The sequence below is a fragment of the Falsihalocynthiibacter sp. CO-5D18 genome (assembly GCF_041205445.1).
GTDB lineage: Bacteria > Pseudomonadota > Alphaproteobacteria > Rhodobacterales > Rhodobacteraceae > Falsihalocynthiibacter > Falsihalocynthiibacter arcticus.
Genome location: NZ_JBGFCF010000023.1, coordinates 1 through 41,871 on the forward strand (window position 1 = coordinate 1; position 41,871 = coordinate 41,871).

Below are 41,871 nucleotides of genomic sequence, written 5' to 3' on the forward strand. Positions count from 1 at the left end.
CTTCAAGCGCGACCTTGGCTTTGAACTCTGGCGAATGGTTCTTTCGTTTTTTCATTCTGGATCACTTCTCTCATCGTGCGATCCACCTTAACAACTGGTCCGAAATTCCGCGACCACCTCTGAACCGCTGGGTCCGGTTGCGTGTGCCATTCGGCATGATCTTGGCAACCAAACATTTGTCATTATCATAGAGAACTGACTGCGGCACTGCGCCAAAGAACGCGAATGCATGAACGTGACCGTCCAACCAAGCCTCGGTGTTTGCAGCGGGATACGCTCGGACATAATATGCATCGCTATGTGGCAGATCCAAAGCAAAAAATAGGCCTTTTGCTCCACGCCACCAATGACGACGAGAGCTTCACCAAAATCCCCCTGTGCGTGTCCCGGCGGATTGCTCAAAGGCACAAACATCTCACGTGATCCACGCTTCTTGCTGCGCACATAATCTTTGACGATGGTATAGCCACCGTCGAACCCGCATTCATTGCGGAGCCGTTCAAAAATGCGCTTGGCTGTGTGGCGTTGTTTACGGGGCCGCCCTTGGTCGTCGGACAGCCAATGTTCAATCTGATCCGTAAACGCATCCAGCTTTGGGCGCTTGATTGCAGCCGTCCGCCGATATCCAGGCGGCTCAGAATACGTTAGCATCTTCGAAACGCTGTCTCGGCTAATTCCAAAGTCCCGAGCAATTTGCCGTCCGCTCAACCCATCCTGAAAGTGGGCCCGCCGTACCTTCAAATACAATTCCACAGTGAAAATCCCCAAGCCCTCCCATCAAACGAAAGGGCTAAAGTGGACGACTTTTAAGCCGCCCGCGACAACACAATGCCGCCGCTACTGTGGTCGAGTATTGCTCCGCCGATTACACGCCGTGCGCCACAAGCCGCGCCTGCTCAGCCTCTCGCATTGATACTGCGTATCAACTGCCGAGCAATGGATAACGGCTCCTGCTAAATCTCTGGTGACCTGGCCGAATGGCTGGAAGGGCAGAAAATGAAGCATGTCCGTGGGGCGCCATACCACCCACAAACGCAAGGCAAAATCGAACGATGGCACCAGACCGTGAAGAACCGTGTTCTGCTGGAAAACTATTACCTGCCCGGCGATCTCGAACGCAGATCGGAACGTTCGTCGACTATTACAACAACCAGCGCTACCACGAGAGCCTGAACAACGTCACGCCCGCCGACGTCTACTTCGGCCGGGACAAAGCCATTCTCAGAGAACGGGAGAAGATCAAAAAGCAGACTATCCGCCAACGCCGCTTGCAACATCAAAAACAAGCGGCATAATTGATCACACAAACGAACCAGAGCCTCCTGTGCTCAAACCATTCTGACGTCTAACTTTATATGACGACGGACACTAGCAAGGTATCTAGAGATTCAATTTGGGAAGTATCTTTGCAAACGAACGTAATCGTCCATACTTCAAGTCAAATTTATACTCGGGAGCCTAGGGGTGCATATCGTCAGATGTGCCACTTGGAATAGTCTGGCTTCCACATGCAAAATCGCGATCGGTAATACCCTTTTGGAGGTGGCAAAGTTGTCTGCCTTTATTGGCGAGGATAACGGATAACCTAGCCCTATCTGGATCGAAGGTCTGACGAACGCCAGTGTTGTCCATGGGGAACCGATTTTCTGGTCCGCTGTTTCTATTGCTCAAAATATGGCCAATATCCAGAATACGACACCAAAGCTGATTGCTTCGACGCTTTGCCTCAAGATTGCTTGATATCCTTGAGTTGCTCTCATTGTCCAATAGGGAGCTGTGGCTTTCGCAAATAGCAGCTGGTGTCGGTTGCTTAAAAAAGGAAATCTTCCGCATGATGATCGTCCTCGAAGAGCGGCAATTCATCTCCCGCGCCGCAGATGATCGCTATGTCCTCACGGATGACCTTTCCGTTCTTGGTTCCGATCGTTCCATGCACAATCGGATCGCTGAAGTTGCAATGCTGGTGTTGGCGGAAATGTCCGAACAAGTCTGTCTTTCCTGTCATTTGTCCGTATTGGGCGGTGACGCGCTCTTTGTTGTTGCTCAGGCTGATGCGACGAAAGGCTAATCCATTTCCGTACGAGTGGACCACCGAAGCGAAGTGGCCGATAGTTCCGTGCGAGTCTGTACCTTGACAGCATCCCAAAACACGGATGCGGCACGGTCTTCGTCCAAATTGACAGAGGCACCAAACCCAGAATTTCCGGGCATTACGGAGCTATCCGCCCCCGTCACAGGCGGGGAAGGAGCCGATGTAATAGCAGCGATCACGATCCCCTATTTGTCGGCAATGATTTTTGACAGCGACAAAGAAACCAACAAATCTCATCTTCTGGCAGCGGTCGAATTATTGCAGCAACGCGTCACAATCAATTTGCCGTAAATATAGGTTTTTTCAAAATTTTTCTGAAAACATAGCCATCACGTGTCAAATGCTCGCCAATTGTTCAAAGACTGTTTTAAAACTAATTTGAGCTAGTCGTCATTGTGTCTCAGCAAAACCATTGACCGACCTGGTTTGGAGGCCTCGAGGTTTCGCCATCATACCGAATTTTAGGTGTCCGCCCAAAATGTCAACGTCGGCCTTCTATGGGGCAATCGGGTAACGAAAGTCTGCTTTGGCGCTCTGTTGATGAGAATTCTCACTGGTGGAAAAAGTTCGGTTTGGGTCCATTTCACCCGCGATAAGAACGGCGCAAAATGGAGTTTCGTCATCGTAAACCGCGGTGCGGTGCGGCTTGTGCGAAGCGGTCGCTGGCAAGCCACATCTGATTAAGTTAGGCGTCAGAGCAACTGAAGTCCGTCAATACAGCGGACATCGGTCAACTACGCAGCATTCTAGATGCCAAGCTCTTTTACGCATTGTGAGTTGGTCGACGATCAATGATCAGTATTTTTCCATTTGATCGGGGTGAGATAAACGATGCTATCTTCAACACTGACCATCACTTCGCCATCCTGAATATTAACCTGCAGCTTCATTGAGCGGCTTGCCAGTTTCTCCAGATCACTGGTGTCCTTCTCTGAAAAATTGATGACTTGAAGGTTTTCAAACCGCGTGGTGCTGTTTTTGATCTTCTCCCACCACATCTCAGCCGTGCGGCCGCCGTAACAATAGACAATCACCTCGTTGGCTTTGCCACAGGATTGACGCACAACCTTTTCGCTCGGCAGGCCTAAGGCCACCCATAACTCCAATTCGTCACTCAAGCTTTTTTGCCAAATGTCTGGCTCGTCATCCCTTGAAAGGCCTTTAGTCAGTTCCAATTGCTCATGGGCATTCAGCGCAAAAGCGAGAATTCGCACCATTAAACGTTCATCCGTCTCTGAAGGATGTTTGGCAACGGTCAGTTTATGGGTCTCATAATAGTGACGATCCATATCGGAAACGGAAAGTTCAACTTTATAAATGGTGGCTTTTTGCGCCATGATTTTTCCCTGGATAGCGAAGATAGGGATGCCTAATGCGTCTGGTGACTTTGTGAAAGCAGATAAAAAGGCGCGAGAATAAATGGGGGGCGAATAAATACTGCCAAGTTGTTTAACTTATGAGGTAGGATAGTTGGTCCGGATGAGGATACTCCCCTCATTGCCGAGCCTGAAACCGGACCTTCATGGCATTCGCATTGACGAGCAATGGCGAGCAGCAACGAGCCCATGCCGACCAACGGGCAATGTGCTACACTGTTGGAATGAGGACAGCTAGAAAATATAAATTTCGCCAAGTGACGATAGATGATCTCGACCTGCTAAAGGAGTGGCTAGCGCGTCCGCATGTTCGCGAGTGGTGGGACTCGGATGAGCCATACGATCAAGAAGAAATAAGCGATCCTCGTGTATCTCGTTGGATCGTTTCTATGGATGAACGTCCCTTTGCCTTCATGCAGGACTATACGGTGCACGGCTGGGAAGATCATCATTTTGCCAAACTTCCCAAGGGAGCGCGAGGAATTGACCAATACATCGGTGACCCAGAAATGATTGGTGTTGGACATGGATCAGCGTTTATTGGCGCAAGAATGCAGACACTCTTTGATGAGGGTGCACCCGTCATCGCGACCGATCCTCATCCTGACAATAAGAGGGCGATTTCTGCCTATACTAAGCTGGGTTTCAAACCGTCTGGGCCACCAAAGGAAACTCAGTGGGGCTTGATCTTACCAATGCTGGCGAGGCAGTGTTCCGATGCGCCAATGGTTGCGAACACACTCGCAGAATGGAAAGACACTAGATGACCGCCTCGTCTTGTGTGGATATTTATGGACCCCGCCTTTTGGCAACGCCTTAGTTTGCGCTGGACAGGATTCACGGTTGCTGACGTATATCCGCGTACCATTCCGCGTTTCAGTTGCATATGGTTTCTCCATTTTGAGTCACTCAATGACCCCGAAAACGGACTTGTTTCAAATCTTCACCCTATGTTTTATAAGCGCAATTCGCCATTGCCGATTGACGCGCGCGACCTCACCTAGTTGAACAACCATGACCATATACTCGGCGCATGGGCCCGTCCGCGCGACAGGCAATGCCCGCTTTGCAACCGCTCAAGCCTAGCAAAGCCAACGGTCTCGGCGATTGCCCCCATTCGTATCTGTGCCATCAAAGCTAGTTTCCTAATGGCGCGGGCATGTCGGACGACTTTTACACCACTTTTAAACAACCGACGTCCTTCCATAACCGCTATTGCCATTGTACTGGCGCCATCTGCACGGCCATGCTTTATAATACAACCGACACAATAATAAGGTAGACGACACCAATGGCAGAACGTTATGAACGCCACCGCCAAGCTTGGACGCATGAAGAAATTCAAAAACTGCATCTGCTGGCAACAAAAGGGATGAGTTTGAAGGCCATTGCCAAAGCTCTCATGCGCTCTGAGGAATCGACCAAGAATAGAGCAAAGCAAGACAAGCTGAAGATTCAAAAAGTGCGCTGATATCTTGCGCACGGGTCATCATAAGAACTGGACATGATAGCTTCCTTCTGACTGATGTTTTACGCTGACGTCAGAGATTTTAGCGCGAACGTTTCCTTTCAGATCCTAGAAGAGGTACTTGGCGACGAGTGTTTCGTCTGGCCGAGAATGTCCGCTTAGCCAGAATCGAGGCCAAGTTTCTCAATTGCAGCGCAGGCCTAGTTCCTACCCTTTTGCCGACGACACGAACGGCGCTGCGTTGCAGCTTGCGCAGACCTTCGTCGAACGCGCAGCAATACAGTCGGTCGGATGTCTGTTACCGGACATTGATCGCAGTAGCCACTCATTGCGATGCGGTCCGTTGAAGCTGCCATACCCCGGGACGTTCAGCATTCCTGCACCGCGCAAGCCGAGACACAGACGCTATTGCATCGGTTTGTTTTGACTGTTGAGGGCGACGTTCCATTTATGGTGTGACCATGAAGTCAAGCGATCTAATCCAACAGCCTGGGCGCGTTTTATTGAAATAACTAAACGTATCTCCCTGACAAAATATTGTTTTTGGAAGAGGAAACCTTTCTCTTCCCCCCACGATTTATACGAACAAGTTAACTTTTTCGAATTTGGGAACGTCAATAATACCATGGACTGAAATGCGGATTTCCAGAATGACGACAAGTGCCAAAAGCGAATGCTGCATTTAGACGTTGTTGAGTTTGCAGCCACATTCGATCATCGCAGTAATCATTTTGGCGGCCTTTTGCGCAACGACCTCTGAACGTTCATCAGACATCAGACATCAGACATCAGACATCAGCCCAGCAATTGGTAATTCGACAGTTGCAAATTCGCGGCCCTCTGAGAATACGGTTCGGGTAGGTTTTTAGATTATGCCTCCGGGGTCGTGCCAAGCGACGTCATCTATGCAAGCGCAAGTTCTGCTCCGCTATGGTGCCTAGAATGCCCCCTAAAACAAGAGGTGACGACTTAAACTGATTTGCCACTATCCCAGCTTTCTTTCGCGGCAACTTTTGCAGCTAACGGCAGGTTTGAACCCAAACTGACATTGGTGAGGATCGTGCCAACGGCTCTCCGCTGAAACGAGTTTCACCCAGTTAACCGGCTTGCAAGTAGGGTATTGCACCGGCGATATCTGTATCGTCGATTACGTGAAAGTTGCTGACGCTACCTGCTCGGCGGGCCTGACCGTAGGGGGCGTATGCTGGATCTGATGCAAAACCGTCCAAGGCGTCTCGGCTGGGAAATTCAATGATTGCGATCAGTGTGCTATCTTTGTCCACCCCTTCCAACGTCTTGATATTGCCACTGCGGGACAGGTACTTCCCACCGTGCTTTTCGACTAGGTCATGAACATTCGCGGCATATTCTGGCACCCAACTGTCATCGGTAATTTTAATGTCTGCGATTAAATAAACACTCATTATCTCACTCCATTTTGAACTTTGCGCCGCTGGCGATGCACCGGAGGCTTGTTTCCAAACGATAACAAAAGACCTAACGTCTAGACTAGTCACGTGTCTGAACTACGAGATTCAGTTTCTGAACTAGGCGTGACGATCCCGAAGGTGTATTATTGGCCTAACCCGAAAGAGGAGGCTCAAAATGTCACAAGCTGGATACAAGCAATTTTGCCCCGTTGCCATGGCCGCCGAAGTGCTGTGCACGCGCTGGACAATGGTTCTGATGCGGGAACTCGTGGCTGGAACCACCAGATTCAATGACTTGCGCCGCGGCGTACCAAAGATGTCTCCCGCACTTCTATCAACACGCTTGAAAGAACTAGAGGCAGCGGGTGTCGTCGAACGTCGACTGCTAAAGTCCGAGAAAGGGATATTCGAATACCATCTTACAGAAGCTGGAAAGGATCTTCGTCCTGTTGTGGAAGCCATGGGGATATGGGGGCAAAAATGGATAGAATCTTCACTTTCATTGAAGAATCTTGATCCTTCGCTGTTGATGTGGGACATGCGCCGCAATCTCGATTCGTCGCCGCTGCCCGCTGGGCGCACCGTGGTTCAGTTTCTGTATTCAGATTTACCTTCGACAAAGAGTCACTGGTGGCTCGTCATCGAACCCGGTGGCGACGTCGATCTTTGCTGGTCCGATCCGGGGTTTGAGATCAATCTTTTTGTCACGACCGATTTACGAACGATGACAGCCATATGGATGGGTCTGGGCACAGTAGAAAGTGAGCGGGACAAGATAGAGTTTTTGGGCGAGCGCGCGGTCGCAAAGACCATGCAGATCTGGTTGGGATTAAGTCCTTTCGCAAAGCAGAAGAAGCTCGTTGCCTAACCTAAAACATAAAATACTTGCTCCGCCATAATATGATATCGGCTTTGTTCAGCACAGCAGACCTTGCCGCATAGTGTCGCGAACGACTGCTTCCAACCCATTCTGCCACCGACACCAACGGCCCAGACTAGGCCTTGTTACTCAATGTAGCGCACGGCAGGTTTGAGCCCAAAATGAACAATGCTGCGCCTTGCCCGAAAGGAAGCTATCGTCATGCAAGAGCATCGTAAGCGGAACAGGAGCCCTCGATCAATGGCTGCCAACCTGATGTTTCATTATCGGGATGCTAACGTCTCAGTTCCTTTAGCGACCAACAAACTCCAAAGCGCGGACGCCACAGGACCTGGTGCCTGATCTCGGCGTCGCAAAACAAAAATCTCGGAGTGGCGCGGGGGAAAACCTTCGACAACGAGGGGTTCGAGCGTGCCTGCTGCGATTTCATCCTGCATTAGGTGATCAGGCAATCCCCCCCAGCCTTGTCCGGACAAGATGACCTGCTTTTTTGCGGCGAAATCCGAGACCGTCCACTTACGGCCACCTGGCAGCAGGTCACGGCTTTGCTTGTTCTCTGGCCCTCCAGTCCCGGAGACAACGATTTGTGGAAACGTCTGCATGGCCGTCATGGACTTAGCTCCCGGACCAAGCCTTTTGGCAAAACGGCGCGACGCCACGGGCCGAATGGTAACCTCTGCAAAGCGTTGCGTTTCTACTTCGTCCAAGGGAACACTTTCAAGCGTCGCGATTGCAATGTCTGCGCGCTGTTCCATGAGACGTTCGATCGGGCCGCCCATTACTTCGGTCAAGAGACGAATATGGGTTGCCGGGTGGCGACGATCAATTTCCTCCAGAACCGGCAATAGGTGCTGAAGCGAGAGTGTGGCGGTGATAGCGATGCACAGTTCGGGTTCTTCACGTGCGCGCAGTCGCGCAGCCGTTGCGCCCAGTTCTCGCATCTGGGCGAGAACGCGGGACGACTCCCGAAAGAAAATTTCACCCTCTGCGGTGAGCTTGGGGCGATACGCTTCGCGGGATAACAAGGTCAGCTCAAGCTCGTCCTCCAAGAGACGGATCGCGTTACTTATCGCACTTTGAGATTTGTTCAAGCGTTCTGCAGCCTTACGGAACGTTCCGGTCGTCACGATGGCTTCGAAAGTTACAAGTTGTTCAAGCTTCATATCGATCACTAAATTAGATCATGTTGATTTAAACTTAATATTATCAGCAGAACGAGTCCGCTGCTATTGAAAAGCATCATTTCAATAGAGGGTCGAAAAAATGAAACTATATTACAAACTGGGAGCTTGCTCTCTTGCCAGCCACATCGCGCTCTGTGAGACGGGTGCGACATTCGAAATCGAGAAAGTCGACACTGATCTTGGGCGTACCGAGACTGGTAATGACTACGGCGCGATCAACCCCAACGGATATGTGCCAGCCCTTCAATTGGAGGATGGCGAGGTCCTGACTGAAGGCGCGGCGGTGTTGCAGTACATCGCAAGTTGTTTCCCCGAAGCGGGACTGGCGCCACAGACGACCACTCTGGAGCGCGCGCGCCTACAAGAAACACTCAATTGGGTCGCGGCCGAATTGCATAAAGCGTTCAGTCCGCTTTTTAATACTCAATCGTCGGATGCCGCCAAGGAAGCCGCGCGCGTTGCAGTAGCCGCTAAATTTGACCGGCTAGAGACGCAACTTTCCGATGGACGCGAATGGATTGTAGGCAGCCGGTTCTCCGTTGCTGATGCGTATCTTTTTACTGTGGCAAATTGGGCCAATTTTACTGGTATTAACCTTTCTGGCTGGCCATCTCTTGCTGAGTATATCACGCGGGTCGCGGTACGCCCCTCTGTCCTGAAAGCCATGAAATCCGAAGGGTTGGTTCAATGAATTCGGCAGATCACGCACAGGTAGTCGCGCTTATAGAAAGATATTTTGAGGGTCTCTATCACGCGGACAGTTCCGTGCTCCGTCAAGTTTTTCATCCAAACCTCGCCTATGTATGTGCGACAGAGGGAGATAAACTCTATCTTGATCTCGATACTTATATGTCGCGGGTCGACGGTCGTGTGCCGCCTGCCAAACGCGGAGATCCGCGTGATGAGGCCATCCTTGAAATTGCTTTTGGTAGCCAGAGTCTCGCTAAGGTCACGGCTCGGATGAGCATGTTGGGGCGCGATTATCTCGATTACCTGACGTTGGTCCGTCACGGTGGGGAATGGCGGATTGTCACCAAGGCTTTTACCTATATTCCGCGAAGGACGTAATCCATGCCCTATGTAAACATCAAAATTACCAGCGAAGGTGGTCCGGATGGCACCGGTCCGACCAACGAAGAGAAAGCACAGCTGATTGCAGGTGTAAGCAGCTTGCTACAAGACGTGCTGAACAAAGACCCAAAGACGACTTTTGTCGTGATTGACGAGGTTGCGCTTGAAGATTGGGGGATCGGCGGGCTGCCGGTCATGCAATACAGGACAAAGTCATGAAAACTCGGCTAAACGAACCGACATGGGGACAGCGCGTTAAGGATGGCCTATTTCCAAAGCTGCAAACAACCGTAGGGAAAGCCGATGGCGCCCGTGCGGGACTGCTCTATAATTTCAAACGCTTGGGGCGACAGCCCATTGCCATACTGTGCGAACATAACCTTGTTCGCATTTGGTGCTTTTGTCCGAGCACTTATAAAGGCTTCTGTCGGACCCAGTTCACCTATCAAGTTGTGCTTCACGCAAGTCCAAGGAGTGTTATTGTCTTCAGGAGGTCCGGTTTAGTGCGGGTTTTATGAAACAGAGCACCATATCGCTTCGTGATCTGAGAGCGGTTTTCCTGTTTTCGATAGCGCGGGGACAAGTGCTGTCCCGGTGCAAGACAATCCGCGCGTGCAAAACCAATCCAGTTTCATTTTCCGGTTTGGATGTGGTGTGATCAGGCTTGATCTGGTCGTCATTCCTGTTGGCGTTGCGTCCCAAGTATAGTCACGCGCCTTTGCCCTTGCGAATAGGGTTTCGTCTTTCCAGTCAAAATCGGGTGGCTGGTGATTGCCAGTATTGAGGTCCCCGCCGATAAGCACAGGCATATCAGGTGCAAAATCATCAATGGCATCAATCAAGCGCTCAAATTGCACGGTACGATACCTCGCGTCCGCGTTGCTTTCCAAATGTGTCGAGACGACGCAGATCGTTCCGCCATCCCTAGGCAAAATCGCAGCGATTGCCATGCGTCCCCCAACGCGAGACTGTTCTGGATCGGCGTTCAATTCATCGGAGGAAAACCAATGGCCATGATCATCAAGACGGATAAGTTTTACTGCGATGAAGGGCACAGAGCTTAAGATCGCATTGCCGTGCCAGCCGCACGCGTTGAAATTATCGCTGCAATAAGCCCGTTCTGTTGGTCCGCCCAAATCAAGCTCTTGGAATTCAACGCCAAATGCATATTGCATATTCAGCGCGTTCGCCATGACCTCAGTTGTATGTTGTTGCCCAGTCCGCGCCATGCCGTGATCGACCTCAGAAAGCAGCACGATATCGGGTTTTAAATCCGCCAGTAGCTCCGCATTTTCGAGTGGAAACAAACCACGTTCGACGTTCCATGCCACGGCTGAAATCTGCTTTGGCAAGGCCGTTTCGCAGGCGTCGCCCCCCACTTGAACGGCATTCATGCTGGGCAGAGATCGCAATAATGCGCGGTGAGATTCTGCGGTGCGTGGCGCAGTCATGATGCTGGATTTTTGGTCTGCTGTGACAAGGGGAAGCTCTGCGACATAAGTCATGTTAGGCGTCCCCCCGTTATGGCATCAAACAGGGACACGGCGTTTGGTTTTAGGGATACCCGCAGCGAACCTACGTTTATGATGTTATCTTTATCGACGTGAATGCTGATGTCTTGGCCCGCAAGAGTGCCGTGCAAAAGGCGATGCGCACCAAGCTCTTCGACAAGGGTAATGTCGATTGTAATATCTCCATTTACATCGAGAACGATATCTTCTGGACGAATACCAATCGTCACCTCCCCTGAAGTGGAGCGGTCATGCGCTGGGATCGGTTGAACCCCGATACGCAATTGCCCGTCCCTCGCAACGCCTGCCATCAAATTCATCGGTGGAGCGCCCATGAACGACGCCACGAACGTGGTTTCAGGCCTGTTGTAAACCTCGGTTGGCGTGCCGATTTGCTCAATCCGCCCTTCGTTCATCACAATAATGCGGTCCGCCATTGTCATGGCTTCTACCTGATCATGGGTCACATAAACAGCCGTCACACCAAGGCGGCGTTGGAGGGCTTTGATCTCGATCCGCATTTGTGTGCGCAACTTGGCATCGAGATTTGAGAGGGGTTCGTCGAATAAAAACAGGGCGGGATCACGTACAATAGCACGGCCCATGGCAACACGTTGACGTTGACCGCCAGAAAGCTGGCTTGGTTTGCGATCAAGGTAATCATCAAGGTTCAGCATCGCTGAGGCCTCGCGTACTTTGCGGTCAATCTCCGCCTTGGCAATCTTGCGATTTTTCAATCCGTAACCGATGTTATTGCGCACGCTCATATGCGGATACAGCGCGTAGTTTTGGAAAACCATCGCAATATCGCGGTCGGCTGGGTCGAGGTCATTCACCTGCCGTGTGCCGATGTTTAAACCCCCACTCGAGATATCTTCCAGACCCGCAATCATGCGCAGCATTGTTGATTTTCCGCATCCAGACGGGCCAACAAGAACAACAAATTCGCCATCCGGAATATCGAAACTTGCGGGGTGTACGGCGGTAAAGCCGTTGGAGTAGACCTTAGAGATCTGGGACAGAGTGACCTGAGCCATGAGATTTTCCTTATTTATCCGATTCCGTCAAACCTTTGACGAACCAGCTTTGGAAGAAGATGACGATTAAAACGGGGGGCAGAATGGCGACAAGGGCCAGCATATTTGCGCGTCCGTATTCGGGCAGGCTGGTGCCCTCGAGAGATTGCCTGATCTGCTTGATGCCACGCACGAGGGTGAACATATCCTCATCAGTGGTGATCATCGTGGGCCATAAATATTGGTTCCATCCATAGACGAACATGATGATGAACATCGCGGCAATCATCGTTCGGGAAAGCGGCACCAAAATATCGACGAAGAATTTGAACGGTCCGGCGCCATCAATGCGGGCGGCTTCCACCAGTTCTTCGGGGATGGATCGAAAGTACTGGCGGAAAAAGAAGGTCGCCGTGGCGGATGCAATCAGCGGGATGATAAGCCCTTGATACGTATTGACCATGCCAAGCTGTTGCACAATCTCATAGGACGGCAAAATACGCACCTCAAGCGGCAAGAGCAGCGTCGTGAAGATGATCCAGAACGCGAATGTCGCAAACCGCATACGGAAATAGACAATTGCATAGGCGGCCATCATGCCCAGCACAATCTTGCCAACTGCGAAGCCAAGCCCAAGGATCAGCGAGTTCCAAAGCATCCGCACGCCGGTGTTCGCGCCTGAAAACCCGTCGGCCTCAAACATTGCTTTGCGAAAGTTTTCATCAAGTTGATCGCCAATGGCGAAGCTCGGCCCGTTTTTCATGTTGAAGAGGTCCGGCATGGTGCTCATTTGCAAAAGCATCAGGACTGGCAGGATTAAAAAGGCCGCGCCAAGGATGAGGATGCCATGGTCAAAGACCAGCGACAGTTTGATCCGCGCGCGGGGGGCGGATTGGGTCACTATTTCGGTGTTCATATCGGGCCTCATGTATAGTGAATGCGGCGCTCAACGAGCCGGAATTGAAAAACAGTCATCGCCAAAACAAGCACCATCAAGACAACAGATTGCGCCGATGATCCTCCAAGGTCGTTGCCTCGGAACCCATCCACATAAACCTTGTACACAAGGGTCATCGGGTTGTTTCCTGGCTCGCCCTTCACCACCGTGTCGATGATGCCGAACGTGTCAAAAAGCGAATAGGTGATATTGGTGATCAACAGGAAAAACCCTGTTGGGGCCAGCAAGGGAAAGGTCACATCCCAAAAGCGTCCAGCGGCGGATCGATTGTCGATCATCGCGGCCTCGCGCACAGATTTGGGGATGGATTGTAGCCCTGACAGGAAGAAAATAAAGTTGACGGGGATCTGCTTCCAGACGGAAATCAAAACCATCGCGAAGGCCGTGTCGTAATAATTTACGCCAAGGGCAAAATCCCAACCAAGGCTTTTGAAGAGATCGGAGATCGGCCCCCAGCTTTGGTTGAAAAGGATCAGCCCCATCACACCCGCAACAGGAGGCGCAACGGCGTAAACCCACATCAAAAGTGTGCGGTATGTCTTGGCCCCGCGCACAACCTTGTCGGCCTTTACGGCAAGCAACAAAGCAATGCCAAGCGACAGGATGGTGACAAGTAGCGTGAAAGAAACTGTGAATATCGCAGCGCGCCCATAGGACGCGGAATTGAATAGCGATGCGTAGTTGGCAAACCCAACAAATGTTTCGCTAAATCCAAAGGGGTCTTGCAGATAGAATGACGAGCGCAGCGCATGGATGGCAGGCCAGTAGAAGAAAATGCCGATGATTGAGATCTGTGGCACGAGCAACAGGATCGGTAACCAACGGTTGGTGAAAGCAGCGCGTTTCATAGCGGGTCCTTGTGAATACGCTGATGGCCGCAGAGCGGCCATCAGGTCTTGGTATGAAAAGTGATTATTGCGCTTGAGTCTGGGCAAACTTGGCAAGCAACTCATTGCCCTCAAGTTCCATTGTCGCAAAGGCATCATCAACCGATGTCTCGCCACCAAGGATGCGGCCGAATTCACGGTTCATCACGTCACGGATTTGCACATAGAACCCCATGCGATACCCTTTTGTGTTCTCACCAGCAGGCAAAGACAATTGCTTGATGCCGATTTCTGCAGCCGGTGCGCGATCATAATACCCATCCGCTTGTGCCATTTCATAGGCTGCGATTGTGATCGGCACATAACCGGTCTCTTGGTGCCACATGTATTGAACTTCTGGGGATGTCAGGAAGTCAAAGAACGCGGCCGTTGCTTGGTTCTCTTCGTCAGATTTACCAGACATCGCAAACAACGAAGCGCCACCAATGAATGTTTGCGTCGGCTCTGTTGTGACAGATTCCCAATAGGGGAGATATGTTGCTGAGAATTCAAACGGTAGGTCTAATTTGGACAATCCACCAAAGGAGCCTGAAGACCCCAACCAAATCGCAACTTTGCCTTCTTCGAACGGTGTTTGGTTATCACCCCAACCCGCGCCATACCAAGCGTAATAGCCTGAATCCAGCCAATCTTTCACATGTGACCAATGCATTTTGATCTCGGGTGAGTTGATCAAAATTTCTGTGTCTGTACCAGTATAGCCATTGTCATTCGTGGCGAACGGCAGGTCATGGCGGGACATGAAGTTTTCCGCAAAAATCCAAGGCGAATGCGATTGCGCCAGCGGAATATACCCTGCATCAACCAAGGCCGGAGCGGTCACGGTTTCGAATTCTTCCCATGTTTTTGGTGCTTCAACACCAGCGGCTTCCATGGCTTGCAGATTGTAATACATGATCGGGGAGGAAGAGTTGAACGGCATGCCGATCATCTTGCCATCGCTATCCGCATAGAAGTAGCGCACACCGGAAATGTAGTCGTTAATATCGAAATCTACGCCATTCTCCGTCAGCAAATCTTGCACAGGGATCGTGGCACCCTTTGCGCCGATCACCGTTGCCGCGCCCGCATCGAACACTTGCAAAATGTTTGGCTGTTCGCCTGCGCGGAAGGCCGCGATGCCCGCAGTCAGCGCTTCTTCGTAAGTGCCCTTAAAGGCTGGTGTGATCTGATAGTCAGACTGGCTGGCGTTAAAGTCAGTCGCGATTTGGTTCACTGTATCACCAAGGGCGCCGCCCATTGCGTGCCACCAAGTGATTTCAGTTTGAGCAGCGACGCTGCTAGCCATCATGGACAGAGCGGCAGCAGAAAGAATTGAAACGCGGGTCATTAAGTATACTCCAGTCGAGTAAATGCCCAATTGGGCATATGTGTTTTGATGGCGCAGCCGATTAGGACGCACGCCTGCGGTAAGCGGGCCATGGATCGGCCCGACGAATTTAGATTTAGAAAACAGGGTGATCCCTGCGATGCATGCGAAGCGCACTTGCTAGCTGATAGGGTAGTTTTGTAACGGCCATATGTCAGCGGGAAATAAGTCGCAGCTTTCTCGCTAAGATAAAAACCTTTGGAACGCACGGTTTCACATCATTCCAACCTAAGCCTCTTGCTGAGATTTCCGTCGCCTACAAAGACGTCGTTAATCTGCAGGGAGCTACCCTAATCAAGCGGCAATCCACTAGGGACGGAATTCGGTATTCCAAAACGGGGATCGTTCAATGTTGTTCCCGTGAGGGCTTTCAAAAAAGCGACTATTTCGATAATTTCGCTATCGCTGAGGGCAAGGGGCACGGTGTCGCGCACGCGTCGTTGGCGGTCCATTTCGCGTGTGTCGCTTTGAATGGCAAAATCGACCTGTGAAATCCATGCGGCATCAGGCAGGACCAGTAAATCGCGGGCCCAATTAGGCTCGGCTTCAATGTGATGTCGGACAATGCCATCAAGCGTTGGGTATGCGCCATTGTGCCCGTAAGGCGCTGTTTTTTCAACATTTCTAAGCATGGGAGTGCGGAACCTATAGGCATCTTCTTGGCGGTCTGATTTTCCCATACGGCCCACATCGCGTGGCATGGGATCAAAGCGACGTGTGCGCCCAGGTCCGAACGCAGGCAGGGCAAGCGCGTGGAATTTTTGATCCGTGAGGAGGGACCCTGCGTGGCAACTAGAGCACTGCGCTTTGCCAAAGAAGAGGTTCATTCCCGCAAGTTCAAGTGTGTTTAACGCGGTCGTGTCGCCTTGAATGTACTGATCAAACGGGCTGTCGTAACTCTGCCATTCTAGCCCCATAAATGCCGCCAAAGCGTTGGCTATTTCGACGATGGTAACTTGCTCGGGGCGTTCAATGTACTCAAAGGCGTCAACGAATGCGGAACCATAGGCGGGTATGATGCGCACGCGCTTCGCGAGGATCGGCCAACCTGCATCAATGCGGTCATGAACGGCACCTGTGACTTCGTTTTCGCTTGGATTTCCGGCCATTTCAAACTGCGCGGTCAGGGGGAAAACCGCTTGGGCTGCGAGGAGCGTTTCGAGGCCCTGTGGCAGCCATTCTTCGGCGGGGCTGTCAAAGCCGTTTGCGTATTTGTCGTTGATGGAGAGGCGGCCATCGTGAAACATCGTGTGCAGGGATTTTGCGCCGAGGTTCCAGAGGGCAGGGGCGTTGCGTGGAATGCGTTTTTTGATCGCGCTGTCCCCGCTGCCTGCGGTGCGGTCAATGCCAAGCCCAACGCCACCCTCACCAATTCCAAGCGACAGGCCGTCGGACGTGCCAAACTTGGGATGATGACAGGTGGAACAGGCGATATTTCTGTTCCCTGACAGTATTTTATCGTAAAATAAAAGTTGACCAATCGCCGCCTGTTTCGCGTCAAAGACGATAAAGTCGTCTGGCGTAAGGGGCGCAGGAAGTTCGGCCAATACCGGCTGTGAAACGCACAAAAGGAGAGCGACATGCGCCAGTTTGTTTTTGCGAGTTTGATTGCGGCTAGCCCCGCCTTTGGAGGGGTGGAAGAGGGTCGCGACTTTATGGAGGCCGATAACTATTCCGCCGCGATGGAGGAGTTTTTGCCCGCCGCGCGCAGTGGCAATGCCGACGCCGAAGAGTTGATCGGCGTGATGTACGCGCTTGGACTTGGGGTTGAGCAAGACGATGTGCGGGCGTTTGAATGGTATTTGCGCGCGTCCCTCAAGGGGCATCCCGGGGCGCAATCGGGGATCGGTTGGTATTACGAGGTGGGCCGTGGTGTGGCGGCACCTGACTTGGTTCGAGGCTATATGTGGTACACGCTTTCGGCCATCGGGGGAGACCCCGACGCGGCAATTTCTCTGGAAGAGATCGTCAAAAAGATGACGCAGGCGGAAATTGAGAAGGCGCATGTTTTGGTCAATGATTACAAGGGCTGGATGTACCCGTTTCGTTAGGTGGAGGTCTTAAAACGGAAAAAGGGCGCGGCTTGAACCGCGCCCTCTGAGCTTTAGTTTAGGTCGGCCGCGCGTGCGGCATTAACTTCGACTTCTGCTTCGGCAACAGCTGTGGTCAGAGCTTCAAAGATGACGTCGCCGCGTGTGACGTTGGCTTTGAACCAGTCGTAAACAGGAGCTGCAGACACTTTGAAGGCCTCTTTTTGCTCAGGCGTTGGCACATAAAGATCGCCACCACCCGCTACGAAATCCTCATAGGCTTGGATGGATTTACGCTTTGGTGACGCGAAAGTTGCCTGTTGCAAGGCATAGAAACCGTCTACCACAACGCGGCGCATATCTTCGGGCATTTCCATGAAGGTTTCGTTGGACATCCACCAGAGGGCACCCATGTAAGCGTGGCCGTCAAGTGTGAGGTATTGCAGGCCGGCGTCTGGGAATTTCATGCCCATGATGTCTGTGATGCCGTTTTTGGAGCCTTCAACGACGCCAGTTTGGAACGAGGTAAACAGTTCTGGCCATGGGATCGGAGTCGGAGACGCGCCCATTGCTTTCACGAGTTCCTGCGGAAGATCCGCAACAACGGTCCGGATTTTCAAGCCTTCCATATCGGCGGGTTCTGCCACACGGCGTTTCGTGTTGGCAAAGTTGCGCCAGCCGCCGGTGTTGCCGATGGTCATCAAGCGGATTGCATCTCCGGAATCCTCAAGCGCCATGTCGCGCATTGTGCGGGTGAAATCGCCCGACAAAACTTGCTCGGCGATACGGTCGTCCGCCATCAGGTAGGGCAGGTCCAAAACTTGCACATAAGGGAAGATGCCCGATGCGCCGCCCGAAGTGGAAATATAGATGTCGACGGTGCCGTCGGCCACGCCTTGCAAACATTCCGCACCGTTGGAGCAGAGCTGTGTACCAATAAAGAGTTCCACCTCGATCGCGCCATTGGAGGCCGCTTCGACGTAGTTTTTGAAGACAACCAGACCATCATAGTCTTCGTCGTTTTCATTGGAATTCGCTGTTGCACGGAGCTTATAGTCAGCGGCCGTCGCAGTGAGTGCGGTCCCTGCTAGAAGCGCCGAAAGCGCGAGGGTTGTTATGGTCTTAGTGAGCATCGTGTTTCCTCCCTGAATACTCGTGGTTAATTAGCAAATCCGGTTAGTCGTGGAATTGTCATGGAAATGGCGGGGATGTAGGTGATTAGGAAAATCACAACAACTTCGACCGCCAAAAATGGCAGAATGGCGCGGGCAATGGCTTCGACACGCTCGCCAGAAACGGCGGACGCCACGAATAGGACCAAGCCCATCGGCGGGGTCGCAAGGCCAACGGTGAGGTTGACGGACATGATGATTGCAAAGTGAATCGGATCAACGCCTAGACTTATGAAAATCGGCCCCAAAATCGGCCCAAGGATAATGATGGCGGGCCCCGCATCCAAGAACATGCCTACGACAAAAAGCAGAATGTTGATTAAAAACAACAGGATGAGCGGGTTTTCCGAAAGCGAAAGGATGAACTGGGCGAGTTGCTCGGGGGCGTGGCTCAAGCTGACAACGGTTTTAAACGCCATCGCAGCCCCTACCAGCAGCATTACAACCGAAGACGTGAGGCCAGCACGTGTTAGGATGTCGGGAATGTCTTTGAGGGTAAGGGTGCGCAGAACGAAAAAGCCGATGATCAACGCGTAAGCCACGGCGACGGCTGCCGCCTCTGTCGGCGTGAAAACCCCAACCAGAATCCCGCCCAGAATGATGACGGGTGTCATCAACGGAAAGAACGCCTTGATGGAAGCTTGGCCGCGTTCGGGCCATGTGTATTTGCGGCTTGCAACGGGGAAATCGTATTTGTTGGCCATGAACTTGACCATAAGCATCAGGCCAAGTCCCACCATAATACCGGGGACAATCCCTGCAAGGAACAGCGCCGCGACGCTTTCGCCCATCACATAGGCATAGATAATCATGATGCCAGACGGGGGAATAATCGGGCCAATCACCGACGACGCGGCGGTGATGGCGGCGGCGAATTTACGGGAGTAGCCTTGTTTCTCCATCGCAGGAATCAGCATGGACCCAAGGGCCGAGGTGTCCGCAACCGCCGAGCCAGAGAGGCCTGCAAAAAGCATCGACGACAGGACGTTCACATGCGCCAAGCCGCCCCGTAGGTGCCCCATGAGGGCCTGTGCGAATTCCACAAGGCGCATGGTGATGCCACCCTTGTTCATCAATTCGCCCGCCAACATAAAGAAGGGGATCGCCATGAGAGGGAAGCTGTCCATCCCATTGTAAACGTTGCGATAAAGGAGTGTGATGTCTTTTTCTTGACCGTTCAGGAATAGAAGGATTCCGGGGGCTGCCAAAAGGCCGAAAAACACGGGTAAGCCAACCAGAAGGAAAATGAGGAAAAGGGGAAGGAACCATATAAGCATTATTCGGACCCTCCGATGGATGCGGCTTCGATGATGGGAAGGCGATCCTCGCCCCCAAAGAGTTTAACGAGTGTACGCAAAATCAACTCGATATTGACGCTCAGCAGAAGGATCACTCCAACCAAGAGGGAGGCCATCATCCAAGAGCGTGGCACGCGCAGCCATAAGGTGAAATCCAACGACATTGGCACATAAAGCGAGGCCGTTGTGAACCGTCCGCCAAATCCTGTGACTTCGCCCCAGCCGATTTGTACCGCAACCACAAGAACGATAAATGACAGCGAAAGCAGGATAAGATTTATCACGCCCGCGATCGTACGGGGCAAGGAGTACAGCAACATGTCGATGGCCACAAAACCGCCACGGCGAAACGCCGTCGGAGCCATCAGGCCAGTCATCCACATCATGCAAAACCGTGCGGCCTCATCGGGCCACGGCAGGGCGTTGTTCAAAATATACCGGAAAAAAACCTGCACCAGAATGGCGAGGACCATGAGGGCAATCGCGACTGCACCAATGGCGCGCCCGAATCGCAGGAGCGTCTCGTTCACGAGGCTTAATGGTGACACGAGCGTCAGTAATATATTCATCAGGCTCCCCCCTGTCGTTCCCTCGGAATGAGGAAACTTTTCAAACCCTATGCGGCCTGAATCTTCCCATATTTTCCACCATAAAACGTCAACGGATTGCCGTCTCGAAGTTCAACATTTTCAACTTGGCCGACAACGATGACATGATCCCCTCCAGGATGCGTGGCAACATGACGGCATTCAAAGCGCGCGAGGCAATTTTCAATTAACGGCACGCCGTGGCTGTTTGTCCGATGCTCTAGTGCCTCAAATGCGTGACCATTTTTGGCGAACCCTTCGCAAATGTGTTTGTCTTCGTCGCTCAGTATATGAATTGCAAAGTACTCGGCATTTGCGAAGTATTTATAACGACGCGATCCAATAGCAGGGGACCACAGAACCAATGCTGGGTCCAACGACAGCGACGAAAAACTGTTCGCTGTCATCCCGATAGGGCCGTCTTCTGAGGCAACGGTAACAACCGTAACCCCCGTCGAAAAACGTCCAAACGCATCGCGCAATTGACGGGCGTTGTCAGAGTCCGGTGTGAATTGGCGAGACGCAAACGCCATTACGCGACCTCACCGCCGATAGCTGCAGAATACAGACGGAACCACGTTTGCCTATCCATCTTGACTTTGAGGGCATTCGACAACGCTGCGATCCGTTTGAGGTTATTTGTGCCCATGACAGGCAAGATTTTTGCCGGATGCGCCAGAAGCCATGCCACGGCAACCGCGGCGGTGTCGACATTATTTTCTTCTGCGATTTCAACTAGGTGTGCTCCGACTTCCGTTTCGGAAACCATCAAGTCGCCGCCACCTAAGGGCGACCATGCCATGATGCGCTGATTGTTTTTCTGATGAAAGGCCATGTCGCCGTTCGTAAGGGACTCTGTCGCCGCCAAGGAGACTTCAATCTGGTTGGTGACCAGTTTTGTGTCCATACCGGATTGCAATAATTCCCAGTCCCATGGCTTGAAATTTGACACGCCGACGTCGCCAACCTTACCTGAGCGCACCAATGCGTCGAGCGCATTGCCTGTCTCAAAGTGGTCCATGAAAGCGTCGGGGCGGTGGATGAGCAAAAGATCGATGTGATCGGTCGCCATGTCGCGCAATGAATTTTCGACCGAGGCATTAATATGCGCCGCCGAAGTGTCGTAATGTTTGACCGTCGCATCCGCGTATCGGCCCATCGGCGCGACGATATCGCATTTGGTGACGATTTGCATTTGGGACCGGAGAGAGGGCGCTGCACGCAGGGCATTTCCCAGAACCGCTTCCGCTGTATAGCCGCCATAAATATCGGCCTGATCAAAAGTGGTGATGCCCTGTTCAAGGCAAGCGTTGATCTTGGCTTCGACGTGTTTGGCCGAGGTGTCTTTGTCGTCCGCAATCCGCCACATGCCATAGACAATGCGGCTTAAATTTAAGGTATCTGATAAAGCGACGCGTTCCATTAACGGCGAACTCCTGCTGCGAGAGGGGTGTTGGGGGCTTGGCTCGGGACACGGCCATAGGCCTGTGGCAACGAGCAAGTTTTGAGGTGGGGCATCACAAGTTTGCCAAAATACTCGGCCTCTTCAATGTGCGGATATCCCGAGAAAATAAACGCGCGAATGCCCATTTTTTGATAGTCTTCGATCTTGCTAAGAACCTGATCCGCAGAGCCAACAAGCGCCGCGCCACAGCCTGAGCGCGCACGGCCCACGCCTGTCCAAAGATTGGGTTCGATATAGCCAAATTCATCCGCAAGTTCGCGGTTTTTGGCCTGATGTGAAACGCCGAGGGAGGTTGAATCCAACGCGCGTTCACGGATCATGCGACCATAGTCATCGTCGAGTTTTGACGTTATATATTCCGCGTATTCCTGTGCTTCTTTTTCGGTGTCGCGCACGATCATATGAACGCGCAGGCCGTAATCCAATGTGCGGTTATACTTTTCGGCAACGGCGTTCACGGCGCGCATCCGGCCCGCCAGCTCTTCCTGCTTTTCGGGCCACATTAGGTAAACGTCGCAATGCTGTCCGCAAAGTTCAAGCGCCGCAGGGGAATAGCCGCCAAAATACAGAAGAGGGCCGCCGGTTTGGTAGGGTTTGACAGGGTCCGTTGTAAGGCCTTTGAAGTTATAAACCTCGCCTTCGTAGTTGATTTCGTCCTGTGTCCACGCTTGCTTCAGAATCTCTACGACTTCGCGGGAGCGTTGATAGCGAAAGCCACTTTCGGCCTTTTCGCCGGGAAAATCGGAGCTGATGATATTAACGGTCAAGCGACCCTCAAGCATGTGGTCGAGCGTTGCGATCGTGCGCGCCAACATGATCGGCTGCACTTCGCCGCAGCGCACGGCCGCGAGGAGATTGATGTCTGTTGTGATGGGCGCACAGCCCGCGACAAACGAGAGCGTGTCTTGGCCAACCTGATAGGATGACGGACACAGAATATTGCGAAAACCTTGCTTTTCGGCGGTTTTGACGATGTTGCTGCAATGGGCCCAGCTAGAGCGCAAATCGCCGTCCGGAACCCCTAAAAACTGGTAGTCATCCGAGCAAAGTGCGGAAAACCAAGACACTTCTGCTGCTTCCAAGCTGGGCGATGTTATTGGAACAACACTCATATCAAATCTCCCGAAGTTCGCTTCATTTTTTGCTTGCATAGCACTGTCTTTGATATAGATCAATAGTGTATCAATTATTGTTGCGGCAGACTGTCGCATGCGGAGGAAGCTCATGGTCTCGTCGAATGAGAGCCCGAATGCACTGCCAATGTATGTTCAAATAAGCGAATTGCTTATTCGGGATATCAGTGCGGGACGGTTGATGGATGGAGAGCGTTTGCCGCCCGAGCGGGCCATGGCGGACTCTCTAAATACCTCGGTTGGGACGCTGCGAAAGGCCTTGGCGATTCTCATCAAAAAGAACCTTCTGGAAAGCGTTCAGGGGTCGGGGAATTATGTGCGTCACGGTGGCGAAGTGAATAGCGTCTATTCCATGTTTCGACTTGAGCTGCTTGACGGGGGCGGGTTGCCCCGTGCCAATATTCTTGACATTCAGGCGCTGACCAAACCTTCAGATTTACCAAAGTTTGGTACGTCCGAAGCGGCAACCCGCATTCGCCGTTTGCGGTTTCTAAACAATACAGTCATCGCGATTGAAGAGATTTGGCTTGATCAAAACGCAGGCACCGTCCCTGCTGGGGCACTTTCTGACTCCCTTTATCATTTTTACCAAAAGCAACTTGGATTTTGGATTTCGCGTGCCGAAGATCGTGTGGGAATTCAAGCCGTTCCTGCGTGGGCACCGCATGAATTCGGCAAGCCCGTTGGCGAAATTTCGGGATACATTGAGCGCTTGAGTTGGGCGCAGGAGCCAGAGGCCGTTGAGTTTTCGCGCACTTGGTTTGACACAGATCGTGCGCTTTACGTGCAGCGCATTAAGTAAGGAACGAATATGACGAAGACAATCAATTACGGAATCATTGGCTGTGGCATGATGGGGCGAGAGCACCTGCGCAATATTGCGCTTTTACCCGGCACACGTGTAGCGGCGATTTTTGAACCGGACGCGGCGATGGCGAAGATTGCGGCCGGATTCGCTCCCGAAGCCACCTTTTGCGCGAGTGTCGACTACTTACTTGCGATTGAGGCGCTAGATTGCTTGGTGATCGTGAGTCCAAATTTTCTGCACCTTGAGCAACTTGAGGTGATTGCGAAAACCCGCTCGCTTCCCATTTTAGTTGAAAAACCCCTGTTCACCGACCCTGAATCGCTTTCGCGTGTCCTTGCTTTTCAAGCGTCCTATCCCGCGCCCGTTTGGGTGGCGATGGAATATCGCTACATGCCGCCAATCGCGGCGCTGCGCCAAGAGGTCGAGCAAGCGACTGGCGGGATAAAAATGCTTTCAATCCGCGAGCACCGCTTTCCATTTTTGGAAAAGGTCAACGACTGGAACCGGTTTAATGCAAAATCAGGCGGGACATTCGTTGAAAAGTGCTGTCATTTCTTCGATTTAATGCGCCTTTTAGCGGGTTCCGAGCCGACACGCATTATGGCGAGTGCGGGGCAAGACGTGAACCATCTTGATGAATCCTACGACGGAAAACCGTCCGATATTTTGGACAATGGCTATGTCATCGTGGATTTCGAAAACGGGATGCGGGCGATGTTGGAACTTTGTATGTTCGCCGAAGGATCGCGCTATCAAGAGGAAGTTAGCGTGGTTGGGTCGAAGGGAAAAATTGAGGCGCTGGTTCCGGGGCCTGGTCGTTTTTGGCCCGAGCATTTGGGCGAGGCTCCGATCCCTCAACTGATCGTTAGCCCGCGCGCCCCCAAGGGCCCAACGATGCACGAATTTCCTGTTGATCCGCGCCTGCTTGAGGCTGGCGATCACAATGGCGCCACCTATTATCAGCACGAAGGTTTTCTGGCTTTGGTGCGCGGAGAGCGTGCGACGCCTGAAGTTGGGCTTGAGGATGGCTGGAAGGCTGTGGCAATGGGAATGGCCGCCCAGTTGAGCGCGACCTCGGGGCAAACCGTGCTTTGGTCTGAGTTTATTGCTCAGAAATAATCGAACTGTCCCCACGCAAATACCACTCTATTCTGTTGGAATTTTCCCATGACCAAATCGTCCGCTGCATCCGCCACATCAATTGAGAAATCCCCCCTTGGGATTTTGGCACCCGGAGTGTTGCTGGCGGCGATGGTCGCCATGGCGGCGCAGTTTTTGTCTGATCACTACGGCGCGCCTGTGATGCTTATGGCAATTCTACTGGGCATGCCGCTTCAATTCCTCTCAGAAGACGAGCGCACCGCCCCTGGAATCCTTTTCGCCTCGCGGGTTATTTTACGCATTGGTGTGGCTTTATTGGGAATACGCGTCAGCGGCGAGATGCTGCAATTGATCGGCCCGCTCAATTTGGCGTTGATCGTTGGTAGCGTTATGGCGACGATATTGTTGTCGGTCGCGTTGGCACCTTTGGTTGGCAAGGATCGCTTGTTTGGCTTCCTGACGGGGGGATCTGTGGCGATTTGTGGGGCGTCTGCGGCGATGGCGATTAGTTCGCTTTTACCGGATCGTCCCGAAAGCGAACGCGACCTTTCGTTCGCAGTGATCTCGGTCACGCTTCTGTCCACTCTCGCGATGATTTTCTATCCGATCTTGGCGGAAGTCCTTGGCTTGGACGCAAAGTCCTCAGGGTTGTTTTTGGGCGGAACGATCCACGATGTGGCGCAGGTCGTTGGGGCGGGGTACTCGATTTCTGATGAGGTCGGGGACATTTCAACCGTTGTCAAATTGTTTCGCGTCGCACTCTTAGCACCCGTTGTATTCTTTGGGGCACTCGTTTTGCGGCATTCCGTTCCCGCAGGGGCAAAACGACCACCGCTGTTGCCGTTATTTGTCTTGGGGTTCTTGGCCCTCGCGGTTGCGAATTCCTTTCATCTCATTCCCGACGTTGTGAAAACCCCCGCTGACACGGTCTCGCGCGCCATGCTCGTAACGGCCGTCGCGGGGGTTGGAATGAAAACCTCGGTGGTGCAACTCAAAAGCGTTGGCGCAAAGGCGATGTTAATCATCGTCGCTCAAACCACGTTCCTTGCGGCGTTTGTGTTGGGGGGGATCGCCCTTTTGGGGTAAAGCTACGGTGCCAAAGACATGTCTCGATAATGATGTGCGAGGCGTGTCAGGCTGTCCTCGGTCATGTCCTCCGTTTGCCACGCCTTCACCGCTATCCCCAGAATACGTGGCAGGATCATAGGCCAAAGTTGACTATCCTCAGTGGTAAACTCCGACCAGAACGCGCCTTGCACTCCGATAATCTTGTAGGCGAGGTCTGGATCGGGCACGGGGTCCCATGCGATGGTGTCACCCAAGGACACGAAGGCGGCCCAGCTTGCGCCCCAATCGTCGGTGTCGTCGGTGTGGGCCATGTCGAGATAGGCATGTTGTGCGGGGCACATGACAACATCATAGCCGCGCCGCGCAGCTGCAAGTCCGGGGCCTTTGCCGGTCCATGTAAACAGGATCGCGTTGTTGCCGATGCCACCATTTGAGCCCTGTGCGGCCTCTTCCCATGCTGCGGGGCGTAGTCCTGCGTCGGCGACAGTCTGTGCAAGTTTGGCCATGGTCCAGCCCTGCAAATCTTGGGTGGTTTCCAGTTTATGCTCTTTCATCAAAGCGCGCGCCTTGGGCGAGCCCATCCATGTGTCCTCTGGCAGTTCATCACATCCAAGATGCAGATGCCCGAACGGGAACAGCGCGCCGACTTCGGCGACAATCGCGTTGAGCACCTCCCAAGTTTTCGGCATCGCGGGGTTCATCGCGTTGCCGTGATAGCCTTGCACGCTAACTTCCGCACCATTGTCGGCGGGGTCTCGGACATCGGGGAAAACGTAGGTCGTTGCAAGGGCGTGGGCGGGGGCTTCGATCTCAGGCAGGACCTCAATATTGAGGGCTTTGGCATGTTCAATGATCGCCTTCGCGTCCTGTTTCGAATAGCTCCCTCCGGCCTCAATCGCGCCTGAAAAGAGCGCAGGCATCAAGTGCCCTTCGCCACGTTTTTCCGTGCGTTGCCAAAGTTCGGGGAAGCAATCAATTTGAAGGCGGAAGGCTTCGTCATCGGCAAAGTGCCAATGAAAGCGATTGAGTTTCAGTATAGCCATGACATCCAGTAAATCGTGGATTGTTTGTGGCTGATAGAAATGTCGTGCCGTATCAAGATGTTGTCCGCGCCAGTTAAAGCGGGGACTGTCGGTGATCACCCCGCAGGGGACTTTGCCCGCGTGGGTGTTTCTAAGGGTCAAAAGAGTGATACCTGCGTAAAAACGTCCACCGTAGGAACTGGCGGAGACTGAAATCCCGTCAGGTTGAATATTGAGGGTATAGGCGTCTTTTGGGGAGGCATCTTGCTTGAAGACGACTGGCACCCCATCGCCGCATAAAAAGGGTTCAAACCCGCGCCGTTGGGCCAGTTGTGCCACGGCATCAAAGGCGTCGTTCGAGGCGCTGATGTGGGTAAGGTCTACGCTTTCATCTGTTGCAACAAAGGACGTGGGTTGCGGGACAAGGCGCAGGCCCGCAAAGGCGGGTGGCGCCGCTTGAGGTTTTGCGCGGAAGCCTGCGGGGGTTGGGGGCAGAGGGATTAATTCGTTTTCAACACGTAAGTAGGGCCCAAGGGGCATCCATGCGCGATTGGCCGGTTTGAAGCCGCCAGAGTATTCAAGTATCACGGTGTGGGCGACATTTTCTGCAAGGTCGGGCAGGGCGATTTCTGTATAACTGCCCGTGCCGCGAACACGATCTCCGCCCGAAGTTGCTGTGATCGGACCCATCCCCGAAAAACAGAAAATGGGAGCTTTCAAGGCGCGATCTGGTGTGAGTGTGCAGCGCATGAATTGCCCATCGAGGCGGCAAGTATAGTCCATTTATTCGACCCCAAGTTCTGAAATAAAATCATAGATGTCGGATCGGTAAAAACCCGTTGTGTATTCAATGGGGCGTCGCGTTGCGAGATAGCCTGTGCGGTCGATCTTCAACACGGCCGTTCCATCGGGTAGTTTTAGGTGGCTGGCCTCTTGGCCCGAAATATTGACGGCGGTGACCCGCTGAATGGCGCGGGTCGGGGCCTGTCGGGTTTGGCGCAGAATGGCATAGAGCGATACTTTCACACGCTCGGGAAAGGGCAAGATGTCTTGCGGTAGTGAGGAGGTTTCAAGCGCCATCGGCACGTTGCCCGCAAACCGCAAACGTTGAACCCGCGCAACTTGATCCGTGGCGGAGAGGCCAAGGGCGATCATCTCTTGAGGGCTGGGCGCGAACAACCCTGCTGACAACACCTCGCTGGTGGGGACCACCCCGCGCGCCGACATGTTTTCGGTAAAGGACACGAGGGTCGAGAGCGATTGTTTGAGTTTTTGGGTGGTGTTTCGCACAAAAGACCCCGCCCCGTGGCGCGGTTCAATCAACCCGTCCGCCACAAGTTTGGCAACAGCCTTGCGAACGGTGACGCGACTAATTCCAGCCAGTTCCGCCATGTCGCGCTCTGCAGGGAGGCGCGACCCCGGCAGGAGTTTCCCCGATGAGATAGCATTCGCAATATGACGATGTAGTTGTTGATAGCGCGGCCCATTCCCAGAATTGAACCAGTGCTCCAAAGCATAGATTTCAGAATTTTCGGTCATCGGGAATCACTCCAGTGGTATTATAAAAAAGAAACCTATTTCGATTTAAAATTGCATGCTTTGGAGTTCAATTTACCATAATATACTTGTAAAACAACAGGTTTTTGATGTCGCGCCTTTTGGTATTAAAACTGTAGAAATATTGACACCTTTTGGTATTGTTAGAGAACGCCTCTGATTCGTTGAGGTGTATCTGGGGGGATGAAATTGACAGTTGCCACGAATGTTCCAAATGAAGTGTACGCGCCTGAAGTGAAGCGGCGCAGCGTTATCTCGGAAAGCCTTTTTGCATGGCTTCTTGTGGGGCCTGCGATGATTTTCATTGGGGTGATCGTTGCGTGGCCTCTGGTCGAGACCGTCCGTCTATCCTTTATGGAGGCGGGCTTGGGCGGCGAGAAATACATCGGGACGGCCAACTACGAAGAATTACTCGCCAGCAGGAAGTTCCACCAAACAATCGTGCGGACGTTTTATTGGATGTTCCTCTCGGTGGCGCTCAAATTGGTGCTGGGAATGATTGGGGCGGTGCTGTTGAATGCCGCCGTGCCGGGGCGCGCGTTGTTTCGGGTTTTGGTCATGCCGCCTTGGGTTATTCCAATCGCGATTGGCTGTATTGGCTGGTTGTGGCTGTACAACGGGTATTTCGGCGTTCTGTCTGGGCTGGCTCAAAGGGTTGGGTTGACGGACGGGCCGTTTGAATTCTTGGCCTATAAATCCTCGGCGTTTTATTCGGCGATTGTGACGGATGTTTGGGTGGGCGTTCCTATGGTGACGCTGTTTTTCCTAGCGGCCATGCAGGGTGTGAATCGTGATCTCTATGAGGCCGCATGGGTGGATGGGGCAGGGCGTTGGTATCGCTTCCGTCGCATCACGATCCCGCAAATTATGCCTGTGATTGTGTCGATGTCGCTCTTGTCCGCGATCTTCACGTTCAACAGTTTTGAGATCATCTGGATCTTGACCGAGGGTGGCCCTCGTAGCGCGACGACGACCCTGATTGTGGACACCTATAAAACCGCCATTGGCAATTATAAATTCGGCGAAGGTTCGGCGCGGGCGGTGATTATTGTGTTGCTGCTGGGGACATTCTCGCTGGGATACTTGTTCTTCCTGAACAAGGTGAACAAGAAATATGGGGTGAAGTAAGATGATGGACCGTTACACAAAGCTACAAATGGTTGGCATCTATTTCAGTATCACGCTTTTCCTGATCTTCATGCTGCTGCCGTTCTTTGAGATGTTTATGACGTCGCTGCGCCCCTTGGAGCATCTTTTCCGCAGCCCTTACCAATTCTGGTCCGATGACTTCAGCTTTGATGCCTATAAGCAAATGTGGATCACGGTGCCTCTGCTCGGACGTTATATCTTTAACTCGATCTTCATTGCATCGTCGGTGACGGCAATCACGATGTTCTTCGTCATTCCAGCGTCTTATGCTTATGCGCGGCTCAAGTTTCCGTTCAAAAACCTCTCGCTATCCATCTTTTTGGGAGTAAACATGTTTACGGGAGCGGTCCTCTTGATCCCACTCTATCGGGTGCTGCGCAGCCTTGGCTTGCTCAACACCTATTGGGCGATGATTGTTCCGGGTGTGGCGTTCTTGATCCCGACGGGTATCTGGCTGTTGCGCTCCTACTTGGAGAAAATTCCGCGCGAATTGGAGGAGGCAGCGTTTGTCGATGGCGCGTCCCGCATGTATACTCTGCGCCGTGTGGTCTTGCCGCTGGCGACCCCAGGATTGATCGTTGTGGGCGTGGCCGTGTTTATCGGCGCCTATGCCCAGCAATTCCTCTTCGCAATCACATTCAACCAGACCCGCGAACTGCAACCCTTGCCTGCGGGCCTCTACGAATTCATCGGTTATCAATCGGTGACTTGGAACGAAATGATGGCCGCTGCCTTGGTGGGTGTGTTGCCTGTCATGGTCATCTTCTTGTTCCTGCAAAAATACCTCGTCGCTGGTCTCACAGCAGGCGCGGTCAAAGAATAATAAAAAGTTCAACCTAGGGAGACTACAAAAATGAAATCAATGAAAATTACACTCGGGGCTTTGCTACTGTCTGGCACAGCTATGGCGGCACAGGCCGATGAGGAACTGCACTTCATCATGTGTGGCGGCGAAGTGCGCGAGGCCGATCAGGCCGTTGTCGACAAGTTTGTCGCTGACCACGATGGCGTGACGGTAAACCTTGAAGCGGTGCCATGGGGGACATGCCAAGACAAATCCCTGACGTTGGCCGCTGCGGGCGATCCGCCTTCTGTGGCTTATATGGGCTCACGAACATTGCGCCAATTGGCCAATAACGACCTGATCGTTCCTGCGAACATCGATCCTGCCACGCCTTACCAACCTGGTGTTTTGAACACTGTGACGATTGAAGGAACCGCTTGGGGCTACCCACACGCGTTCTCGACAAAAGCGCTTTATATGAATTGTGACCTGATCGAAGCGTCCGGCCAAACCTGCGCCGCACCTGCGACTTGGGACGACCTTTATGCTTTGGCCGAAGGGGTTGTGAACAACACTGACGCCGCGGGCATTGGCCTTGCAGGTAAAGACTTCGACAACACAATGCACCAGTTCCTGAATTACCTCTATTCCAATGGCGGTGCGGTGGTTGATCCCGTAACGGGCGCAAACATGCTCGACAGCGAGCAAACACGCGAAACCCTTGCGTTCTATGGTAAACTTGTGAACGTTTCGCAAGACGGCCCAACGGCTTGGGAACGCGATCAGCTCAAAGATCTGTTCAACGACAACAAGATCGCGATGTATATCTCGGGTCCTTGGGGTTACGGACAGCACAACGAGAGCATCAACCAAATGGTTGCTCCTATTCCCGCAGGTCCATCGGGCGTAAGCGGCACAATCTTGATCACCGACTCGATCGTTGTGTTCAAAGGCTCAGGCCACGAAGAATTGGCGCAAGAATTGGCCCAAGCCATTACCTCTGGTGACAGCCAGTATGACCTCGACAGCACATGGGGCCTGACACCGATCCTTGACTATGCAGCCTTGGGTAAAACCGATCTGTACTACGCCGATGGCATGTGGCCCACGTTCACTGCCTCGATTGCCACAGGTGGACCAGAGCCGCTGGTTGAAGATTTCAAATCGTTGCAATCCGTATTCACAAATATGGTTCAGGGCATCATCCTTGAGGATGATACCGTTGAAAACCTTGTGACCATCGCGGGTGTTGAACTCGACGACGCTCTTTAAGAGTTGTCTCTTGTTGGGCGGCCCACGTGGCCGCCCACATTACTTTTCCCTTCTTACCTTTACGATAGGACGCATGCGCCATGGCTACGCTTGACCTGAATGCAATCAGTAAATCTTTTGGCACAGCGAAAGTGCTGCACAACATCAGTCTCGCGATCGAAGACAAGGAATTCGTTGTTTTTGTGGGCCCGTCTGGCTGTGGTAAATCCACCTTGCTGCGGATCATTGCAGGCCTAGAAGAGGCGACCAGTGGTGAAATTATCATCGAAGGCAAGGACGTTAGCAAAGCGCATCCGGTGGATCGGGGCATATCGATGGTGTTTCAGTCCTATGCGCTTTACCCGCACCTCACGGTTTTTGAAAACATCGCCTTCCCGCTGCGGGTTCAAAAAATATCCGGCTCCGAACTCAACGACCGCGTAGGCCGTGCTGCCGAAATTCTGCAACTCACGGACAAACTTCAACTCAAACCCGGGCAGCTTTCGGGCGGCCAACGCCAGCGTGTCGCCATCGGGCGCTCGATTGTGCGTAACCCCAAAGTGTTCCTGTTTGATGAGCCGCTCTCAAACCTAGATGCCGCTTTGCGGGGCGACATGCGGGTCGAGTTGAGTCAATTGCACCGTCAACTCGATGCGACCATGGTTTATGTGACCCACGATCAGGTCGAAGCGATGACGATGGCCGACCGCATTGTTGTATTAAACGCGGGGCGTGTTGAGCAATTTGGCTCGCCAATGGAATTGTATCACCACCCTGCCACGAAATTTGTCGCAAGCTTCATCGGTCAGCCGAATATGAATTTCATCCCCGCTGAGGTTACTTCTGTACGCGATGGATTGTCGGTTGAGCTAGAGGGCGGTCACAAAATGACTCTCCCCGTGAACACCAGCACCGTACACGTCGGCGACCGCGTTGAGGTGGGTATTCGCCCCGAGAATGTCGCGCTGGGAGAGAGTGGTTTAGACGTAAACGTGCGCGTCCTTGAACGCTTGGGCGGGGTGTCGATCACCCATGGCACTGTGGGCGACGGAACTCGGTTTAGTGCGTCGCTACCGGGAGATGTGCCCATCATTGAGGGCAAAAATATCATCCTGTCGATCAACCCACAGGATTGCCATGTGTTTGACGCTCAAGGCGATGTCTTGCGCCGCCAATCCGCACCGGAACTCGTATCATGAGAGTTGTAACTGCAGGTATTGGGCTTCGCGCTGGGCATGTTCTTTCGATCTTGAAAGAGTCCATGCCGGAAATTGAATTCGTCGGGTATTTCGATCCACAACCGACCTATCTTCATATGATCGGCGAGGATGTGCCGCGGTTTGATGACGTGGCCGATATGCTGGCCCAAACCAAGCCGGATTTGTTTTTTGTCGGGTCGCCCAACAGCTTCCACCTGGAGCATATCAAGCTCGGCCTTGCGGCGGGTGTGCGGATTTTCACCGAGAAACCCGTCGTGACCACCAAAGATGACACGATGGAATTGGCCCAGCTTCTGGCGCAATACGGTATCGATCAAGTGATGGTTGGCCTTGTGCTGCGCTACTCGCAACATATGGTGGATTTGCGCGCCATTCTGGACCGCTTGGGGCCGATCACCTCGCTTGAGGCGAACGAGCATATCGCGCCCTATCACGGTGCGTTCTTTATGCGCGATTGGCGGCGGATGATAAAATGGTCGGGCGGATTTATGCTCGAAAAATGCTGCCACGACATTGATATTTATAACATGGTCACGGGCTCTCGTCCGACGCGGGTGGCAAGTTTTGGTGGCCGCAAATCCTTTGTTCCCGAATTTGCACCCACGTCAAACACCGAGAACGAGATCATGCATCGCAAAACCAGTGCATGGGAGAGCGTTCCTGATGCCTTCCATTCGGATGGCGATATCATCGACTATCAAACCGCGATTTTGCAATATGAAACGGGCGCGAGTTTGGCCTTTCATACCAATCTGAACACGCCCGACGAGCATCGGCGTTTCTGTGTGATGGGGGCGCTGGGCATGGCCGAAGGCGACTTCGTACGCGGCTATCTCAAGGCCACCGCGCGCGACGGGGAAACAATTGCCGATCATGACTATACCAAGGGCGACCCTGCGAAAATGTCGGCGCATTACGGCGCGGATCATATGATGGTCAGCGATATTGCAGCGTTTTTGCGCGGTGAAACCAAAAGCTTACCTGTGGGCGTTGTTGATGCGCTTGAAGCGGGGCTTGTGGCAATGGCTTTGGATCAGGCCCGCGTTGCGGGTGGAATAGTAGATTTGTCCGAAACTTGGGCGGAATTTGACAGTTGGAAATTAAGGGCATGAGCATGGAACACGTAATCGCAGGCCAACATATGGCCAAAGAAACAGCTCAGGCGCGGAATGTTTTCTGCCGCGCCGCGTCACAAGCCGTGGATGTTGCGTCTTTGGTCGACACCAAAGCGATTTACACGATTGCGCGTGGTTCCTCTGACGCGGCGGCCAATATCCTGTCGTATGAGATGATGCGCGAGTTGAGCATTCCAGTGACCTCCCTGCCACCGTCGGTTTTTTCCGTCGGGCAGGGCGTTCAAATGGACGGCGCTTCGGTTCTTGTGATTTCGCAATCGGGTGCGAGTGATGATTTGGTGCGTTCGGCCAAAGGGGCTGCCGCGCACGGCGCCTCGGTGGTTGCCATCACAAATCAGCCCAACTCAGCAGTAGAAGTCGCCGCGCATACGACGGTAGCGATTGGCGCGGGACCAGAGCTTGCGGTCCCAGCGACGAAAACCGTTGTCGGGTCCATTGGCGCTGGGATGGCACTGCTCTCGTCGCTTAGCCCTACTTACCGCGAACGTGCGCAAGCTTCTGTGGAAACCCTTAAGACCGCGACGACCATTCATCCCCATTCCGAAGCACTAAAATCCGCTTTGCTGCGGGCGCGAAATATCTATGTGATTGGCCGTGATACGGGTTATGGCACTGCTATCGAGACTTCGCTGAAACTTAAGGAATGTTGTGCTTTGCATGCGGAGGCTTACTCGTCGTCTGAAGTGCTGCACGGCCCGCTTGAACTCGCGACAAACCCGCTTATGGTCCTGATCTTGGACACGGGTTTGTCCAGCACAAAAGACAGTTTGGACCAAGCAGAAGCCCGTTTTCGGGGGGTAGGTTGTGACGTGCATCGCATCAGTCCCGCCGATGTTGGGGTTGAGGGGTTGACCCCTGCGGCGAGTGCCGCGCTCCTCCTGACGCTCATGTATTCGGTGATTTTAGAAACGGCATTGGCGCTGGGCTTAAACCCTGATGCTCCGACCACTCTTTCGAAGGTAACACAAACCACATGACCGATTTGAACGCCCTTGGCCGCTGGGCCACTTGGACCGAAATCCATCAACAACCTGATATTTGGCGCGATTGGGGGCAAGCATTGGACGTGGCGGGTCTGCGTGCGTGGATTGCGTCACTGGACGTTGAGGAAGTTTGGTTTTGTGGCGCGGGAACAAGCGCCTATATTGGCGACATTGTCGCGGCGGGCTTGGAGGGGAAACGGTTTAGGTCCGTTCCGACCACAGATATTGTCAGCCGTCCGCAGGCGTTTTTGTCTGGGGTTCGCCCGCTTGTTGTCAGTTTTGGACGCTCTGGGAATAGCACTGAAAGTATCGGGACATTGGACGCGTTAGATGCCCTAGCGCCGACTGCGCCACGTTTACATATCACCTGTAATCGCGATGGCGCATTGGCCACGCGGCCCAGTTCGGGGCCACTCAAGGTTATTGTATTACCAGATGCGACCCATGACGCGGGTTTCGCTATGACCAGCAGTTTCTCTACGATGCTTTTGACCACATTGGCGTTGTTTGATACGCCCTGTAATGTGGTGGAACGTTTCGCTGCCTTGTCGGATCAATTGCGCGATCTTTTGCCTTTGATGGGGGCGGAAACGCCTCTCCCTGAGCGCGCGGTTTATGTGGGATCGGGGGCGCTGGCCTTCGCCGCCCGTGAAGCCGCGCTCAAAGTTATGGAACTGTCTGCGGGACAAATCCCTGCGCTCTGGGATAGTTCGCTTGGGTTTCGCCACGGTCCAAAATCCTTCGTGACCGATACTACGGCGATCACGGTTTTCGTCAGCCCAGAATCCCCTGCAAATGCCTATGATATGGACCTTGTTGCAGAGCTGCGCAGTCAGTTCCCCAGAGCACGCGTGCAGGCCGTTGGAGTTGGCGGCGACCTTGATATTGCTATGCCGTTTGGGGCAGTTTGGGCTGCTCCGTTGTGTGTGGCATCCGCGCAAAGCGCTGGGGTGCAATGGGCCGAAGCTTTGGGCCTGAATGTTGATGACCCTTTCACTGGTCGCGGCACGCTTAGTCGTGTAGTTGCGGGCGTAAAGCTATATCCGGTGGTGAAATGAGAGCAGCAGGCATAGATTTGGGGGGCACCAAGATCGAACTCCAAGTTTTTGGCGACGATTGGGAGGTTGTCGCGCGCAAACGTGTGCCGACCCCGCAAACCTATGACGCGCTTATTGCGGCTTTAGCGGGGCTTGTGACGTGGACTGATACCCAAGCTGGCTATCAGGTTCCGCTGGGAATTGGCGCGGCGGGCTTGATCAATCCTGCGACGGAATTGGCGCTTACGGCCAACCTTTGTGCAACGGGGCGTCCCCTTCATCGGGATGTTGAACGCGCGGCGGGGCGTGAGGTTGTTTTCATCAACGACTGTCGTGCTTTGGCTCTTTCGGAATCGATTTTTGGCGCGGGAAAAGGGCATCGGACGGTCATGTCCCTGATCTTGGGAACGGGAGTTGGCGGCGGCGTTGCCATTGGAGGCGACATCCATGCGGGTCCCACGATGACCGGTGGCGAATTTGGCCATATGTCAGCGCCTGCGCACCTTGTGGAGCAATACGGTTTGCCCATCGTGCAATGTGGCTGTGGACGTCGTGGTTGTAGCGAGACTTATATTGCGGGTCCGGGAATGAGCCGAATTGCCGAAACGATCATGGGGGCACGCGTAAGCCCGCCAGACATTATCGCACAACGTGCAACGGATCTGTTGGCGCAACGCGTTTGGGAGATTTGGTGTGCCTTTACAGCAGATCTTCTGTGCAACCTTACTTTGGCTGTTGATCCAGATGTGATCGTCATTGGTGGTGGCCTGTCCAAAATTGACGGTGCGATTGAAGCGCTCACGGCGGCGACCCAAAACGCTCAATTTGGCGACTTTGCCATACCTGCGATTGTTTTGGCGCAGGGCGGTGATGCGAGTGGCGCACGCGGTGCGGCCTATGCTGGCTTTCAGCATCAACAGGCGCAGGCGTTTGATCTTGGTACTTCTGAACACGCGAAGGGGGAATGATGGCGCTTTGGTTGCAACCAGAAAAGCTTTTTACAGGGCATGAGATTTTGACACATGCAAGCCTACGTGTTGAAGCAGGGGTCATTGTTGAAGTTACATCGGACCCTTTGCCCAAAGCGGAATACGCGCGGCCAATTAAGGGGCTTGTAACGCCAGGATTTGTGGATTTGCAAGTCAACGGTGGCGGAGATGTCCTTTTAAATCAGACGCCTACACGTGAAGGAATGCAGACGATTGCCGAGGCGCATCGCAGTTTTGGCACGGTTGCGATCATGCCCACGGTCATCACCGATGGGCCGGACGTGATGGATGCTGTGGCCAAGGCTGCGGTGACAGCACAGGGCGATCGAAGCATTATGGGGCTGCATATTGAGGGGCCCCATATTTCGCTGGAACGGCGCGGAACGCATCTGGGCGCGTTCGTTAGGCCCATGGATGAGCGCACCCTTTCGGTTGTGGCGCGGCTTCGCAAAGCGGGCATTCCTGTAATGATTACTCTCGCACCTGAAGCCACAAAACCTAAGTATATCTCGCAACTTGCGGCTCTGGGCGCGGTTGTTTCCCTTGGGCACACGGCGGCCACGGCAGAGCAAATGGCGGTGGCGATCAAGGCCGGCGCGCGCTGTGCGACGCATTTGTTTAATGCCATGTCGCCGATGCTCGGACGTGAGCCGGGGGCGGTCGGGTCGGTTATCAATTCCGACCTCTATTCTGGAATTATCTGCGATGGCTTCCATGTCGCTGACGAAATGATCGGGCTTGCCGTTCGCGCACGCCCCATACGCGACCGTATGTTTCTGGTTTCCGATGCCATGGCGACGGTTGGTGGCCAAGATCATTTCGAACTTTACGGAAAGAATATTTACCTGCGCGAAGGCATGTTGGTCAACTCGGAAGGCAGCCTTGCGGGTGCGCATGTGACTCAAGCCGAGGGCGTGAAACGTTTGGTTGAGCGCACAGGAACGCCCCTCCTTGAGGCGCTGAAAATGGCGACTTCGACACCTGCTGCCTGTATGGGGTTGAAGCATTTAGGGCAGCTTGAGGGGCGCGTTTTAGAGGATGTTCTGGTCTTGCGCGATGATTTGACAGTGCGAGGAACCTTGGCGGAATTTACTGGCGAATTGGTTTAAACTGATGGAGGCCAACCCCTTTAAGCTTGAAGTCTGCATTGACACGCCCGAGGGATTGCAGGCCTGTCAAAACGGCGTGGACACAATCGAGCTATGCAGTGCTTTGGCCGTTGGCGGGCTGACGCCATCTGCGGGGCAGATATCCTTGGCGCGCACCAGTTTCGTGCCTGTGCATGCCATTATCCGGCCTCGGGCGGGAAATTTTATTTATTCACCCCATGAGATTGACGTCGCTTTAGGCGATATTGACGCTGTTAAATCTGCGAAATTGGATGGGATTGTCATCGGAGCCTCAACGGCGGAGGCGATGCTTGATTTACCTGTCCTCAACAAGATGATCGCCGCTTCGGGCAGCCTTATCCGAACCCTCCACCGTGTGATTGATACGTTAGATGACCCCTTTGTTGCGTTGGATCAAGCAATTGACCTTGGCTTTTCGCGCATTTTGACCTCGGGCAGTTCCTTCAATGCGCAAGACGGGATGGCGTGTTTGCGCAAACTTCAAGAACGCGCGCGAGGGCGCATTGAAATCGTGGCTGGGAGTGGTGTGAACGCGCGCAATATCCTAGAGATCGGACGTGCAACCGGCGTGCGATCCTTTCATGCGTCCTGTAGCAGCCCTGTGGAGCAAGACAAAACCACGGTAGGCTTTGGTTTTGCACCTGAATTTATGAATAAAACCGATCCCCAGAAGATCAAGCAGTTGCGAAGCGTCCTCGACGCCGCGGCCTAGAACGGACCGGTCGCGTTCTCGTTGGGTGATTTTGCCCGACATTAATCATCCAATTTATCGGTTAAAATGAGCCTAATTGTCGGAACTTTGATCCCGAGAAGGTCCAGATAGGGCGATTTCCCCAGTTATTGTCAGTAAAATTAGGCAGAAATACTTCCAGTTTGGTTCACTTTTTTCAAAGCGGTCAGAAACAAGCCGTCTTGGCTAATATTCCGATAATTTGAATGAAATGCCACGAATTCGCTTTGGTGTTGTTAATACATTTTTAGATTTCCACAACGAATAATGCTTTCGCATGGGCCATCTGGCGCTGTGATTGTTGTCTCGGGCACAGAACACTCCAGTTCCGGCAAGCAACAATTCGGATCGAATTCCTGCAGGGGTATTGAAGATGGCAGTGAGAACTATGGATGCACCTGATGCCGATTTCTCGCGGTTACTTTATGATTTCGCCCCATTGAAAGCCATTCCTAAAACAGGCACGCCAAGTGAGCAAGTTGAGGCCGGTGAGAGCGTGAGCGGCAATACTTTCACGCTCGACAGCGACTCTGTGGCCGCAGGAAACCATGTATTTGAGGGCGGCGACGGTTTTGACGTTCTCAAACTTATGGGTAGTGAAGCGTCCACCACTATTTCCCATACACTTAGTGACAATACTCTCGTCTCTATTGATTACTTGGAAATCTCGGATCCGGGGATCGGAAGTACGCGAGAAGTCTTTTTAAGTGGGGATCAATTTGGGGTCGGAATATCCCTAACTGCAGAAATAAACGTAGACGGATGGGGGGATTCTTATGAAAAAATCTACATCCAAATGGGGAGTCAGGCGAGCTTAGACCTCTCAAATCTGTGGTTTTCTGGAACAGTTTCGACGTTGAGTTTATTTGTTACGGGAGCTTCCGTTGCGGATTTCATTGTTGGGACAAGGCTGAACGATACGATCAATGGGAACGGCGGTGATGACGCAATCTGGGGTGGCGTTGGATACGACACACTCAATGGCGGAAGCGGCCAAGACATCATCGAAGGCGGCAGAAACGGAGATACACTCGACGGTGGTGAGGGCGTTGATATCTTAAGTTATGCGGGTTCAAATTCTTCTGTTGTCGTAGATTTGGAAAGCGAAACAAGCTCCGGAGGCGACAGCGAGGGCGATGTTTATGTTGGGTTCGAGAGTGTTTTAGGAACGGGTTACGATGATGAACTTAGCGGCGACAGTGGAAGCAATGTTTTATGGGGTGGGAATGGTGCTGATACCCTTACTGGGCGTGGCGGTGTTGATGCGTTAATGGGTCAAGGGGGCCGTGATCTCCTCAATCACGCGGGTTTTATTCTTGGCGAGGGAGACGATGATGTTGGCGAAGTTTTTGATGGCGGTGACGACGACGACTGGCTTCTATTAGGGGGGCTAGGTTCACTGGAACACGCGCTCGACAATGACACATTGGTTTCGATCGAGAGTGTTGTTTTTGGCGCGGGCAATACCACGGGGACACGGACACTTCGTTTGAATGCGGATCAATTCGGCGCGGGGATATCCTCTACGGCGGAATTTATTTTAGATAGCCATGCGAACACGCAGGAAATAACAAGAGTAGCGATGGGAAATATCACCTTTCTCACCCTAGCGGGAATGACGGTTTTTGATGCTAACGACGCCTATACCCACACGTTTCTAATAAGCGGAGACAGCAGTGACGAAACGATTATTGGGTCACAAGGTGGTGACTTCATACACGGCGGTGAAGGCGATGACGTTCTTGAAGGAGGAGCAGGGGCGGATACGTTGGATGGCGGAGGCGGCCAAGACGTCCTGAGCTATTTCACATCCTCAACCAGTGTGAATATCAATCTTGAAACGGGCGTTGCGAGTGGTGGTGATGCTGACGGAGATGTGATCATTGGTGGCACCTTTGCAGGGCTTATTGGATCACTTCATGCCGATATTTTGACCGGCGATGCGCAAAACAACTTTATGTTCAGTTCGGGCGGAGGCGACGCGATGGACGGTGGTGCGGGGTCAGACTGGGTTTTATATTTGAGGGCTACGATGGGGGTGACCGTCGAGCTGGATGATCCGAGCGAAAACACAGGTGCGGCAAATGGGGATACTTATACCTCGATCGAAAACGTGCAGGGAACTGCCTTTGATGACTATTTGGGCGGCGACGAAGCCGCAAACCAACTTAAAGGTGATGCCGGTCATGATTCCCTTTACGGCCATGGGGGAAACGATATCCTCCTTGGGGGCATAGGCAACGATATTCTCTTTGGCGGCCAAGGTGAAGATTCTCTATTGGGGGATCATGGGGATGACACTCTATCAGGCGGTAGCGGTGGGGATGATCTTAATGGCGGCGAAGGCGACGATTGGGCTTCATATTTTGGTGCATTGGCAGGGGTCCGAGCGGATTTACTGAGCGCTGCAGCCAATACAGGTGAGGCTGAGGGCGACTCCTACACACTGATTGAGAATCTGATTGGCAGTGATTATGACGACATGCTTTTTGGCGACAATGGCGCCAACACCCTAGTAGGGCATGGTGGGATCGACCAGCTTTTCGGGCGTTCCGGAGATGACCAATTATTTGGCAATTACGGTGATGATTTGCTTTCTGGAGAGGATGGGAATGACCGCTTGAGCGGAGGCCAAGGTGCAGACACGCTTATTGGGGGATCAGGAAATGATACTGCCCTTTATACCCAAGCAGCTTCTGCGCTTCGAGCAGACCTTTTCTATGTGGCCGCCAATTCCGGAGATGCCACCGGCGACACCTATTCCAGCATCGAAAACCTCGTTGGGACTGCCTTTAACGACCTTTTGCTGGGCGACAACAATGCCAACAGTCTTTGGGGCGGAGCGGGGCATGATACCGTCTATGGGCGCGATGGGGATGACCATCTCTTTGGTGGCCTTGGTAACGATACTTTGTCGGGTAATATGGGTAATGACAGTCTGAATGGCGGCCTCGGGGCAGATGCGCTGATTGGTGGCTG

The 41,871-nt window shown here is 53.0% G+C and carries 41 protein-coding genes and 3 pseudogenes; 25 read left to right on the plus strand and 19 right to left on the minus strand.

What is annotated here, in order from left to right; translation table 11 throughout:
• Positions 1-115 precede the first annotated feature (115 nt).
• A pseudogene (gene istA, locus AB9F27_RS20300) lies at positions 116-708 on the minus strand (IS21 family transposase); the annotation flags it as partial.
• A 249-nt stretch (positions 709-957) separates the two neighbouring features.
• On the opposite strand from istA, the pseudogene AB9F27_RS20305 reads away from it, so the two are divergent.
• The 4 genes and pseudogenes from AB9F27_RS20305 to AB9F27_RS20320 all read left to right on the plus strand — a co-directional run.
• Positions 958-1,295: pseudogene (locus AB9F27_RS20305) on the plus strand (integrase core domain-containing protein); the annotation flags it as partial.
• 300 nt (positions 1,296-1,595) lie between these two features.
• The gene (locus tag AB9F27_RS20310) at positions 1,596-1,793 is read left to right on the plus strand and encodes a DUF4910 domain-containing protein (protein WP_369758063.1); all 198 of its coding nucleotides are present in this window, start codon (positions 1,596-1,598) and stop codon (positions 1,791-1,793) included.
• Entirely contained in the window at positions 1,733-2,068 is a 336-nt protein-coding gene (locus tag AB9F27_RS20315) for a hypothetical protein (protein WP_369758064.1), read from the plus strand. Before AB9F27_RS20310 ends, AB9F27_RS20315 begins: the two co-directional genes overlap by 61 nt.
• 63 nt (positions 2,069-2,131) lie before the next feature.
• A complete protein-coding gene (locus AB9F27_RS20320) occupies positions 2,132-2,383 on the plus strand; it encodes a hypothetical protein (RefSeq protein WP_335585911.1) in 252 nt (83 codons plus the stop codon).
• A 497-nt stretch (positions 2,384-2,880) separates the two neighbouring features.
• Here the strand turns inward: AB9F27_RS20320 and AB9F27_RS20325 are convergent, their stop codons facing one another.
• On the minus strand, positions 2,881-3,429 hold the full coding sequence (locus AB9F27_RS20325) for a YaeQ family protein (protein ID WP_335585912.1): 549 nt from the start codon (positions 3,427-3,429) through the stop codon (positions 2,881-2,883).
• Between the two features lie 185 nt (positions 3,430-3,614).
• Between AB9F27_RS20325 and AB9F27_RS20330 the strand changes: the two genes are divergently transcribed.
• Complete coding sequence (locus AB9F27_RS20330) at positions 3,615-4,235, plus strand: GNAT family N-acetyltransferase (protein ID WP_335585913.1); 621 nt, start codon at positions 3,615-3,617, stop codon at positions 4,233-4,235.
• A gap of 524 nt (positions 4,236-4,759) precedes the next feature.
• Positions 4,760-4,939 carry a hypothetical protein gene (locus AB9F27_RS20335; protein WP_335585914.1) on the plus strand — a complete coding sequence of 60 codons (180 nt, stop codon included), beginning with the start codon at positions 4,760-4,762 and terminating at the stop codon, positions 4,937-4,939.
• Positions 4,940-5,513: 574 nt separating this feature from the next.
• Here the strand turns inward: AB9F27_RS20335 and AB9F27_RS20340 are convergent.
• Both AB9F27_RS20340 and AB9F27_RS20345 read right to left on the minus strand, forming a co-directional pair.
• A pseudogene (locus tag AB9F27_RS20340) lies at positions 5,514-5,789 on the minus strand (adenine deaminase C-terminal domain-containing protein); the annotation flags it as partial.
• Positions 5,790-6,033: 244 nt separating this feature from the next.
• Positions 6,034-6,360: a DUF1330 domain-containing protein gene (locus tag AB9F27_RS20345; protein WP_335585915.1), complete on the minus strand. Its 327-nt coding sequence runs from the start codon at positions 6,358-6,360 to the stop codon at positions 6,034-6,036.
• A 181-nt stretch (positions 6,361-6,541) separates the two neighbouring features.
• Here AB9F27_RS20345 and AB9F27_RS20350 point away from each other — a divergent pair, with 181 nt between their 5' ends.
• Positions 6,542-7,234, plus strand: a complete 693-nt coding sequence (locus AB9F27_RS20350; RefSeq protein WP_335585916.1) for a helix-turn-helix domain-containing protein — start codon at positions 6,542-6,544, stop codon at positions 7,232-7,234.
• Positions 7,235-7,509: 275 nt separating this feature from the next.
• Here AB9F27_RS20350 and AB9F27_RS20355 read toward each other — a convergent pair whose 3' ends face one another.
• The gene (locus tag AB9F27_RS20355) at positions 7,510-8,409 is read right to left on the minus strand and encodes a LysR family transcriptional regulator (protein ID WP_335585917.1); all 900 of its coding nucleotides are present in this window, start codon (positions 8,407-8,409) and stop codon (positions 7,510-7,512) included.
• A gap of 100 nt (positions 8,410-8,509) precedes the next feature.
• Here AB9F27_RS20355 and gstA point away from each other — a divergent pair, with 100 nt between their 5' ends.
• From gstA to AB9F27_RS20370, 3 genes are read left to right on the plus strand one after another with little or no spacing between them, the layout of a single operon-like run.
• The gene (gstA, locus tag AB9F27_RS20360) at positions 8,510-9,121 is read left to right on the plus strand and encodes a glutathione transferase GstA (RefSeq protein WP_335585918.1); all 612 of its coding nucleotides are present in this window, start codon (positions 8,510-8,512) and stop codon (positions 9,119-9,121) included.
• The gene (locus tag AB9F27_RS20365; protein WP_369758060.1) at positions 9,118-9,498 is read left to right on the plus strand and encodes a nuclear transport factor 2 family protein; all 381 of its coding nucleotides are present in this window, start codon (positions 9,118-9,120) and stop codon (positions 9,496-9,498) included. Before gstA ends, AB9F27_RS20365 begins: the two co-directional genes overlap by 4 nt.
• 3 nt (positions 9,499-9,501) lie before the next feature.
• On the plus strand, positions 9,502-9,720 hold the full coding sequence (locus AB9F27_RS20370; protein ID WP_335585920.1) for a 4-oxalocrotonate tautomerase family protein: 219 nt from the start codon (positions 9,502-9,504) through the stop codon (positions 9,718-9,720).
• Between the two features lie 293 nt (positions 9,721-10,013).
• Here the strand turns inward: AB9F27_RS20370 and AB9F27_RS20375 are convergent, their stop codons facing one another.
• From AB9F27_RS20375 to AB9F27_RS20400, 6 genes are all read right to left on the minus strand, one after another.
• A complete protein-coding gene (locus AB9F27_RS20375; protein ID WP_335585921.1) occupies positions 10,014-11,006 on the minus strand; it encodes an endonuclease/exonuclease/phosphatase family protein in 993 nt (330 codons plus the stop codon).
• Positions 11,003-12,049 (minus strand): sn-glycerol-3-phosphate ABC transporter ATP-binding protein UgpC, encoded by a 1,047-nt coding sequence (locus tag AB9F27_RS20380; protein WP_335585922.1) that lies wholly within the window; start codon positions 12,047-12,049, stop codon positions 11,003-11,005. Before AB9F27_RS20380 ends, AB9F27_RS20375 begins: the two co-directional genes overlap by 4 nt.
• Before the next feature lie 10 nt (positions 12,050-12,059).
• Positions 12,060-12,944 (minus strand): ABC transporter permease subunit, encoded by an 885-nt coding sequence (locus tag AB9F27_RS20385; protein ID WP_335585923.1) that lies wholly within the window; start codon positions 12,942-12,944, stop codon positions 12,060-12,062.
• A gap of 8 nt (positions 12,945-12,952) precedes the next feature.
• Positions 12,953-13,834, minus strand: a complete 882-nt coding sequence (locus AB9F27_RS20390) for an ABC transporter permease subunit (RefSeq protein ID WP_039003293.1) — start codon at positions 13,832-13,834, stop codon at positions 12,953-12,955.
• Positions 13,835-13,898: 64 nt separating this feature from the next.
• Complete coding sequence (locus tag AB9F27_RS20395) at positions 13,899-15,203, minus strand: extracellular solute-binding protein (protein ID WP_335585924.1); 1,305 nt, start codon at positions 15,201-15,203, stop codon at positions 13,899-13,901.
• 329 nt (positions 15,204-15,532) lie between these two features.
• Entirely contained in the window at positions 15,533-16,789 is a 1,257-nt protein-coding gene (locus AB9F27_RS20400; protein ID WP_335585925.1) for a cytochrome c peroxidase, read from the minus strand.
• A gap of 33 nt (positions 16,790-16,822) precedes the next feature.
• Between AB9F27_RS20400 and AB9F27_RS20405 the strand changes: the two genes are divergently transcribed.
• Positions 16,823-17,293, plus strand: coding sequence for a tetratricopeptide repeat protein (locus AB9F27_RS20405; protein WP_335585926.1), 471 nt, complete (start codon positions 16,823-16,825; stop codon positions 17,291-17,293).
• Between the two features lie 53 nt (positions 17,294-17,346).
• Here the strand turns inward: AB9F27_RS20405 and dctP are convergent, their stop codons facing one another.
• From dctP to AB9F27_RS20435, 6 genes are read right to left on the minus strand one after another with little or no spacing between them, the layout of a single operon-like run.
• Positions 17,347-18,405: a TRAP transporter substrate-binding protein DctP gene (gene dctP, locus AB9F27_RS20410; RefSeq protein ID WP_039003289.1), complete on the minus strand. Its 1,059-nt coding sequence runs from the start codon at positions 18,403-18,405 to the stop codon at positions 17,347-17,349.
• 26 nt (positions 18,406-18,431) lie between these two features.
• Positions 18,432-19,721, minus strand: coding sequence for a TRAP transporter large permease (locus AB9F27_RS20415; RefSeq protein ID WP_335585927.1), 1,290 nt, complete (start codon positions 19,719-19,721; stop codon positions 18,432-18,434).
• Positions 19,721-20,311 carry a TRAP transporter small permease subunit gene (locus tag AB9F27_RS20420; protein WP_335585928.1) on the minus strand — a complete coding sequence of 197 codons (591 nt, stop codon included), beginning with the start codon at positions 20,309-20,311 and terminating at the stop codon, positions 19,721-19,723. Before AB9F27_RS20420 ends, AB9F27_RS20415 begins: the two co-directional genes overlap by 1 nt.
• Before the next feature lie 47 nt (positions 20,312-20,358).
• Positions 20,359-20,862, minus strand: coding sequence for a flavin reductase family protein (locus tag AB9F27_RS20425; RefSeq protein WP_335585929.1), 504 nt, complete (start codon positions 20,860-20,862; stop codon positions 20,359-20,361).
• Positions 20,862-21,752 carry an aldo/keto reductase gene (locus tag AB9F27_RS20430; RefSeq protein ID WP_335585930.1) on the minus strand — a complete coding sequence of 297 codons (891 nt, stop codon included), beginning with the start codon at positions 21,750-21,752 and terminating at the stop codon, positions 20,862-20,864. The genes AB9F27_RS20425 and AB9F27_RS20430 overlap by 1 nt, the downstream gene beginning before the upstream one ends.
• Positions 21,752-22,906 carry an LLM class flavin-dependent oxidoreductase gene (locus AB9F27_RS20435; protein ID WP_335585931.1) on the minus strand — a complete coding sequence of 385 codons (1,155 nt, stop codon included), beginning with the start codon at positions 22,904-22,906 and terminating at the stop codon, positions 21,752-21,754. The genes AB9F27_RS20430 and AB9F27_RS20435 overlap by 1 nt, the downstream gene beginning before the upstream one ends.
• Positions 22,907-23,018: 112 nt before the next feature.
• Between AB9F27_RS20435 and AB9F27_RS20440 the strand changes: the two genes are divergently transcribed.
• Genes AB9F27_RS20440 through AB9F27_RS20450 form a run of 3 tightly spaced genes read left to right on the plus strand, consistent with a single transcriptional unit; the run spans position 23,019 to position 25,922 of the window.
• The gene (locus AB9F27_RS20440; RefSeq protein ID WP_369758061.1) at positions 23,019-23,729 is read left to right on the plus strand and encodes a GntR family transcriptional regulator; all 711 of its coding nucleotides are present in this window, start codon (positions 23,019-23,021) and stop codon (positions 23,727-23,729) included.
• 9 nt (positions 23,730-23,738) lie between these two features.
• A complete protein-coding gene (locus AB9F27_RS20445) occupies positions 23,739-24,854 on the plus strand; it encodes a Gfo/Idh/MocA family oxidoreductase (RefSeq protein WP_335585933.1) in 1,116 nt (371 codons plus the stop codon).
• 48 nt (positions 24,855-24,902) lie between these two features.
• Positions 24,903-25,922, plus strand: coding sequence for a putative sulfate exporter family transporter (locus AB9F27_RS20450; protein ID WP_335585934.1), 1,020 nt, complete (start codon positions 24,903-24,905; stop codon positions 25,920-25,922).
• Positions 25,923-25,924: 2 nt separating this feature from the next.
• Here AB9F27_RS20450 and AB9F27_RS20455 read toward each other — a convergent pair whose 3' ends face one another.
• Positions 25,925-27,709 (minus strand): family 20 glycosylhydrolase, encoded by a 1,785-nt coding sequence (locus AB9F27_RS20455; protein ID WP_335585935.1) that lies wholly within the window; start codon positions 27,707-27,709, stop codon positions 25,925-25,927.
• Complete coding sequence (locus AB9F27_RS20460; RefSeq protein ID WP_335585936.1) at positions 27,710-28,465, minus strand: GntR family transcriptional regulator; 756 nt, start codon at positions 28,463-28,465, stop codon at positions 27,710-27,712.
• A 201-nt stretch (positions 28,466-28,666) separates the two neighbouring features.
• Between AB9F27_RS20460 and AB9F27_RS20465 the strand changes: the two genes are divergently transcribed.
• From AB9F27_RS20465 to AB9F27_RS20515, 11 genes are all read left to right on the plus strand, one after another.
• Entirely contained in the window at positions 28,667-29,611 is a 945-nt protein-coding gene (locus tag AB9F27_RS20465; protein ID WP_369754665.1) for a carbohydrate ABC transporter permease, read from the plus strand.
• A 1-nt stretch (position 29,612) separates the two neighbouring features.
• The gene (locus tag AB9F27_RS20470) at positions 29,613-30,455 is read left to right on the plus strand and encodes a carbohydrate ABC transporter permease (RefSeq protein WP_335585938.1); all 843 of its coding nucleotides are present in this window, start codon (positions 29,613-29,615) and stop codon (positions 30,453-30,455) included.
• 30 nt (positions 30,456-30,485) lie between these two features.
• A complete protein-coding gene (locus AB9F27_RS20475) occupies positions 30,486-31,688 on the plus strand; it encodes a sugar ABC transporter substrate-binding protein (RefSeq protein WP_335585939.1) in 1,203 nt (400 codons plus the stop codon).
• 80 nt (positions 31,689-31,768) lie between these two features.
• Positions 31,769-32,866 (plus strand): ABC transporter ATP-binding protein, encoded by a 1,098-nt coding sequence (locus AB9F27_RS20480; protein ID WP_335585940.1) that lies wholly within the window; start codon positions 31,769-31,771, stop codon positions 32,864-32,866.
• Entirely contained in the window at positions 32,863-33,999 is a 1,137-nt protein-coding gene (locus AB9F27_RS20485) for a Gfo/Idh/MocA family oxidoreductase (RefSeq protein ID WP_335585941.1), read from the plus strand. Before AB9F27_RS20480 ends, AB9F27_RS20485 begins: the two co-directional genes overlap by 4 nt.
• Before the next feature lie 2 nt (positions 34,000-34,001).
• Positions 34,002-35,000 (plus strand): SIS domain-containing protein, encoded by a 999-nt coding sequence (locus AB9F27_RS20490; protein WP_335585942.1) that lies wholly within the window; start codon positions 34,002-34,004, stop codon positions 34,998-35,000.
• A complete protein-coding gene (locus AB9F27_RS20495; RefSeq protein WP_335585943.1) occupies positions 34,997-36,064 on the plus strand; it encodes a tagatose-bisphosphate aldolase in 1,068 nt (355 codons plus the stop codon). Before AB9F27_RS20490 ends, AB9F27_RS20495 begins: the two co-directional genes overlap by 4 nt.
• Positions 36,061-37,011, plus strand: coding sequence for an ROK family protein (locus AB9F27_RS20500; RefSeq protein ID WP_335585944.1), 951 nt, complete (start codon positions 36,061-36,063; stop codon positions 37,009-37,011). Before AB9F27_RS20495 ends, AB9F27_RS20500 begins: the two co-directional genes overlap by 4 nt.
• The gene (gene nagA / locus AB9F27_RS20505; protein WP_335585945.1) at positions 37,011-38,141 is read left to right on the plus strand and encodes an N-acetylglucosamine-6-phosphate deacetylase; all 1,131 of its coding nucleotides are present in this window, start codon (positions 37,011-37,013) and stop codon (positions 38,139-38,141) included. The genes AB9F27_RS20500 and nagA overlap by 1 nt, the downstream gene beginning before the upstream one ends.
• A 4-nt stretch (positions 38,142-38,145) precedes the next feature.
• Positions 38,146-38,874: a copper homeostasis protein CutC gene (locus tag AB9F27_RS20510; protein WP_335585946.1), complete on the plus strand. Its 729-nt coding sequence runs from the start codon at positions 38,146-38,148 to the stop codon at positions 38,872-38,874.
• Positions 38,875-39,265: 391 nt separating this feature from the next.
• Positions 39,266-41,871, plus strand: a 2,606-nt coding sequence (locus tag AB9F27_RS20515; RefSeq protein ID WP_369758062.1) for a calcium-binding protein, incomplete at its 3' end; no start/stop codon positions are given.

Coding starts and splice junctions, on each gene's coding strand:
- AB9F27_RS20325 (WP_335585912.1), bottom strand. CDS start 3,429: ATGGCGCAAAAAGCCACCATTTATAAAGTTGAACTTTCCGTTTCCGAT.
- AB9F27_RS20330 (WP_335585913.1), top strand. CDS start 3,615: ATGGCATTCGCATTGACGAGCAATGGCGAGCAGCAACGAGCCCATGCC.
- AB9F27_RS20335 (WP_335585914.1), top strand. CDS start 4,760: ATGGCAGAACGTTATGAACGCCACCGCCAAGCTTGGACGCATGAAGAA.
- AB9F27_RS20345 (WP_335585915.1), bottom strand. CDS start 6,360: ATGAGTGTTTATTTAATCGCAGACATTAAAATTACCGATGACAGTTGG.
- AB9F27_RS20350 (WP_335585916.1), top strand. CDS start 6,542: ATGTCACAAGCTGGATACAAGCAATTTTGCCCCGTTGCCATGGCCGCC.
- AB9F27_RS20355 (WP_335585917.1), bottom strand. CDS start 8,409: ATGAAGCTTGAACAACTTGTAACTTTCGAAGCCATCGTGACGACCGGA.
- gstA (WP_335585918.1), top strand. CDS start 8,510: ATGAAACTATATTACAAACTGGGAGCTTGCTCTCTTGCCAGCCACATC.
- AB9F27_RS20365 (WP_369758060.1), top strand. CDS start 9,118: ATGAATTCGGCAGATCACGCACAGGTAGTCGCGCTTATAGAAAGATAT.
- AB9F27_RS20370 (WP_335585920.1), top strand. CDS start 9,502: ATGCCCTATGTAAACATCAAAATTACCAGCGAAGGTGGTCCGGATGGC.
- AB9F27_RS20375 (WP_335585921.1), bottom strand. CDS start 11,006: ATGACTTATGTCGCAGAGCTTCCCCTTGTCACAGCAGACCAAAAATCC.
- AB9F27_RS20380 (WP_335585922.1), bottom strand. CDS start 12,049: ATGGCTCAGGTCACTCTGTCCCAGATCTCTAAGGTCTACTCCAACGGC.
- AB9F27_RS20385 (WP_335585923.1), bottom strand. CDS start 12,944: ATGAACACCGAAATAGTGACCCAATCCGCCCCCCGCGCGCGGATCAAA.
- AB9F27_RS20390 (WP_039003293.1), bottom strand. CDS start 13,834: ATGAAACGCGCTGCTTTCACCAACCGTTGGTTACCGATCCTGTTGCTC.
- AB9F27_RS20395 (WP_335585924.1), bottom strand. CDS start 15,203: ATGACCCGCGTTTCAATTCTTTCTGCTGCCGCTCTGTCCATGATGGCT.
- AB9F27_RS20405 (WP_335585926.1), top strand. CDS start 16,823: ATGCGCCAGTTTGTTTTTGCGAGTTTGATTGCGGCTAGCCCCGCCTTT.
- dctP (WP_039003289.1), bottom strand. CDS start 18,405: ATGCTCACTAAGACCATAACAACCCTCGCGCTTTCGGCGCTTCTAGCA.
- AB9F27_RS20415 (WP_335585927.1), bottom strand. CDS start 19,721: ATGCTTATATGGTTCCTTCCCCTTTTCCTCATTTTCCTTCTGGTTGGC.
- AB9F27_RS20420 (WP_335585928.1), bottom strand. CDS start 20,311: ATGAATATATTACTGACGCTCGTGTCACCATTAAGCCTCGTGAACGAG.
- AB9F27_RS20425 (WP_335585929.1), bottom strand. CDS start 20,862: ATGGCGTTTGCGTCTCGCCAATTCACACCGGACTCTGACAACGCCCGT.
- AB9F27_RS20430 (WP_335585930.1), bottom strand. CDS start 21,752: ATGGAACGCGTCGCTTTATCAGATACCTTAAATTTAAGCCGCATTGTC.
- AB9F27_RS20435 (WP_335585931.1), bottom strand. CDS start 22,906: ATGAGTGTTGTTCCAATAACATCGCCCAGCTTGGAAGCAGCAGAAGTG.
- AB9F27_RS20440 (WP_369758061.1), top strand. CDS start 23,019: ATGGTCTCGTCGAATGAGAGCCCGAATGCACTGCCAATGTATGTTCAA.
- AB9F27_RS20445 (WP_335585933.1), top strand. CDS start 23,739: ATGACGAAGACAATCAATTACGGAATCATTGGCTGTGGCATGATGGGG.
- AB9F27_RS20450 (WP_335585934.1), top strand. CDS start 24,903: ATGACCAAATCGTCCGCTGCATCCGCCACATCAATTGAGAAATCCCCC.
- AB9F27_RS20455 (WP_335585935.1), bottom strand. CDS start 27,709: ATGGACTATACTTGCCGCCTCGATGGGCAATTCATGCGCTGCACACTC.
- AB9F27_RS20460 (WP_335585936.1), bottom strand. CDS start 28,465: ATGACCGAAAATTCTGAAATCTATGCTTTGGAGCACTGGTTCAATTCT.
- AB9F27_RS20465 (WP_369754665.1), top strand. CDS start 28,667: ATGAAATTGACAGTTGCCACGAATGTTCCAAATGAAGTGTACGCGCCT.
- AB9F27_RS20470 (WP_335585938.1), top strand. CDS start 29,613: ATGATGGACCGTTACACAAAGCTACAAATGGTTGGCATCTATTTCAGT.
- AB9F27_RS20475 (WP_335585939.1), top strand. CDS start 30,486: ATGAAATCAATGAAAATTACACTCGGGGCTTTGCTACTGTCTGGCACA.
- AB9F27_RS20480 (WP_335585940.1), top strand. CDS start 31,769: ATGGCTACGCTTGACCTGAATGCAATCAGTAAATCTTTTGGCACAGCG.
- AB9F27_RS20485 (WP_335585941.1), top strand. CDS start 32,863: ATGAGAGTTGTAACTGCAGGTATTGGGCTTCGCGCTGGGCATGTTCTT.
- AB9F27_RS20490 (WP_335585942.1), top strand. CDS start 34,002: ATGGAACACGTAATCGCAGGCCAACATATGGCCAAAGAAACAGCTCAG.
- AB9F27_RS20495 (WP_335585943.1), top strand. CDS start 34,997: ATGACCGATTTGAACGCCCTTGGCCGCTGGGCCACTTGGACCGAAATC.
- AB9F27_RS20500 (WP_335585944.1), top strand. CDS start 36,061: ATGAGAGCAGCAGGCATAGATTTGGGGGGCACCAAGATCGAACTCCAA.
- nagA (WP_335585945.1), top strand. CDS start 37,011: ATGGCGCTTTGGTTGCAACCAGAAAAGCTTTTTACAGGGCATGAGATT.
- AB9F27_RS20510 (WP_335585946.1), top strand. CDS start 38,146: ATGGAGGCCAACCCCTTTAAGCTTGAAGTCTGCATTGACACGCCCGAG.